At 41.9% G+C, this 55,928-nt stretch carries 61 protein-coding genes and 3 pseudogenes (1 of these 64 running past the window's edge); 48 read left to right on the top strand and 16 right to left on the bottom strand.

The genetic code is table 11. The features are described 5' to 3' along the window. A protein-coding gene (locus QZU45_RS04880; RefSeq protein WP_295352283.1) for a YicC/YloC family endoribonuclease crosses the window boundary here: on the bottom strand, window positions 1-777 show its 5' portion. 87 nt of this gene lie to the left of the window's left edge; 777 of the gene's 864 nt are visible here — the first part of the coding sequence; it begins with the start codon at window positions 775-777; its stop codon lies off the left edge, out of view. A gap of 139 nt (window positions 778-916) precedes the next feature. Here QZU45_RS04880 and pyrE point away from each other — a divergent pair, with 139 nt between their 5' ends. After that, window positions 917-1,558, top strand: a complete 642-nt coding sequence (gene pyrE / locus QZU45_RS04875) for an orotate phosphoribosyltransferase (RefSeq protein ID WP_294998428.1) — start codon at window positions 917-919, stop codon at window positions 1,556-1,558. A gap of 41 nt (window positions 1,559-1,599) precedes the next feature. Here pyrE and QZU45_RS04870 read toward each other — a convergent pair whose 3' ends face one another. After that, window positions 1,600-2,259: an epoxyqueuosine reductase QueH gene (locus QZU45_RS04870; RefSeq protein ID WP_295352280.1), complete on the bottom strand. Its 660-nt coding sequence runs from the start codon at window positions 2,257-2,259 to the stop codon at window positions 1,600-1,602. A gap of 235 nt (window positions 2,260-2,494) precedes the next feature. Here QZU45_RS04870 and QZU45_RS04865 point away from each other — a divergent pair, with 235 nt between their 5' ends. From QZU45_RS04865 to QZU45_RS04705, 33 genes and pseudogenes are all read left to right on the top strand, one after another. After that, window positions 2,495-4,288, top strand: a complete 1,794-nt coding sequence (locus QZU45_RS04865) for a phosphoethanolamine transferase (RefSeq protein ID WP_295352278.1) — start codon at window positions 2,495-2,497, stop codon at window positions 4,286-4,288. Window positions 4,289-4,587: 299 nt separating this feature from the next. Beyond that, window positions 4,588-4,899, top strand: coding sequence for a 30S ribosomal protein S10 (gene rpsJ / locus QZU45_RS04860; RefSeq protein ID WP_021890106.1), 312 nt, complete (start codon window positions 4,588-4,590; stop codon window positions 4,897-4,899). Window positions 4,900-4,914: 15 nt separating this feature from the next. Then, window positions 4,915-5,553 (top strand): 50S ribosomal protein L3, encoded by a 639-nt coding sequence (rplC, locus tag QZU45_RS04855; protein ID WP_074840871.1) that lies wholly within the window; start codon window positions 4,915-4,917, stop codon window positions 5,551-5,553. 17 nt (window positions 5,554-5,570) lie between these two features. Beyond that, window positions 5,571-6,182: a 50S ribosomal protein L4 gene (rplD, locus tag QZU45_RS04850; RefSeq protein ID WP_031490588.1), complete on the top strand. Its 612-nt coding sequence runs from the start codon at window positions 5,571-5,573 to the stop codon at window positions 6,180-6,182. Next, window positions 6,182-6,499: a 50S ribosomal protein L23 gene (gene rplW / locus QZU45_RS04845; RefSeq protein WP_031490587.1), complete on the top strand. Its 318-nt coding sequence runs from the start codon at window positions 6,182-6,184 to the stop codon at window positions 6,497-6,499. The genes rplD and rplW overlap by 1 nt, the downstream gene beginning before the upstream one ends. Beyond that, window positions 6,499-7,314, top strand: a complete 816-nt coding sequence (rplB, locus tag QZU45_RS04840; protein ID WP_074840872.1) for a 50S ribosomal protein L2 — start codon at window positions 6,499-6,501, stop codon at window positions 7,312-7,314. Before rplW ends, rplB begins: the two co-directional genes overlap by 1 nt. A gap of 19 nt (window positions 7,315-7,333) precedes the next feature. After that, window positions 7,334-7,606 (top strand): 30S ribosomal protein S19, encoded by a 273-nt coding sequence (rpsS, locus tag QZU45_RS04835; protein ID WP_031490583.1) that lies wholly within the window; start codon window positions 7,334-7,336, stop codon window positions 7,604-7,606. A 15-nt stretch (window positions 7,607-7,621) separates the two neighbouring features. Beyond that, complete coding sequence (gene rplV, locus QZU45_RS04830) at window positions 7,622-7,954, top strand: 50S ribosomal protein L22 (protein ID WP_031490581.1); 333 nt, start codon at window positions 7,622-7,624, stop codon at window positions 7,952-7,954. A gap of 8 nt (window positions 7,955-7,962) precedes the next feature. Beyond that, entirely contained in the window at window positions 7,963-8,739 is a 777-nt protein-coding gene (rpsC, locus tag QZU45_RS04825) for a 30S ribosomal protein S3 (protein ID WP_074840873.1), read from the top strand. 13 nt (window positions 8,740-8,752) lie between these two features. Beyond that, window positions 8,753-9,166 (top strand): 50S ribosomal protein L16, encoded by a 414-nt coding sequence (gene rplP, locus QZU45_RS04820; RefSeq protein ID WP_074840874.1) that lies wholly within the window; start codon window positions 8,753-8,755, stop codon window positions 9,164-9,166. After that, a complete protein-coding gene (gene rpmC / locus QZU45_RS04815) occupies window positions 9,166-9,369 on the top strand; it encodes a 50S ribosomal protein L29 (RefSeq protein ID WP_031490577.1) in 204 nt (67 codons plus the stop codon). Before rplP ends, rpmC begins: the two co-directional genes overlap by 1 nt. A 12-nt stretch (window positions 9,370-9,381) precedes the next feature. Next, window positions 9,382-9,642: a 30S ribosomal protein S17 gene (rpsQ, locus tag QZU45_RS04810; protein ID WP_031490576.1), complete on the top strand. Its 261-nt coding sequence runs from the start codon at window positions 9,382-9,384 to the stop codon at window positions 9,640-9,642. Between the two features lie 128 nt (window positions 9,643-9,770). After that, complete coding sequence (gene rplN / locus QZU45_RS04805; RefSeq protein ID WP_074840875.1) at window positions 9,771-10,139, top strand: 50S ribosomal protein L14; 369 nt, start codon at window positions 9,771-9,773, stop codon at window positions 10,137-10,139. A gap of 24 nt (window positions 10,140-10,163) precedes the next feature. Then, complete coding sequence (gene rplX, locus QZU45_RS04800) at window positions 10,164-10,490, top strand: 50S ribosomal protein L24 (RefSeq protein ID WP_031490573.1); 327 nt, start codon at window positions 10,164-10,166, stop codon at window positions 10,488-10,490. A gap of 22 nt (window positions 10,491-10,512) precedes the next feature. After that, window positions 10,513-11,064: a 50S ribosomal protein L5 gene (gene rplE / locus QZU45_RS04795; protein WP_031490570.1), complete on the top strand. Its 552-nt coding sequence runs from the start codon at window positions 10,513-10,515 to the stop codon at window positions 11,062-11,064. 15 nt (window positions 11,065-11,079) lie between these two features. Next, window positions 11,080-11,385 (top strand): 30S ribosomal protein S14, encoded by a 306-nt coding sequence (rpsN, locus tag QZU45_RS04790; RefSeq protein ID WP_031490569.1) that lies wholly within the window; start codon window positions 11,080-11,082, stop codon window positions 11,383-11,385. Window positions 11,386-11,399: 14 nt separating this feature from the next. Next, window positions 11,400-11,789: a 30S ribosomal protein S8 gene (gene rpsH / locus QZU45_RS04785; RefSeq protein WP_164954395.1), complete on the top strand. Its 390-nt coding sequence runs from the start codon at window positions 11,400-11,402 to the stop codon at window positions 11,787-11,789. A 14-nt stretch (window positions 11,790-11,803) separates the two neighbouring features. Continuing rightward, the gene (rplF, locus tag QZU45_RS04780) at window positions 11,804-12,337 is read left to right on the top strand and encodes a 50S ribosomal protein L6 (RefSeq protein WP_031490567.1); all 534 of its coding nucleotides are present in this window, start codon (window positions 11,804-11,806) and stop codon (window positions 12,335-12,337) included. 14 nt (window positions 12,338-12,351) lie between these two features. Continuing rightward, entirely contained in the window at window positions 12,352-12,705 is a 354-nt protein-coding gene (rplR, locus tag QZU45_RS04775) for a 50S ribosomal protein L18 (protein WP_074840877.1), read from the top strand. Between the two features lie 9 nt (window positions 12,706-12,714). After that, window positions 12,715-13,148 (top strand): annotated as a pseudogene (locus tag QZU45_RS04770) (30S ribosomal protein S5). Window positions 13,149-13,151: 3 nt separating this feature from the next. Next, complete coding sequence (gene rpmD / locus QZU45_RS04765; protein ID WP_031490563.1) at window positions 13,152-13,337, top strand: 50S ribosomal protein L30; 186 nt, start codon at window positions 13,152-13,154, stop codon at window positions 13,335-13,337. A gap of 3 nt (window positions 13,338-13,340) precedes the next feature. After that, window positions 13,341-13,775, top strand: a pseudogene (gene rplO / locus QZU45_RS04760) (50S ribosomal protein L15); the annotation flags it as partial. Window positions 13,776-14,016: 241 nt separating this feature from the next. Then, window positions 14,017-15,327: a preprotein translocase subunit SecY gene (gene secY / locus QZU45_RS04755; protein ID WP_074943276.1), complete on the top strand. Its 1,311-nt coding sequence runs from the start codon at window positions 14,017-14,019 to the stop codon at window positions 15,325-15,327. A gap of 23 nt (window positions 15,328-15,350) precedes the next feature. Further along, on the top strand, window positions 15,351-15,464 hold the full coding sequence (gene rpmJ, locus QZU45_RS04750) for a 50S ribosomal protein L36 (RefSeq protein ID WP_031490558.1): 114 nt from the start codon (window positions 15,351-15,353) through the stop codon (window positions 15,462-15,464). A 189-nt stretch (window positions 15,465-15,653) separates the two neighbouring features. Next, window positions 15,654-16,010, top strand: coding sequence for a 30S ribosomal protein S13 (rpsM, locus tag QZU45_RS04745; protein ID WP_031490557.1), 357 nt, complete (start codon window positions 15,654-15,656; stop codon window positions 16,008-16,010). Window positions 16,011-16,021: 11 nt separating this feature from the next. Then, a complete protein-coding gene (gene rpsK / locus QZU45_RS04740) occupies window positions 16,022-16,417 on the top strand; it encodes a 30S ribosomal protein S11 (RefSeq protein ID WP_294998402.1) in 396 nt (131 codons plus the stop codon). 31 nt (window positions 16,418-16,448) lie between these two features. Next, window positions 16,449-17,072 carry a 30S ribosomal protein S4 gene (rpsD, locus tag QZU45_RS04735; protein WP_031490553.1) on the top strand — a complete coding sequence of 208 codons (624 nt, stop codon included), beginning with the start codon at window positions 16,449-16,451 and terminating at the stop codon, window positions 17,070-17,072. A gap of 47 nt (window positions 17,073-17,119) precedes the next feature. Then, complete coding sequence (locus QZU45_RS04730; RefSeq protein ID WP_295352264.1) at window positions 17,120-18,112, top strand: DNA-directed RNA polymerase subunit alpha; 993 nt, start codon at window positions 17,120-17,122, stop codon at window positions 18,110-18,112. 21 nt (window positions 18,113-18,133) lie between these two features. Beyond that, window positions 18,134-18,532 carry a 50S ribosomal protein L17 gene (rplQ, locus tag QZU45_RS04725; protein ID WP_031490551.1) on the top strand — a complete coding sequence of 133 codons (399 nt, stop codon included), beginning with the start codon at window positions 18,134-18,136 and terminating at the stop codon, window positions 18,530-18,532. Window positions 18,533-18,656: 124 nt separating this feature from the next. Then, window positions 18,657-19,535 (top strand): annotated as a pseudogene (gene rpoA, locus QZU45_RS04720) (DNA-directed RNA polymerase subunit alpha); the annotation flags it as partial. Window positions 19,536-19,709: 174 nt separating this feature from the next. Continuing rightward, entirely contained in the window at window positions 19,710-20,264 is a 555-nt protein-coding gene (locus QZU45_RS04715; protein ID WP_295352261.1) for a flavin reductase, read from the top strand. Next, the gene (locus tag QZU45_RS04710; protein WP_295352259.1) at window positions 20,257-20,616 is read left to right on the top strand and encodes a hypothetical protein; all 360 of its coding nucleotides are present in this window, start codon (window positions 20,257-20,259) and stop codon (window positions 20,614-20,616) included. The genes QZU45_RS04715 and QZU45_RS04710 overlap by 8 nt, the downstream gene beginning before the upstream one ends. Before the next feature lie 46 nt (window positions 20,617-20,662). Beyond that, window positions 20,663-21,445, top strand: a complete 783-nt coding sequence (locus QZU45_RS04705) for a hypothetical protein (RefSeq protein ID WP_295352256.1) — start codon at window positions 20,663-20,665, stop codon at window positions 21,443-21,445. Window positions 21,446-21,520: 75 nt separating this feature from the next. On the opposite strand, the gene QZU45_RS04700 is transcribed toward QZU45_RS04705, so the two are convergent. Next, on the bottom strand, window positions 21,521-22,243 hold the full coding sequence (locus QZU45_RS04700) for a L,D-transpeptidase family protein (protein WP_295352254.1): 723 nt from the start codon (window positions 22,241-22,243) through the stop codon (window positions 21,521-21,523). Window positions 22,244-22,366: 123 nt separating this feature from the next. On the opposite strand from QZU45_RS04700, the gene parC reads away from it, so the two are divergent. Further along, complete coding sequence (parC, locus tag QZU45_RS04695) at window positions 22,367-24,682, top strand: DNA topoisomerase IV subunit A (RefSeq protein WP_295352251.1); 2,316 nt, start codon at window positions 22,367-22,369, stop codon at window positions 24,680-24,682. A 56-nt stretch (window positions 24,683-24,738) separates the two neighbouring features. Here parC and QZU45_RS04690 read toward each other — a convergent pair whose 3' ends face one another. Next, entirely contained in the window at window positions 24,739-25,281 is a 543-nt protein-coding gene (locus QZU45_RS04690; RefSeq protein ID WP_074841244.1) for a YggT family protein, read from the bottom strand. Between the two features lie 12 nt (window positions 25,282-25,293). Continuing rightward, on the bottom strand, window positions 25,294-26,772 hold the full coding sequence (proC, locus tag QZU45_RS04685; protein ID WP_295352248.1) for a pyrroline-5-carboxylate reductase: 1,479 nt from the start codon (window positions 26,770-26,772) through the stop codon (window positions 25,294-25,296). A 79-nt stretch (window positions 26,773-26,851) separates the two neighbouring features. On the opposite strand from proC, the gene QZU45_RS04680 reads away from it, so the two are divergent. Next, window positions 26,852-27,037, top strand: a complete 186-nt coding sequence (locus QZU45_RS04680; protein WP_074943257.1) for a 4Fe-4S binding protein — start codon at window positions 26,852-26,854, stop codon at window positions 27,035-27,037. Between the two features lie 61 nt (window positions 27,038-27,098). Here the strand turns inward: QZU45_RS04680 and QZU45_RS04675 are convergent, their stop codons facing one another. The 4 genes from QZU45_RS04675 to purM form a co-directional block, all read right to left on the bottom strand. Further along, complete coding sequence (locus QZU45_RS04675) at window positions 27,099-29,303, bottom strand: autotransporter outer membrane beta-barrel domain-containing protein (RefSeq protein ID WP_295352243.1); 2,205 nt, start codon at window positions 29,301-29,303, stop codon at window positions 27,099-27,101. A 364-nt stretch (window positions 29,304-29,667) separates the two neighbouring features. Then, window positions 29,668-30,585 (bottom strand): agmatinase, encoded by a 918-nt coding sequence (speB, locus tag QZU45_RS04670; RefSeq protein ID WP_295352240.1) that lies wholly within the window; start codon window positions 30,583-30,585, stop codon window positions 29,668-29,670. Further along, window positions 30,586-32,472 carry a biosynthetic arginine decarboxylase gene (gene speA, locus QZU45_RS04665; protein WP_295352237.1) on the bottom strand — a complete coding sequence of 629 codons (1,887 nt, stop codon included), beginning with the start codon at window positions 32,470-32,472 and terminating at the stop codon, window positions 30,586-30,588. Window positions 32,473-32,746: 274 nt separating this feature from the next. Continuing rightward, window positions 32,747-33,799, bottom strand: coding sequence for a phosphoribosylformylglycinamidine cyclo-ligase (gene purM, locus QZU45_RS04660; RefSeq protein ID WP_295352234.1), 1,053 nt, complete (start codon window positions 33,797-33,799; stop codon window positions 32,747-32,749). Window positions 33,800-34,226: 427 nt separating this feature from the next. Between purM and QZU45_RS04655 the strand changes: the two genes are divergently transcribed. Both QZU45_RS04655 and QZU45_RS04650 read left to right on the top strand, forming a co-directional pair. Then, complete coding sequence (locus tag QZU45_RS04655; protein WP_295352231.1) at window positions 34,227-35,507, top strand: DUF2066 domain-containing protein; 1,281 nt, start codon at window positions 34,227-34,229, stop codon at window positions 35,505-35,507. Between the two features lie 27 nt (window positions 35,508-35,534). Further along, window positions 35,535-36,245: a DnaA/Hda family protein gene (locus QZU45_RS04650; protein WP_295352228.1), complete on the top strand. Its 711-nt coding sequence runs from the start codon at window positions 35,535-35,537 to the stop codon at window positions 36,243-36,245. A gap of 53 nt (window positions 36,246-36,298) precedes the next feature. Here the strand turns inward: QZU45_RS04650 and panD are convergent, their stop codons facing one another. The 3 genes from panD to QZU45_RS04635 all read right to left on the bottom strand — a co-directional run bounded on the left by panD (window position 36,299) and on the right by QZU45_RS04635 (window position 39,347). Beyond that, window positions 36,299-36,679 carry an aspartate 1-decarboxylase gene (gene panD, locus QZU45_RS04645; RefSeq protein WP_295352225.1) on the bottom strand — a complete coding sequence of 127 codons (381 nt, stop codon included), beginning with the start codon at window positions 36,677-36,679 and terminating at the stop codon, window positions 36,299-36,301. 3 nt (window positions 36,680-36,682) lie between these two features. Continuing rightward, window positions 36,683-37,534: a pantoate--beta-alanine ligase gene (panC, locus tag QZU45_RS04640; protein WP_295352222.1), complete on the bottom strand. Its 852-nt coding sequence runs from the start codon at window positions 37,532-37,534 to the stop codon at window positions 36,683-36,685. A 370-nt stretch (window positions 37,535-37,904) separates the two neighbouring features. Then, window positions 37,905-39,347 carry a M48 family metalloprotease gene (locus QZU45_RS04635; protein WP_295352219.1) on the bottom strand — a complete coding sequence of 481 codons (1,443 nt, stop codon included), beginning with the start codon at window positions 39,345-39,347 and terminating at the stop codon, window positions 37,905-37,907. Window positions 39,348-39,542: 195 nt separating this feature from the next. Here QZU45_RS04635 and QZU45_RS04630 point away from each other — a divergent pair, with 195 nt between their 5' ends. The 3 genes from QZU45_RS04630 (at window position 39,543) to QZU45_RS04620 (ending at window position 42,764) form a co-directional block, all read left to right on the top strand. Further along, on the top strand, window positions 39,543-40,733 hold the full coding sequence (locus QZU45_RS04630) for an AI-2E family transporter (protein WP_295352216.1): 1,191 nt from the start codon (window positions 39,543-39,545) through the stop codon (window positions 40,731-40,733). 141 nt (window positions 40,734-40,874) lie between these two features. Beyond that, window positions 40,875-41,855, top strand: a complete 981-nt coding sequence (bioB, locus tag QZU45_RS04625) for a biotin synthase BioB (protein ID WP_295352213.1) — start codon at window positions 40,875-40,877, stop codon at window positions 41,853-41,855. Between the two features lie 189 nt (window positions 41,856-42,044). Continuing rightward, window positions 42,045-42,764: a phosphatase PAP2 family protein gene (locus QZU45_RS04620; protein WP_295352210.1), complete on the top strand. Its 720-nt coding sequence runs from the start codon at window positions 42,045-42,047 to the stop codon at window positions 42,762-42,764. Between the two features lie 90 nt (window positions 42,765-42,854). Here the strand turns inward: QZU45_RS04620 and QZU45_RS04615 are convergent, their stop codons facing one another. Together QZU45_RS04615 and QZU45_RS04610 are read right to left on the bottom strand one after the other, a co-directional pair. After that, window positions 42,855-43,691, bottom strand: coding sequence for a tetratricopeptide repeat protein (locus QZU45_RS04615; RefSeq protein ID WP_295352207.1), 837 nt, complete (start codon window positions 43,689-43,691; stop codon window positions 42,855-42,857). An 11-nt stretch (window positions 43,692-43,702) separates the two neighbouring features. Then, window positions 43,703-45,430, bottom strand: a complete 1,728-nt coding sequence (locus tag QZU45_RS04610; RefSeq protein ID WP_295352204.1) for a DUF3413 domain-containing protein — start codon at window positions 45,428-45,430, stop codon at window positions 43,703-43,705. 167 nt (window positions 45,431-45,597) lie between these two features. Here QZU45_RS04610 and QZU45_RS04605 point away from each other — a divergent pair, with 167 nt between their 5' ends. Continuing rightward, window positions 45,598-47,256, top strand: a complete 1,659-nt coding sequence (locus QZU45_RS04605; protein ID WP_295352201.1) for a hypothetical protein — start codon at window positions 45,598-45,600, stop codon at window positions 47,254-47,256. A gap of 146 nt (window positions 47,257-47,402) precedes the next feature. Here the strand turns inward: QZU45_RS04605 and QZU45_RS04600 are convergent, their stop codons facing one another. Beyond that, window positions 47,403-47,558 (bottom strand): hypothetical protein, encoded by a 156-nt coding sequence (locus QZU45_RS04600; RefSeq protein WP_295352198.1) that lies wholly within the window; start codon window positions 47,556-47,558, stop codon window positions 47,403-47,405. Window positions 47,559-48,125: 567 nt separating this feature from the next. On the opposite strand from QZU45_RS04600, the gene QZU45_RS04595 reads away from it, so the two are divergent. From QZU45_RS04595 to mmuM, 6 genes are all read left to right on the top strand, one after another. Next, window positions 48,126-49,514, top strand: coding sequence for a hypothetical protein (locus tag QZU45_RS04595; protein ID WP_295352196.1), 1,389 nt, complete (start codon window positions 48,126-48,128; stop codon window positions 49,512-49,514). Window positions 49,515-49,540: 26 nt separating this feature from the next. Continuing rightward, window positions 49,541-49,999, top strand: coding sequence for a type III secretion system chaperone (locus QZU45_RS04590; RefSeq protein WP_295352193.1), 459 nt, complete (start codon window positions 49,541-49,543; stop codon window positions 49,997-49,999). Window positions 50,000-50,101: 102 nt separating this feature from the next. Next, window positions 50,102-51,187 carry a tRNA preQ1(34) S-adenosylmethionine ribosyltransferase-isomerase QueA gene (queA, locus tag QZU45_RS04585; RefSeq protein ID WP_295352190.1) on the top strand — a complete coding sequence of 362 codons (1,086 nt, stop codon included), beginning with the start codon at window positions 50,102-50,104 and terminating at the stop codon, window positions 51,185-51,187. A gap of 9 nt (window positions 51,188-51,196) precedes the next feature. After that, window positions 51,197-52,312 carry a tRNA guanosine(34) transglycosylase Tgt gene (gene tgt / locus QZU45_RS04580; RefSeq protein ID WP_295352187.1) on the top strand — a complete coding sequence of 372 codons (1,116 nt, stop codon included), beginning with the start codon at window positions 51,197-51,199 and terminating at the stop codon, window positions 52,310-52,312. A gap of 191 nt (window positions 52,313-52,503) precedes the next feature. Then, window positions 52,504-53,937: a sodium:alanine symporter family protein gene (locus QZU45_RS04575; RefSeq protein ID WP_295352184.1), complete on the top strand. Its 1,434-nt coding sequence runs from the start codon at window positions 52,504-52,506 to the stop codon at window positions 53,935-53,937. Further along, on the top strand, window positions 53,937-54,872 hold the full coding sequence (gene mmuM, locus QZU45_RS04570) for a homocysteine S-methyltransferase (protein WP_295352181.1): 936 nt from the start codon (window positions 53,937-53,939) through the stop codon (window positions 54,870-54,872). The genes QZU45_RS04575 and mmuM overlap by 1 nt, the downstream gene beginning before the upstream one ends. An 85-nt stretch (window positions 54,873-54,957) precedes the next feature. On the opposite strand, the gene QZU45_RS04565 is transcribed toward mmuM, so the two are convergent. Next, a complete protein-coding gene (locus QZU45_RS04565; RefSeq protein ID WP_295352178.1) occupies window positions 54,958-55,602 on the bottom strand; it encodes a hypothetical protein in 645 nt (214 codons plus the stop codon). Window positions 55,603-55,928 lie beyond the last annotated feature (326 nt).

Below are 55,928 nucleotides of genomic sequence, written 5' to 3'. Positions count from 1 at the left end.
CTTTGAGGCCAAAGTGTTGGATTCACGGTTGAACTCCTGCATCATGAAATCAAGGCGCTTTCCGCAGATGCCTCCCTTTTCAAGAATGCTTTTTACTTCCTTAACATGAGCCAGAAGTCGGTCATACTCCTCACGAACGTCAGCTCGCTGAGCTGCCAGAGCAACCTCCTGCTCCAGTCTTTCAGGATTGACGTTTACATCCAGTGTACTGATTTTACTTACAATTCTCTGTCTTTCCAGCTCAACCAGCTTCTCCAGCTGTGCTCCAACGATCTTAGATAACTCGACTATCTTATCCAGTCTGGAGATTAGAGCCTCTTTTAGTTTGATTCCTTCCTTTCTGCGGTTTTCTTTCAGGGTATCAATAGCCTCTGAGAAGTTTCTTAAAATCTCCTCATCTATAAGTTCCTGAAGATTAGCTTCCTGACTGATTACTCCGGGGTAGTTCAGTATCTCCAGTGCATTAACGTTTGACTGAGGCAGTTCCTGGTTTATTTTTGATACTGCATTAGCCAGGGCATGCAGCACATCCTGATTGATATTAAGAGAATCTGTAGCATTTAAGGCATAACTAAGATAGCAGTCAATCTTTCCTCGGGTCAGTTTTTCCTGAATAATGCTTCTGAGTTTTGAATCAAGATGTCTTAGCTGATCCGGCATTTTGAGGTAAATTTCAAGAAAGCGGTTGTTGACAGAGGTGATATCAATACTGATGTTAACTCTGTCGGTGTTTATGATTCTGTTTGATGAACCGGTCATGCTGGAAATATCAGCCATAATTACCTCGTTTTCTCAGAAATGATTTCAAATTACCTGAACATTTTAAGCATTTGCACTGCTCTTTTGCAAACAACATTTTTGTTTTGGAATCCTGGTAATAATAATGTAAGATGTGCGAAAACTTTCGAGGTTAAAAATGCAGGAATATCAGAGAAAATTCATTGAACTTGCTTTAAGCAAGGGTGTTTTAAAATTCGGCAGCTTTGTTCTCAAATCAGGAAGAACCAGCCCATATTTCTTCAATGCAGGCGGTTTCAATACCGGTGAAGATCTGGCCACTCTTGGTTCATGCTATGCTCATGCCCTGGTGGATGCCGGCATATCATTTGACGTCCTGTTCGGACCTGCTTACAAAGGAATCCCTCTAGCCTGCGCTACCGCCATGGCTTTATCTTCTGAGCACAACCGAAATGTTCCATGGTGCTTCAACCGTAAAGAGAAGAAAGACCACGGTGAAGGAGGAAATCTGGTAGGCGCTCCTTTAAAGGGGGATATTCTGCTGGTTGACGATGTAATCACCGCAGGTACCGCAATTCGCGAGTCTGAAGCTCTGATTAAGGAGAATGGCGCACATTTTAAGGCAGCAATTATTGCTTTAAACCGTATGGAAAAGGGTAAAGGCGAAAAGAGTGCTATTGCCGAGGCAGAGGAGCAGATTGGTATTAAGATTATTTCCATCGTTACCTTTGATGATCTGCTCAAATATATTGAGAACGATGACAAGCTAAAAGAGCATATCCCAGCAATGCTCGAGTACAGAAAACAGTACGGAGCCTAACTTACATTTCTACACTGTTTCCTCTGTGAAGCAGTGTAGTTCTACTTTTTTTCTTCCTTTTCAACTATACCTTTCTTACAGTAGTTTGCACTTACCTGCGAGAACTCACAGCCGCAGTAAAGCTGATTATAGAAGTTGATTTCCTTTACCAGCTCATAGCGTCTGCCTACAAGACCTTCCTTTCTCCAGTCCTGATCCCAGTAGAAGGTTCCTTCTACTTTATCCTGAGCTCTGAATCCAGCTTCATCTACCTGTTTTTTACTTTTCCATCTTGAGGTACACAGAGTGGTTGTGAAGGTGTTGATACCACGGGATTTAGCAAAAAGAGCAGTTACTGTAAGTCTGTGAGTGAAGCATTTAAGACAGCGGCGACCTCTTTCAGGTTCATCCTCAAGTCCCTTTACCGCATCAAGCCACATGCTGTAGTCATAGTCGCCGATTACATACTCAATCTGCAGCAGTTCACACAGGTGAATCCATTCATCGCGTCTTTTTTCGTATTCTTCTGTTGGATAGATATTTGGATTGTAGAAAAACATCAGAGGCCTGATCTTGTTGAAGATTAGACATTCAACAAGACTTGTTGAGCATGGGGCACAGCAACAGTGAACAACCAGACCATTGGCATTGTCAGGAAGTTTAAGATCTTTTTTAGGCGAGTCTTTTGCAAAGTTGTCCGGCAGTCTGAAATTAAAATCCATGCTGGTTTTATATCCTTTATATATACGAAAACAGGCGGTGATTATATCACTTTTCTTTGACTATACTTAAGGTATTGCAAAACCGACATTTGTATCTAAGCTGTCGGTGCTAATCAGAAATTAGTGTGTTTTTCTGTCTTTGGAGTATGATATACGGCTAACAAATATGACGCCTGGTGAAACAAGGCGTTAATACTCTGATTTATAAAGATTTTGTATTCTTAAAGGCTACTTTATGATATTCAGTTCGGACAAGAGAAATCTTCTGAGTCTTGCGGTGCCGGTTATCCTGACTCTGATTTTATATGGGGTATATGATTTTTCTTTACGCAGTTATATAACCTTTTTTATATACCTGACTCTGGGCATAGTCTCTATTTTTATGGCTTTCCGACTCTCTGTATTTAAGAAGCCACTTATAAGATTTGCCATTGTTTTTCTGTTTACCTATCTGAGTGTCTATGTATTTTCTCTGCTGCTGGGACTAAATACATCGCTGTTTGATTTCTGTAAAGGTGTTGCTTTTTCCCTGGTGGCCTTTTCCGCCTGTACCATGGTAAAAGCTCTTGCTCTGGCCATAGAGACTGTTTTTTTAAGGAAAATCTGTCTGGTTATTTCCTATGTGGTGCTTTTTGCCTTTGTTCTTCTTCCCTCAGTTCTCATCTGTTATTTTGTGGCCACAGGTTCGCTGATTTCCTCTGATATCATCATCGCTCTGGCACAGACAAATGCTACAGAAGGTACAGAATTCATTCAGAGTAATTTCAATATCATGTGGTTCCTGGCCTTTGTTGCTCTGGTCGTTATATATGCAATCAATGCCTTTTTCTTCAGAAAGGTTGAGGGGGTTGATTCAAAGAATCTTTCTGTGTTTCTGTCTTTCTTCCTCTGTCTTGCCTCATCTGTTTGGCTGGCTCTGCCAAGAATGGACTATCTGCCATTCTCTATAATAAAGGTTACGTCAAAACAGCTGGATAACTTTGAAATCTACAAACAGCAGAAATCACAGCGTCTTGCAAAGCTCAATAAGCTTAACACGCTGAAGCTATCTGACTCAACTGATCCTTCAGGCAATCTTTTTGTGCTCGTGGTTGGGGAGTCTGAAACTCGAGACAGAATGCAGGCTTATGGTTTTGATAGGGAAAACACTCCATATCTGTGTGAACAGCTAAAGAATCCAAATCATATTCTGTTTACCAATGCCTACTCTTCCTGGCCTCAGACAGTTCAGGCGTTATCCTATTCTCTGACCGAGGCAAATCAGTACCAGAAAAAGCAGACTGTTGATGCTTATTCAATCATTGAGCTTGCCAGAGCCTCTGGATTTGATACCTACTGGATCAGTAATCAGCGTAAATACGGAGTCTATGAAACCCCAGTAACTGTTATCTCTTCTACTGCAAATCATGAAATCTGGGTAAACGGCTCCTCAAAGATGGAAGGCGTTTTCTTTGACGAGGAGATAGTAAAGAGATTCCCAAACATTGATGACAACAAGAACGTATTTGTGGTTATTCATCTGATGGGAAGTCATCAGAAGTACGATAAGCGACTGCCTTCAGAGTTTATTAAATTTGAAGGACAGGATGAGACTCTGGACTATTATGATGATACCGTACTCTATACAGACTATATTCTTGAGAAGATATACTCAAAGGCCAGTGAGAAATCCAATTTCAAGGCCATGATTTACTTCTCTGATCATGGAGAGGATCCTCATGTGGTAGGCGGTCATGATCCTGTAAATCTCAATGGTCAGATGCTGAGAATTCCTTTGGCGGTCTATCTATCTGATAGATACGTTCAGGATAATCCTAAAATCCATGACGCACTTGTCCAGAACAAGGATAAGTATTTTTCAAATGATCTTATTTTTGATCTTACAGTACGTATTATGGGGATAAGCGGTCTGCCTGGAATGGATGACAGTCTGAATCTTGCAGATAAAGCCTATGCTCTTGATAAAAATAGCGTCCTGACCATGTATGGCAAGATGCATCTTGATGAAATTCCTGAGACAAAACATTAGTGAATTTTTTTCCTACTGAGCTTCTGAATTAGACAGAGTAATAACTTTTTGTTTGGAAAGTAATTTTTAAATAATTAAAAAAAAGCTTGCGCAGAAGCTAAAATTCAGTATAATAATGGCACTTTGTATCCATACCCTTAGTGTATGGAATTACAAACCAGCCCTACTTCTATATGATGCGGCTGTGGATACTCTCCCTAATTTTGGGAGTAATTGGTAATTACGACACTTCCTCTCTATCGATCCGAAATGAGAAGGCGGGTGTTGTATGTTCTTTTATTTTTAAAATGGAGTCTGCAATGCAGAATCAAAGAATTAGGATCCGTCTAAAGGCATACGACCACAGATTGATCGATCATTCAACCGCTGAAATTGTTGAGACCGCAAAGCGCACTGGTGCTCAGGTTCGCGGTCCAATTCCGCTTCCTACTCGTAAGGAGCGCTACACAATCCTTATCTCTCCACATGTTAACAAAGATGCTCGTGATCAGTACGAAATCCGTACTCACAAGCGCTTAGTTGATATCGTTGAGCCAACTGAGAAGACTGTAGACGCATTAATGCGTTTAGATCTTGCAGCTGGTGTGGATGTTCAGATCAGCCTTCGCTAATAGGGGAATAATACAATGTCAATCGGTTTAATCGGCCGCAAGCTTGGTATGACCCGTGTTTTCAATGAGAACGGCAAATCTGTTCCAGTAACAGTCATCCAGGTTGAGGCAAACCGCGTAACCCAGATCAAGAACCTAGAGAATGACGGCTATACCGCTATTCAGGTTACAACTGGTGATCGCAAAGCAAGTCGTATGACCAAAGCTGAAATTGGTCACTTCGCAAAGTCAGGCGTACAGGCAGGCCGTGGCTTATGGGAGTTCCGTTTAACTGATACCGAGCTAGCTTCATACAAAGTTGGCGACGAGATCAAAGTAGACGCTTTCCAAGATGTTAAGAAAGTAGACGTTACCGGCCAGTCAAAAGGTAAAGGTACTGCAGGTACTATCAAGCGTTACAACTTCTTACACCAGGATTATACACACGGTAACTCACGTTCACATCGTGTACCTGGTTCTACCGGTCAGAACCAAACTCCAGGTAGAGTTTTCAAGGGCAAGAAGATGGTTGGTCACATGGGTTCTGAGAAGGTTACTGTACAGTGCCTTGACTTAGTTCGCATCGACGCAGAACGCAATCTACTTCTCGTAAAAGGCGCTGTTCCAGGTGCTAATAACGGTGACGTGATTGTAAGACCAAGTCTTAAAGCTTAACCCGAGGTAATAGGATCATGGAATTAAAGTTAGTTGGCGCAGACAAGCAGCTAGAAGTGCTAGACAGCACCTTTGGTCGCGAGTTCAACGAGCCATTAGTGCACCAGGTAGTTGTTTCATACCTAAGCACTGCACGCGCCGGTACTAAAGCTCAGAAGACCCGTTCTGAGGTTTCAGGCGGCGGTAAGAAGCCTTTCCGTCAGAAGGGCACAGGTCGCGCACGCGCAGGTTCTACCCGTTCTCCATTATGGCGTGCAGGTGGTACTGTATTTGCTGCTAAGCCACAGGATTGGACTCAGAAGGTAAATCGTAAGATGTACCGTGTTGCAATGTGCAGCATCCTATCTGAGTTAGTTCGTCAGGACCGTTTAGTTGTTGTTGACGATTTCAAGGTAGAAGACCACAAGACCAAGTCTTTAGTTAATAAGCTAAAGGATCTAGGTCTAAAGCAGGTTCTAATTGTTACTGATGCTTTCGAACAGAATTTATTCTTAGCATCTCGTAACCTATACAGAGTAGAAGTTTGCCAGCCAGGTACTGCTGAGTTCAACCCAGTAAATCTAGTTGGTTTCGACAAGGTTCTAATGACTTCTGCAGCTGTTAAGAAGGTAGAGGAGTTGCTTAAATAATGTCTGAAGCTCGTTTATTAAATGTTCTTCGTGCACCAGTTATCTCTGAGAAGAGCACCGCTGCACAGGAAAAGAATACTCTAGTATTCAAGGTATTAAAGGACGCAACCAAGGAAGAAATCAAAGCTGCTGTTGAGATGATCTTCAATGTGAAGGTTGAAGGTGTTCGCACCCTAAACTTCCAGGGTAAAGTACGTCGCACTGCACGTGGTATTGGCAAGCGTTCAGACTGGAAAAAGGCTTATGTTACTCTTCCAGAGGGCACTCAGTTAGATCTTGAGGCTACCTCACAGCAGATTAACAAGGAGAGCAAATAATGGCAATCGTTAAGGCAAAGCCAACCACTCCAGCTCGTCGTCACGTTGTTCAGGTTAAGACCCCTGGCTTATGGAAAGGTGGTCCATTACGTTCTCTAACCGTTGAGAAGCGTAAGACTGGTGGTCGTGATAATTACGGTCACATTTCAACTCGTCACATTGGTGGTGGTCACAAGCAGCGCTATCGTTTAATCGATTTCAAGCGTCAGAAGGATGGTATTGAGGCACGCGTAGAGCGTATTGAGTATGATCCAAACCGTTCAGCTCACATCGCATTAGTTTGCTATACCGATGGTACCCGCAGCTATATCCTAGCTCCTAAGGGCTTAAAGCAGGGTGATGTTGTTGTTTCAGGTGTTGATGCTCCTATCAAGGTAGGTAATGCATTACCAATGCGCAACATTCCTCTAGGTACTACCATTCACGCAGTTGAGTTAAACCCAGGTGCAGGTGCTGTATTCGCACGTTCAGCTGGCTGCTACTGTGAACTAGTTGCTAAAGAAGGTGCTTATGTAACCTTACGTATGCGTTCAGGCGAAATGCGTAAAGTTTTAGCAGAAGGCCGTGCAACTGTTGGTGAAATCGGTAATGGCGAGCACATGCTTGCTCAGTTAGGTAAAGCTGGTGCTAACCGTTGGCGCGGTGTACGTCCAACCGTTCGTGGTATGTCAATGAACCCTATCGATCACCCACATGGTGGTGGTGAGGGCCGTAACAAGGGCATTCAGCCACGTTCTCCTTGGGGTACTCCATGTAAGGGTTACAAGACCCGTAAGAACAAGCGTACTGACAAGTACATTGTTCATCACCGTTAATCGATAGCGAGGATTTAAAATGCCACGTTCTTTGAAAAAAGGTCCATTTATTGATGCGTCCTTATTAAAGAAGGTACTAAAGGTTCTTGAGACTGGTGACAAGAAGCCAGTTAAGACCTGGTCACGCCGTTCAGTTATCATTCCTCAGATGATTGGAATGACCATCGCTGTTCACAACGGTCGTCAACATGTACCTGTATTCGTTTCAGACGAAATGGTTGGTCACAAGCTAGGTGAGTTTGCACCTACTCGTACCTTTAAGGGTCACACCGTAGCTGATGCTAAGGCCTAATTGGAGTTTAATGTAATGGAAGTTAAAGCAATCCACAAATATGCTCGCTCTTCTGCTCAGAAAACCCGCCTGGTCGCAGATCAAGTTCGCGGTTTACCTGTTCAGAAAGCTCTGGATTTGTTAGAGTTCAGCCCAAAGAAGGCTGCTGCACTAATCCGTAAAGTTCTGCTTTCAGCAATTGCTAACGCAGAGCACAATCAGTCTTTAGACATCGACGATTTAGTTGTTGCTAAGATTATGGTTGATGAGGGTCCATCTTTAAAGCGTATCATGCCACGTGCTAAAGGCCGTGCTGACCGCATCGTAAAGCGTACCTCTCACATTACCGTTGTTGTTGCAGAGCGTTAGGAGTAAATATGGGTCAGAAAATTAATCCAAACGGAATTCGTCTAGGTATCACCAGACCATATTCATCAGTTTGGTATGCATCTACTGCACAGTTCCCAGCTAACATCAAGAGCGATGCCGAAGTTCGTAAGTATTTAACTGCTGAACTGAAGAATGCATCTGTTTCTAAGATTGTTATCGATCGTCCTGCAAAGAGCATTCGTGTAACTATCTGCACTGCTCGTCCTGGTATCGTAATTGGTAAGAAGGGCGAAGACGTTGAGAAGTTACGTCAGAAGATCTCTGCAATTGCTGGTGTTCCAGCTCAGGTTAATATCAGCGAGATTCGCAAGCCTGATCTAGACGCTAAGTTAGTTGCTGATTCTATTGCTTCTCAGTTAGAGCGTCGTGTAATGTTCCGTCGCGCTATGAAGAAGGCAATCCAGAATGCAATGCGTGCTGGTGCTAAGGGTATCAAGGTTGAAGTATCAGGCCGTCTAGGTGGTGCTGAAATCGCTCGTTCAGAGTGGCTACGTGAAGGTCGCGTACCTCTACACACTCTACGTGCTGATATCGACTACGCTTTATCAGAGGCTGTTACAACCTATGGTGTAATCGGTGTTAAGGTTTGGATCTTCAAGGGTGAAGTTTTAGGTGGTCTACCTCTAACTCAGGAAGAGACTGAGAACCGTAACAATGCAGCTGCTCCAGCAGGTCGTCGTGGTCGTCGCGATGAGAACCAGGCTCGTCCAGGCCGTGGTCGTCGTGGTGCTAAGAAGGCTGAAGAAGCAAAGGCTTCTGAGTAACGGAGAAGGATAAATGTTACAACCAAAACGTACTAAATATCGTAAGACTCAGAAAGGCCGTAACGAGGGTCTAGCATACGCTGGCTCAACCGTTTCATTCGGCGAGTTTGGTCTTAAGGCAACTTCTCGCGGTCAGATTACTGCTCGTGAGATCGAAGCTGCACGTCGTGCATTCACCCGTGAGATGAAGCGTGAAGGTAAAGTTTGGATTCGTGTATTCCCAGACAAGCCAATCACTCAGAAAGCTCTAGGTGTTCGTATGGGTAAAGGTAAAGGTACTGTTGAGTACTGGGTTGCTCCAATTCAGCCTGGTCGTGTACTTTTCGAGATTGGTGGTATTACTGAAGAAGTTGCTCGCGAGGCATTCCGTCTTGCAGCTGCTAAACTTTCTGTAACAACTACCTTCGTTCGTAAGCAGGTGATCTAATGCAAGCAAACGATTTACGTAATAAGTCCGTTGAAGACTTAAAGACTGAACTTTCAAATCTTCAGCGCGAGCAGTTTAATCTACGTTTTCAGTTAAAGACTGGTTCATTACAGCAGACTGACAACGTTCGTAAGGTACGTCGCGACATCGCACGTATTAACACTATCCTTTCTGAGAAGTTAAACTCAGAGAGCGCAAAGTAGAGGAAGACATAAATGTCAGAGAAAATCGCTCGTTCCCTACGTGGTCGTGTTGTTAGCGACAAGATGCAGAAGGCTTGTGTAGTTGCTGTTGAGCGCCGTGTTGCTCACCCAGTATACGGTAAGATTATTACCCGTACTACCAAGTTCCACGTATCTGATGCTGAGAACGCTGCTCACGTTGGTGATATTGTTGAGATTTGCGAATGCAGACCAGTTTCTAAGACTATCGCTTGGAAGCTAGTTAGCGTAATCGAGAAGGCTGTTAACGCCTAATAAAATATAAAAAAGAGACCGCTGCATTTTTGTGCTTGCGGTCTCTTTTTTTTTGTGGTATATTTTAGCGCCTTTCTAATTTTGTTTTAGAAAGTTGTTTTAATTGGTATTAACCGGAGCATTTACAAATGATCCAGATGCAAAGCATGCTTGACGTTGCCGACAATTCTGGCGCACGTGCTGTTATGTGTATTAAGGTTCTAGGTGGTTCACACCGCCGTTACGCAGGCATTGGCGACATTATTAAGGTGTCTGTAAAAGACGCTATTCCTCGCGGCAAAGTTAAGAAGGGCGACGTACTAGACGCTGTTGTTGTTCGCACCAAGAAAGGTGTTCGCAGACCAGACGGTTCAGTAATTCGCTTTGACAGTAACGCAGCAGTTCTTTTAACTGCACAGCATGAGCCTATTGGTACTCGTATTTTCGGACCTGTTACTCGTGAACTACGTTCAGAGCAGTTTATGAAGATCGTATCATTAGCTCCAGAAGTACTCTAATTTAAAATCGGGAGTATTAAAACTATGGCAGCGAAAATTCGCACCAATGACGAAGTAATCGTTATCACTGGTAAAGATAAGGGCAAGACTGGTAAAGTTACCCGTGTATTACCAAGTGAGCACAAGGTGTTTGTAGAAGGCATTAATGTCAAGAAAAAACACCAGAAACCTAACCCAAATCTTGGCATTCAGGGCGGTATTGTTGACTTAGTAGCACCTATCGATGTTTCTAACGTTGCAATCTATAACCCAGATACTAAGAAAGCAGATCGTGTTGGTTTTAGAGTAGAAGACGGCAAGAAAGTTCGTTTCTTCAAGTCTAACGATAAGACTATCCCTTCAGCTAAGTAGTGTTTATTAAAGGAGAATAACGATGGCGAAACTGCATGATCTATACAAGCAGGAAGTAATCAAAGCCTTAACAGAAAAATTTGGTTACAAGACAATCATGCAAGTCCCTCGGATTGAGAAGATCACCCTGAATATGGGTGTTGGTGAAGCAGTTGCAGACAAGAAAGTTCTAGAGAACGCTGCAAAGGACATGACCGCTATTGCTGGTCAGAAGCCTCTAATCACCAAAGTTCGCAAATCCGTAGCGGGCTTCCATATTCGTGAGGGCTATCCAATCGGTTGTAAAGTTACCCTACGCGGTGAGCGTATGTGGGAGTTCCTCGAGCGTTTAATCGTGATTGCAATTCCACGTATCCGTGATTTCCGTGGCTTATCAGCTAAGTCATTTGATGGTAGAGGAAATTACTCTATGGGCGTACGTGAGCAAATCATTTTCCCTGAGATCGATTTTGATAAAGTTGATACAGTTCGTGGCTTAGATATTACTATCACCACCACTGCTAAGTCAGATGAAGAAGGCAGAGCACTTCTTGAGGCTTTCAACTTCCCATTCCGTACTCAGGCCAACAAGTAATTCGAGGACGAACTAATGGCTAAGACTTCAATGATTTACAGAGATCTTAAGAGAAAGCGTCTTGCAGAGCAGTATCGTGCAAAGCGTGAAGATCTCAAAAAGATTATTTCAAGTGTTTCTTCTTCTGATGAAGAGCGCTTCGCTGCAGTGCAAGCATTAGCTTCACTACCTCGCGATTCAAGCCCTTCACGTCAGCGTAACCGCTGCAGTGAGACTGGTCGTCCACATGGTTACTTACGTAAGTTCGGTTTATGCCGTATCAAGCTACGTGAGCACATGATGCGTGGCGAGATCCCTGGTCTACACAAGGCTAGCTGGTAAGAGGAGAGATACAAATGATGCAAGATCCTATTGCGGATTTACTAACCCGCATTCGCAACGGCCAGGCATCTGGCAAAGTTTCCGTTTCAATGCCTTCATCAAAGTTAAAGGTTGCTATTGCTAACCTACTACTGAAGGAAGGTTACATTTCTTCAGTTTCTGAGAACGGAGACGTTAAGAAGGTTTTAGAAATTGGCCTTAAGTACTACGAAGGAGCTCCAGTTATCGAGTTAATCCAGCGTGTTTCACGTCCTGGTCTTCGTATTTACAAGAGAAGCAACGAGCTACCACGTATCATGAACGGTTTAGGTATCGCTGTTATCTCTACTTCTAAAGGCTTAATGACCGATCGTGCTGCCCGTAAGGACGGCCTGGGCGGCGAAGTTATCTGCTACGTCGCATAATTTAGGGAGGCAACATGTCACGTATTGCTAAGGAACCTATCGTTGTTCCTCAGGGCGTCGAAGTTTCTCTCGACGGTCAGAAAGTTACCATCAAGTCTAAGAAAGGCGAGATGAGCTTAAATGTACATCCTTTAGTTACTGTTACCGTTGATAACGGCCAGATTAAGGTTGCACAGAAAGATGAGTCTCAGGACTCAAACATGCAGTCTGGTACCACTCGTGCTCTTCTACACAACATGGTTGTTGGTTTAGATAAGGGCTTCGAGAAGGCATTAAAGCTAGTTGGTGTTGGTTACCGTGCTGCTGTTAAGGGTAAGGTTCTAAACTTAGTTTTAGGCTACTCACATCCAATCGATTTCGAGCTACCAGAGGGTATCACCGCTGAGTGCCCAGCTCAGACTGACATTATTCTAAAGAGCTATGATAAGGCTCTGCTAGGTCAGGTTGCAGCTAAGGTTCGCGCATTCCGTGCTCCTGAGCCATACAAGGGCAAGGGTGTTCGTTATGCTGACGAAATCATTCACATTAAAGAAGCTAAGAAGAAATAATAGGGTGGCATAACATGTTCGATAAGAAAGAAGCACGCATTCGCCGCGCTACTAAGTCTCGTGCAAAGATGCATGAGTTAGGTGTAACCCGTTTAGTTGTTACCCGTACTCCACGTCACATTTATGCACAGATTATCAGCAATGATAACCGTGTTTTAGCTTCAGCTAGCACTTTAGATAAGGACCTTGCAAAGGACCTTAAGTACACTGGCAACATCGAGGCTGCTAAGGCAGTTGGTAAGGCTGTTGCTGAGCGTGCAATTGCAGCTAAGGTTGAAACCGTAGCTTTTGACAGATCAGGCTATCAGTATCACGGTCGTGTAGCAGCATTAGCTGACGCAGCTCGTGAAGCCGGCCTTAAGTTCTAGGAGTGTGAAATGCAACACAAAGACGAAACTCAAGCTGGCGAGCTGCAGGAAAAATTAGTTGCAGTTAATCGTGTAGCTAAAGTTGTAAAAGGTGGTCGTATTTTCTCTTTCACCGCTCTCAGAAGGCAATTGAGCAGGCTCGCCGTAACGTAAACAGCAATATTCAGTTAAACAATGGAACCTTATTCCACGCTGTTAAGGGTGAGCATTCAGGTTCTATGGTTTACATGCAGCCTGCATCAGAAGGTACCGGTATTATTGCTGGTGGTGCTATGCGTGCTGTTCTTGAAGTAGCTGGTGTTCGTAATGTTCTAGCTAAGGCTTACGGTTCAACAAACCCAATCAACGTAGTTCGTGCTACTGTTGCTGCTTTAGCTTCAATGCGTACTCCTGAGGCAATTGCTGCAAAGCGTGGCCTTTCAGTTAAGGAAATTCTGGAGTAAAAAATGGCAGATAAGAAAACCGTTAAAGTTACTCTAATTAAGAGCGTTATTGGTCGCAAGCCAAAGCACGTTGAGACTGTTAAAGGTCTAGGCTTACGCCGTATTCGTCACACTGTTGAGCTAGAGGATACTCCATCAGTTCGCGGTATGATTAATAAGGTTAGCTACTTACTAAAGGTAGAGGAGTAAACCATGCAACTAAACACTTTAAAGCCTGCAGAGGGATCACGCAAGGTTTCTAACCGCGTTGGTCGTGGTATTGGTTCAGGCTTAGGTAAGACCTGTGGTCGTGGTGTTAAGGGTGCTGGCGCACGTAAGAGCGCTCACAAGCGTCCAGGCTTCGAAGGCGGTCAGATGCCATTAAAGATCCGTTTACCAAAATTTGGTTTCTGGTCTCCAAAGGCTGACGTTACTGCTGAAGTAACACTAAACGATTTAAATCGTATCGAAGGTGATGTTGTTGATATGAATGCTTTATTAGCAGCTCGTTTAATCAACAAGAAAGTTAAGTACGTAAAGGTTGTATTATCACGCGTTCCTAACTTCACCAAGAAGATCACTCTAAAGGGCTTAGGCTGCACCAAGGGTGCTAAGGCTGCTATTGAGGCAGTTGGCGGTACCGTTGAGATTGCTCAGTACACTACTGATGCAGCTGCTCGTCGCGAGTTATCAAACAAGAAGTCAGCTGCTAAGCAGAAGACTCGTTTAGATAACCTAGCAGCAGTTGGCAAGGTAAAGCCTGCCAAGAAGACTGCAGAGCAGAAGGCAGCAAAAAAGGCTGCTAGAGGCTAGTTATTAACGGGGGCTTTATAGCCCCCTAATGAGGTTTTGCATGGCTAGAAAGTCGCTTTTTGAAAGAAGTCGCGAAATGGCAAATCAGCAGACTAAGGGCTCTGGCGAATTACGTCAGCGTCTTTTATTTGTTGTTATTGCTTTAATTATGTTCAGACTTGGTTCATATATTCCTGTTCCAGGTGTGAATGCTGACGTACTTCAACGCGTTTTCGATTCGCAAAGCGGAACCATTATTGGCATGTTCAACATGTTCTCTGGAGGCGCTTTAGAGCGTGCTTCAGTTTTAGCATTAGGTATCATGCCATATATCTCTGCATCAATTATCATCCAATTGCTTGCTGTTATTAACAAGGATTTAGCTGCTCTTCGTAAAGAAGGTGAGTCTGGTCGTCGTAAGATTACTCAGTACACACGTATTTCAACAGTGCTCCTTGCAGCAATTCAGGCTTTTGGTATGGCAACCGGTATTCCAAACATGATGCCTGGATTAGTTGATAATCCTGGTTTCGGTTTCTACTTTGTTACAACTGTTAGCTTAGTAACCGGTACTATGTTGCTAATGTGGCTTGGTGAACAGATTACCGAGCGTGGCGTTGGAAATGGTATTTCACTTATCATTTTCGCTGGTATCGTAGCAGGTCTGCCTTCAGCACTTGCAAGAACCTTTGAGCAGTCACGTCAGGGTGATTTATCAACCATCGCATTGCTACTGATTGGTGTAGTTGTGGTCCTAGTGACCTTCTTCGTGGTTTTCGTTGAGCGCGGTCAGCGTAAGATCGTAATCGAATACGCTAAACGCCAGATGGGTAATAGAATTTACTCTCAGCCACGCTCTAATTTACCATTAAAGATCAACTTATCAGGTGTTATTCCAGCAATTTTTGCTTCATCAATTATTCTGTTCCCTGGTACTGTTGTATCTTGGTTCGGCCAAGGCGATAATGCTGTAGCTAATGTTTTAAGCAGCATTTCAGTGTTCTTACAACCTGGTCAGCCTCTATATGAATTACTATATGCAGCTGCTATCGTATTCTTTACCTTCTTCTATACTGCACTTGTGTTTAATCCTCGTGAAGTAGCAGAGAACTTAAAGAAGGGTGGTGCCTTTATTCCTGGTATCCGTCCTGGTGAGCAGACAGCAAGATTCATTGATAAGGTAATGACTCGTCTAACCTTAAGTGGTTCTTTATACATGGTAGCAGTATGCCTTGTTCCACAGTTACTTATGAATTGGTTTAATGTCCAGTTCTATTTCGGTGGTACATCATTATTGATTATTGTTGTTGTATGCATGGACTTCGTATCTCAGTTACAGAGTCACATGATGAATCAGCAGTATGGCGACATCATGCGTAAAGCAAATTTAAGAAATTACGGTCGTTAATATTTGTTAATTGGAGAATAAAAATGAAAGTTGGTGCTTCAGTTAAAAAGATTTGCCGCAACTGCAAAATTGTTCGTCGCAATGGTGTAGTACGTGTTATCTGCGATAATCCAAAGCATAAGCAGCGTCAGGGCTAATGCTTTAAATATGCAATTTATGTTGCATATTTAGATTAAAATCTGTATAATCATACAGCTTAAAAAGCACTAAGAGAAATCTTGGTGCTTTTCTGACATGCCAAAGTGCACTATAGCGGTTGTCGCGTATCCTAACGGGCTTTGCGACAGCCTTTGTTTTAAACCGACCTATGTTATAGGAGATCAATAGTGGCCCGTATAGCTGGCATTAATGTGCCTGATCAGAAGATCGCCGTGATTGCTTTACAGTCAATCTATGGTATCGGCCCAACCCGCGCTAGCGAAATCTTAGCTAACGCTGGTGTTGATGAGTATGCTAAGTTAAAAGACTTAGATGAGACTGTCATCGACAAGATTCGTGCCGAAGTTGGCAAGTTCACCGTTGAAGGTGACTTACGCCGTGAAATTTCTATGAACATCAAGCGCCTAATGGACTTAGGTACTTATCGTGGTTTACGTCACCGCAGAGGTTTACCAGTACGTGGTCAGCGTACTAAGACTAATGCACGTACTCGTAAGGGTCCACGTAAGAGCATTAAGAAGTAGGAGAGCTTTAGATGGCAGAAATTAATAACAAGGCTCGCACAAGCAAGCGCTCAAAGAAGCAGGTTGCTGATGGCGTAGCTCATATCCATGCATCTTTCAATAACACTATCGTAACCATTTCAGATCGACAGGGTAACGTTCTTTCATGGGCAACCGCAGGTGGTTCAGGTTTCCGTGGTTCACGTAAATCAACTCCATATGCTGCACAGGTTGCTGCTGAGCGTGCAGGCGAGTCTGCAAAAGAGTTCGGTGTTAAGAACCTTGAAGTTATGGTAAAGGGACCAGGTCCTGGTCGTGAGTCTTCAATCCGTGCTTTAAATGCACAGGGTTACAAGATCACTAACATTACTGATGTTACCCCTATCCCTCATAACGGTTGTCGCCCACCTAAAAAGCGTCGCGTATAACCTGTCGAGTTCAATTTCTGGAGAAAGATAAATGGCAAAATATACAGGTCCAGCCCTGAAATTAAGCCGCCGTGAGGGTGTAGACTTATTCTTAAAGTCAGGCGTTCGCGCAATTGACACCAAGTGCAAGTTAGATACTGCACCTGGTCAGCATGGCGCAAACAAAGCACGTCTATCAGATTACGGCATGCAGTTACGTGAGAAGCAGAAGGTTCGTCGTATTTACGGCGTTCTAGAGCGTCAGTTCCGTAACTACTACAAGAAAGCTTCAAGAATGAATGGTAACACCGGTGAGAACCTGTTACAGCTTCTAGAGGCTCGTTTAGATAACGTTGTTTATCGTATGGGTTTTGGTTCAACTCGTATGGAAGCACGTCAGTTAGTAAGCCACAAGGCTATTACTGTAAACGATCAGATCGTAAACATTCCTTCTTACCAGGTTCAGCCTTCTGATGTTGTAGCTGTTCGCGAAAAGGCTAAGAAGCAGTTACGTATCAAGGCAGCTATCGATTTAAGCGGTCAGCGTGCTACAAAACCTACTTGGATCGATGTTGATCACGATCATATGAAGGGTACTTATAAGAGCAATCCTGAGCGTGCAGAGCTACCTTCTGATATCAAGGAAGCACTGATCGTCGAATTGTATTCTAAGTAATTTAGGCAACATTGCCAGCACCGCTTTAACAATGTGGGGTATCTCTAGTGTCTGTTGTTGAACTACTAAAGCCAAAGCCAGTTGATTATAATGAAATCAGTCCAAATCATGCACGTTTAGTGCTTGAGCCTTTGGAGCGTGGTTTCGGTTATACTCTTGGTGTAGCTTTAAGTGGAATTTTACTAAAGACCCTGTCTGGAACAGCAATTGATGCATTCCAGATGGCGGGCGTAAAGAATGTAAACAGCAAAAAGGATGATCTTGTTGAAAGTATTTTCGAAGTGGTTATGAATTTAAAATCACTTGCAATTACTTCAAAAGAGCCTCTTACTGAGCCTGTTTGGTTAACAATTGAGAGACGTGGCGAGGGAGAAGTTCATGCTTCTGACATCGTATGTCCTGAAAATTTATCATTTGTTGACCCTGAAGCCCGTATTTGCACTTTAAAAGGTGCCAAGGCTTCGTTGTCGATGAAACTTCGCATTACCTCAGGTTGTGGCTATGTTAAAACCACCTCTGAGGACCATGTACCTGCCGAGTCAGAGGACGTTATTCTGATTGATGCTAACTACTGCCCAGTACGTCGTTACGTATATGAGGTTGAGTCAGCTCGTGTTGAACAGCGTACAGACTTAGACAGATTAGTCATTGATATGGAAACCGATGGAACTATTGCTCCAGAGGTTGCCTTAATGAAAGCTTCTAGCCTGATCTGTGACAGCATGGTAAATCTGGTTGATAAGGAAGAAATCAGTGAGAGAGTTGTTACTCCAGCTGCTCCTCCTATGCCAGATCCTGTTTTAATGCAGCTTGTTGATGATTTAGAGCTTACTGTTCGTTCAGCAAACTGCTTAAAGGCGGAGCAAATCATTTACATCGGCGATTTGGTACAAAGAACTGAAGTTGAACTTCTAAAGACTCCAAATCTAGGTAAGAAGTCATTAAATGAAATTAAGGATGTTCTTGCTCAGAGAAATCTGTCTTTAGGTATGCGTGTGGCTAACTGGCCTCCTGCAGGACTTCGTGTGCCAAACAAATAACTGTTTTAGAAGGAATTAAAAATGCGTCATCGTTTAAGTGGCCGTCATTTAGGTCGTACTTCAGCACATCGTGCTGCTCTGTACCGTAACCTAGCTAAGGCATTAATCACTTACGAAGTAATCAAGACCACTGTTCCTAAGGCTAAGGAACTACGTCGCTTCGTTGAGCCATTAATCACTCTAGCTAAGGTTGATACTGTTGCTAACCGTCGTTTAGCTTTTGCTCGTCTTCGTGACGATGCAGTTGTAGCTAAGCTTTTCACTGTTATCGGTAAGCTATCTGCTAACCGTAACGGCGGCTACACCCGTATCTTAAAGGCTGGTTTACGTGCATGTGATAGAGCACCAGTTGCTTACATCATGCTAACTGACCGCCCAGAAGTTGCTGAAGAGTCAAAAGATTCATCTGCAGCTGAATAAAAATCCTGATGGGCGCTGTCTAACTGCGCCCATTTAGATTTTCTAGCTTACTAACTGTACTTAAAAACGAGGGTGAGACCTTGGATCAGATCATTGATTCTATTAAGCCAAACATAAAAGATGTGTAGGCACAGCACTCCGTCGTATTATGCTGTCCTCTATTCCTGGATATGCCATCACCGCAGTTGAAATTGATGGTGTAGTGCATGAATACAGTGCAGTAGAAGGCATACAAGAAGATATTCTTCTTATTCTTTTAAATCTAAAAGAAGTTGCTGTAGCTGCTGAAGGAATGCTAAGAGATGAACCAGTTCTTCATATTAGAAAGAAAGGCATTGGCCCTGTAACTGCAGGTGATATTCAGTGTCCTGCTGGCATCGAAATTAGAAATCCTGAGCAGATCATCTGTCATCTGACAGAAGAAAACAAAGAACTTAATATGCACCTTCACGTAACCCGTGGTCGTGGATATGTTCCTTCAGTAAATCATCCACACGTAGATGGCACTGAAGAAAGATTTATTGGTCGTCTACTGATTGACGCTTCTTACTGCCCAGTATTAAATGTTGCAGTTCACACTGCACCACTAGCTGACAAGAAAGAGCAGTTAATACTAGACATCGAAACCAACGGAACAATTGATCCAAAGAATGCAGTTGGCATTGCTGCAACTATTTTTGCTGATCAGTTAAATTCATTCGTTGACATCAGAAATTCTGTAGCACCTGCTGAAGATGCTTCATTCCGTCCTCTAATCGATCCTAAGCTGATCTGTCCTGTTGAGGATTTAGAGTTAACTGTTCGTTCAGCTAACTGCTTAAAGACTGAAGGCATTAAATACATTGGTGATCTTGTACAGAAGACTGAAGTTGAGCTTCTTAAGACTCCAAATCTTGGTAAAAAATCTCTTACCGAGATCAAGGATGTTCTTGCTGAGAGAGGTTTATCTCTTGGTATGCGCCTAGAGAACTGGCCTCCAGCAGAGCTTGATTCAATAATGTAATTTACAAATGGCCGCATCTTTTATGCGGCTGTTTTATATCTGTCCTCTCATTTTTCTTAATATTTCTTCTTTGTTTCGTAATCTTTGTAATTGTCACTAGTCTCTTAATTTCAATTCGTGCTATTCTTTTCTCAGTTGTTATATATACATAAATAACTAACTAAGGATTATTACATGTATAAGAAGATTGAATCCAACCTGGCTTACAGAGCTTTTACCGGTGGTCCTATGATTTGTATTTTTACCAAGTCAAAGGATGGAACTCCAAATGGTATGAGTGCTGCCTGGAATTGTCCTTTTGATACTGACGAGTTAATTCTTGTTTTGGACAAAGGGCATACTACTTCAGAGAACATTCGTAACGGAAGTAAGATTGTTGTAGCTGTTCCTGCTTCTAATCAGATTTCAGAAATTCTTAAACTAGGTTCTATTCATGGTAGAGACTGTTCTGTTAATAAATTTGTTGAGCAGAACGTTGATACAGAGGAATCAGAGCTGTTTAAGTTCCCGGTTATCAAGGGGGCTTTAGCATACTTTGAGTGTGAGCTTAATGATAAGGCTCTGTTCGAGGATAAAGGAATCTGTCTTGTAAAGGTTAGGAACTGCTATGTTCAGGAGAATATGTGGGATGAGGCTTCTAAGAGCTTCAAAAAAGGCTGTCTGAACAGCCTCCACCATGTATCAGAGGCAGTATTCTGTACCGGCGGAGAACTAGTTTCAAATGATTGATATTAATGCTTTAACAGAAGACGAGTTCAACGATTACGTTGATTATGCACTTGATCTTTTTCATATCCTAGCTTCAGATGCTCTTCCTATCAATGACGAAGATGCCTATGACAGGCTGTACAGACTGGATACAGATGAAGACTACTCCATGGAAATTTCGCTGAGAAATGCTGATGAAAGGGATGAGTTTGCTCCTGATATCGGAGAGCCTGATCAGGTCTTATGTGCTACGGTTCAGTTTGTAGCTGCTGAGGGTTCCTTAAAGAATGATATTAAAGCTGTTGAAATCTTCTTTAACGAGCACCGAGATGATGATGCTAATCTTTCTGCAATCTGGTTTCCAGATGACTAAAGGTGCTCATCTATTGATATAGCAAGTTGTAAAAAGTGTCGCGTATATGACTGAAACAGTTGCTACTAAACCAAGAACACGAGATCTGTTTCTCTTAAAGGCTTTAAATGCAACCTTCAAACTTCCATTTGTTAAGGTCGATCGCGAACGCTTTTTACGAAAAGCTTTATTATCTGCAGGATGCACTTCAGATCAGATAGAGCAGGCCATTAAAACATCACCTTTGGAAGTCCTGTCATCCGAAGAGCTGAAGACTCTTGCCATGAAGATTAGACGCCACCACAGGACTGGATTATCGGCATTATCTGCTGCCTGTGGTGTCCCAGGCGGTATCTTTATTTTTGTTGCTGTTCCTGTGGATACTGTTCAATTCTTTTATCATACTTTTGTTCTTTCTCAGAAAATAGCCTATATTTACGGCTTTCCTCCTTGTATGACTGAAGAGGAATTTCGGGATATGATGATTATTGCTCTGGGAGTTGGAGCTGGAGTCAGCAAGGCGAACAAGGCCTTTAAGTTTGTTGCCAAACAGGCAAAGAAGCAGCTTATATCTCAGCTGCAGAAACATCAGGAACTGCTCCTGCCTCAGCTAATAAGAGAAGTATGCAAAGCACTTGGTGTAAAACTTACCAACAATACTTTAACTCAGATAATAAGAAAGGGAATACCTCTTATTTCTGCAATAATATCAGCCATATTTGCCTATACTATTTTTACTATAGAAAGTAACAGAATTATCTCTGCCTTTGAGAATGCGGTTACAGGAAAGAATGACGAGGATTTTATGGTGATTAAGTCTTCAGATGAAAATTCTCACATGGAATCATAAAAAAAGTGGAATGGGTCTCTTCCATAAAACAAAACCTGCATAGAAGCAGGCTTTGTCAGAGAGATAGCTTCCTTCTTAAGGATTGATGGTAATTGGAGTTCCCTCATCTACCATTGACAGGAAGATATCCATGTCAGGATTCAGAAGAGCGATACAGCCGTTGGTCCAGTTGGTTCTCTGGATTGAGTCATGATACTCTCTCTTTGAATTTGGCTGACCGTGAACCATGATCATGCCGCCAGGTCTTCTGCCGTATTTACGAGCATTCTCAATATCCTGTGCATTTGGATAAGAGATATGAATTGCTTTGTAGAAACTTGAACGTCTTTTTACATAATCCAGAATATAGGTTCCCTCAGGTGTTCTGCGGTCACCTTCAAACATCTTTTTACCTTCCGGTCTGTCTGACAGGGCAATCCAGAATTTTCTGACTTCCTGTCCATCTTTCATCAGGATCATCTGATGGGCTCTCTTGTTAACTATCACTCTATCAACTATTTTATTGGTGAAAGTGGATGAATGCGTAACTGCCTCAGTATTGGTAGAGTTTGATCCAAGATTAGTTGTTCCTGTAGGCTTACCGGTTAATGAAGCTGATGACTGATAATCAGGATAGATTGAATTTATAAAATCTGCTGATTTTCCCTGTTTGCCGTAATCGAACTGAGCATCATAAGGAATAGAAGAGCTTACGGCTCTAGCTAAAAGAGAATCTGGAATATCGTGAACATTCTTTGCAGATGCAGAAAAAATACAGCCAACAAGTGCTAAAGCTGATAAAAAACGTACATATCTCATAACGTATACCATGAATCGAAGTACACAAAAAAATTTAAATTATTTGCTGTATTGTTTTAAAATATAATTGTTATATATATAAATTATAAACGCAACGCCCGTTGTTGTGTGAGAAAAATTTAGATGTCAGAAGAAAAAAATCGAAATTTAAGCCTTGAGGGCATCGAACTGATGCCTTTACAGCAGTTTGCTGAAAATGCCTATCTGAATTACTCCATGAGTGTGATCAGAGATCGTGCACTGCCATCTGTTGCTGACGGTATGAAACCTGTACAGCGACGAATTGTGTATGCCATGGCAAAGCTCGGCATCAACTTTAAAGCAAAGCATGTAAAGTCAGCAAGAACTGTTGGTGAAGTTCTGGGTAAGTATCATCCTCACGGCGACAGTGCCTGTTATGAGGCCATGGTGCTGATGGCTCAGCCATTCTCCTACAGATATCCTCTGGTCGACGGCCAGGGAAACTGGGGTGATGTGGAAGATCCTAAGTCATTTGCTGCTATGCGTTATACCGAATCCAGACTTGCTCCTTATTCAGAGGTGCTGCTGCAGGATCTTAATACCGGCTGTGTCGAGTGGATTCCAAATTTTGACGGTACTGTGGATGAGCCTAAATATCTTCCGGCTCGTCTGCCAAATATTCTTCTAAACGGTACAACCGGTATTGCGGTAGGCATGGCTACCGACATCCCACCTCATAATCTGAATGAGATAGCCAACGCCGTGGTTCATCTGATTGATAAGCCGGATGCTTCAGTAGATGATCTGATGCAGTTTGTTCCTGCTCCAGATTATCCTTGTGCTGCTGAGATTACCAATTCCCCTGAGGAATTAAGAAAGATTTATGAGACCGGCAGAGGTACAATCAGACAGCGTGCTGTCTATACTGTCGAGAAGAATGAGATTATCATTACCTCTCTTCCTTATCAGATTTCTGTAGGAACTATCGAAAAGCAGATTGCTGATCTGATGAGCAAGAAGAAACTGCCTCTGGTTTCTGATATTACCAATGCCTCAGACAGAAACAATCCAATACGTATTGTAATCACACCTCGCTCTAACCGTGTGAACATAGATGAGCTGATGGAGCATCTGTATGCTGTAACCTCTCTTGAGAACACCTACAGAGTTAATATCAATATTCTGGGACTTGATGGTAAACCTGCAGTTAAGGATTTGAAGACTATCCTTAAAGAGTGGCTGGTATTCAGAATCGAGACTGTTAAGAAGAGATTGTCTCACCGCCTTGAAGCTGTAAACAAGAGACTGCATCTCTTAGAAGGTTTCATGATGGTTATTCTCAATATCGATGAGGTAATTGAGATTATCCGCCATGAAGATGATCCTAAGAGTAAGCTGATTGAGAGATTCGGCCTGTCAGAAGCTCAGGTTGAATATATTCTTGAGACCAAACTGCGTCAGCTGGCCCGACTTGAAGAACTCAAGATTAAAGCTGAGATGGATAAGCTTAACGACGAAAAGAAACATCTTGAGACACTGTTAGGCTCAGAGGCTCGTTTTAAGACTTTCCTTAAAAAAGAAATTCTTGCAGATGCAAAACTATACGGTGATGAGAGACGCTGTCCTGTAGTTCAGAGAGAGGCTGCTGTAGCTATTAAGGAAGAGGAGCTTATTCCAAGTACTCCTGTTACAGTTGTTCTCTCAAAGATGGGCTGGGTTCGTGCCGCATCCGGTCATGACGTTGATGCCTCATCTCTCAATTACCGTTCTGGAGACAAGTTCCTGTCAAAGGCATCCGGTAAGACTAATGATCAGGCCTGCTTCATCTCCACACTTGGTCGTGCCTACAGCGTTGATATTAAAGACCTCCCATCTGCCAGAGGTCAGGGAGAGCCTCTGTCTGCCAAGGTAAACTTCCAGCCAGGTGAAAAAGCCTGTCACGTGGTGATCCCTCACAAGGACAAGTATCTGGTGGTAGCCTCGGACAAGGGTAGAGGATTCATAACTCTGTCTACTGATATGCAGACAAGAGCAAAGGCTGGTAAGGCTTTAATCAATCTTGATGAGGATGCAGTAATTCTGCCTCCGGTTGAGGTTATCAACAGGAAGACAGACCTGCTTGCTGTTGCAAGTAAGGCAGGTCGTCTGCTTATTTACAAGCTGGATGAACTTCCTGAGCTTTCATCTGGAAAGGGTAACAAGCTTATGGGACTTAATACCGCTAAGGTAACCATTGGCGCTGATGGCCTTGCTACTATGGCGATTATCCCTGAAGGTGCCTCCTTAACTGTTCATTCAGGCAAGAAGATTATCAAGCTGAATAATAAGGAAATTCTTGAAAGACTTGGAAGCAGAACCAAGGTAGGTGATATGCTTCCTCGCGGATATCAGAAGATTACTTCATTAGAAGTTGAACTTCCTAAGATTGATGCTGATGAGAATATTGAGGAAGAGATTCCTGAGTTTACGCTTGAGTAACGGTTAAAGAAGTTTGAAGAAGGTCTCCAGCCACTAAATATGACTGGAGATTTTTTTTATAGGATTGCCCAGTTCATGCCAAATATTGAATAGGCCAGTCTGTTTAGAGCAAAGATAGCGATCATCACAATCATCAGAGAGATATCAATCATTCCGATAGGTGGAATAATCTTCTGCACAGGTGCTACGATAGGGTAGGTCAGCTGTCCGAACATGAAGCTGTATTCTCTGGTGGCAGGAAGCCATGAGCATAGAGCCTGAGCTAAAAGCAGAAACAGCAGCAGATATCCGAAACTCTTAATAGTCATTAGCGCACCATACATAATAATTGCGGTAATATTTACTGAACCGCCGAATATTGTAATCAGTCCGAACCAGAACATAAGGGCCAGTACAAAGGCAACAATAAATCCTGCATAGTAAAAGCCTTTAATGTTTCTGTTTCTGAAAGGTAACAATTTCATTACCGGTTCGGTCAGCTTTACAACCAGCTGAGTTGCCGGATGGTAGTAGTCAATACCTGAACTCTGCATTAAAGAACGCAGCTCGAACAGTATGATTACTGCTTCAGCAAGCATAATGTAGAAATTTAATTGCATGTTATTTTCCGTTTAAAACATCTTTTCAAATTCATATGTTCTATCAAGACTGGCCTGAACAGTATTCTTTATAATCTGTTCAAAATTGCCCTCAGTCATCTTGCACAGACCTGCGTAGGTAGTACCGCCCTTTGAGGTTACAGCTTCACGCAGTGAGGCTAAGGTACAGTCCTGATTCTTAAGTGACATATTAGCTGATCCGAGAACAGTTTGCTCGACAATTTTTCTTGCATTGTCCTCAGAAAGACCGTGAGCTACAGCTTCAGCGATTAAAGCTTCCATGAATCTGTACACAAAAGCAGGACCACAGCCGGCAACTGCTCCGATAACATTAAGATTATCCTCATCACCTACAATGCAGGTACCCATTTTTTCAAGCATCTTTTCACTCAGCTGCTTTTCATTGTCGCTGACTTCTGAGTCATAAACTACAGCAATCACACCTAAGCCGAGTTTTGCCGGAGTATTAGGCATGATGCGGATGATCTTTCTGGTATTAAGCTTTTTCTCAATTGATCTCAGTTTGTAGCCTGCCGCCATAGACACAAACAGCTTGTGGTTTAAGGCAATACCTGAAGCTGCCAGTTCATCCAGAACAGAGGTCAGAATCTGAGGCTTTACTCCGAGGAACACTGTGTCAGCATTCTTCAGAGCTTCAATATTGTCGGTGGTGATAACAGAGCCTTTTGCCTTGAATTTTTCTAGTTTCTCAAGATGCGGTCCTGATATGGTGATATTCTGTGGATTAAAGCCTGAGGCTATAATGCTTTCATAAATGCAGGTGGACATATTGCCTCCACCGATGAAAGCGATTTTCTGATTGTCTGTGTTCATTGTCTTGTATTCTCTTGCGCCAAAAATAGCTGTACCGATTCTAACCTCGGTGGTTTGATTCTTTACTGCAATATCCAGATCATGAGTCATTCCGATGGAGAGGATATTAAAGTCCTCAAGTTTCTTTGAGTACTCATCAAATAAGGACTTTAATTTAGAAAATTCTTTATCGATTACCTCAAAATCAGGAGTATCCATGCCCACGCCCATAAAGCCTCTAAGCTTCAGTTTCGGACATTTCTGTATGGTTTCAATCAGGGTGTCGATTTCACTGATTGCACAGCCTGATTTCTGATCCTCATCAGAGATGTTCACCTGAATGAGAACCTCAAGAGGAGGAAGTCCTTCCGGTCTCTGATCATTTAAGCGGGTAGCCACAATTGCTCGGTCCAGACTCTCCACCATATCAAAATGCTCTGCGATAAGACGGGTTTTGTTTTTCTGGATTGGTCCGATGAAATGCCAGATTATATCCCTGTAGCCCTGTTCCTTAAGATGGGCGATTTTTTCGCTGGCTTCTACTGCATAGGATTCACCGAAATGACGTTCACCGCAGTTATATGCGGCAATGATTTTTTCTTCAGATCTGCCGTATTTACTGCATGAAGTTATTATTTCCTGGTGGACTTTTGATAAATTCTCTCTAATCTCGTCCATATATAAGCCTTTTTTAAATCAAAAATATAGAGTATTATATGCCTCCACAAGAATTATTCATACCAATATGGTGGAACCGATGTTTGTAATTAACAAAGAAGTTTGTTCAGAATGTGGCGAATGCCAGGATATATGCCCTTGCGGAGCTATTGAACAGCAGGATGACGGCTCTTTTCAGATTGAAGCTTCAGTGTGCGCTGATTGTGCAGCCTGCCAGTCAGTTTGTCCTTTTGAGGCTATTGAAGAAGTCGAAAACGACGAATAAACACAAAAAAGCCAGATTGCTATATAAATAGTAGTCTGGCTTTTGCATAGACGTTGAACCATTAGAACAGATATTTCATTTCTGCATTGGCCCATGCACCTCTGAATCCATCACCTAACAGACCTTTAATACCCAAATCAAAAATAAGTCCCTTATTTGATGATGGCTGAATAGTAACGCCCAGTTCTCCGAATCCTCTGATACCGTCCATCTTGGAAGGTTTTGCCCAAATTCCGTCAATCTTTAGTTCAGATTTGCCGTCAAACTCGTATTCAGCACCCAGACCTGTGTATAGAACTGTTGTTGGAGTGTAGTTATGACTGTATCTGCCAGCAAGTCTTAAACGGTGACTGTTCACTGATGATAGCTCGTATTTACCGCTAGCGTTAAAGGTGTTTCCATCCTGATGCAGGAAGAAATACTTTCCGTACAAATCCAGAGCGTTAAGATCATCAAGTTTAATAACCTTACCGCCACCTAATTCGGCTCCTATGTAGTAGGAACTTAGGTCAATGTCGTAGGCCTGACCTGTATAAAGATTGTATAAAGCTCTATTCTGAGAGGTTTTTATACGACCGTATCTTAAAGCTCCGTTTACATGCCATAGATTCTCAAATGCCATATTTGATAAAACAGTGACACCGTAATAGCTGATATCACCGTTTTTCTTGATGTATGGATCTGCCTTACCTGCATTAAAGTGATTCTTGAACTTTCCAAAGCCTGCTTCAAATGCAGCGCCTACTGAAAGCAGACCGAAGTCATTTTGAATGTTGTTACCTACACCAACAGAAAAGTTCAGGGTATTCACATTAACGTGAGAGCCGGTGTTAACACGAGCCATTCCTCCTCCTACAGATGAGAATGCCTGTACTCCGGTGAGTCCTGAATTTGCAAGATTAGATGAGGCTGCTGAGCTTGTATCCGCCCCCTGGTTTAGAGCAACTGCAGCAGCAGACATTGCCATGGCAGCAGTATGTGTCTGAGGTTGAGCCTCGATACTATTAACGGTATAGGTAACTGTATTTCCTGAAAGTTTTGCTGTACCTGAACCTTCAAGGGCAGTACCGAAAGTAAAACTTGATTCACCTGTTGTCAGACCGAGACTTGCTTCTGGATCTTTATTGGAAACTGTCAGCATATCATAGCTATCTCCTGGAGATAGCATTTGAACTCCGGAAAAACTTACGTTTGATGTATCTACCTTTGTTTCACGTGAATCTGTGGAGAAATTGGATAATGAATTGATGATAATAGTTTTGCCCCAGGTTACTGTATCCAGGCGAATGGTCGAGAAATTATTTACACTGCCAACCGTATAGTTTGAAGGCTCCCATGGCATGTTGTTATAGCCAAAGATTAGAGTGTTACCTGCAATTACGGAACCTGCTTTATCTTTAACGTGGGTATCTGGATCAACATAACTTGTATCAATACCTCCATATATTTTTGCATTTTCACTACTTACATCAGCATCTCCATACAGGTATACCTCATTGTTTGACATACTTGCTGAACTGGTTGCTGAAGCTGTTGTTGTCCAACCGGCTCGTATCCGGGCAGTAAATACACCTGATCCAATAATAATTTTATTATTTGAGGCCGATGAATTATTTTCTGAAATTGCATATCCTCCAACTAGATCTTTATTTCCCGTAAAATTACTTCCTTTCTCAATAATTACTGTGTTGTAATTAGTAGTTGCAGCATAAGGGGTGCCTTTATTATCAATTTTTGCTCCGTAAACACGAACGTTTTTTACTGTACTTCCTGCTTTAAAAAACAAGGTATTATTGTTTGCTTGTACTATATTAGTATTTACATAGACTCCATAAAGAGCACTAATCCCATTATTACCTATAAGATTTCCGTATACTGTTATGCTGTTGAAGTCATTATAAGGCATTCCTAATTTGAAGTTGGCATAAATATTGGTCTCAATACTTGTGCTTTTTGTATAATCAAGAGTGCCGTAAATAATCGCAGTTGCACCTTCGTAGAAATTAGAAACGTTAATCTGGTTATCTCCGTAAAGATATATAGTCTCTGTTGGTCCTACTATCCATGGAGAGGTAAATCCTTGAGCGTCAACCTGACTTGAAAACGGAAAATATGAAAGAACGACACTTAAAGCAACGGCAAGAGGCTTTATTCGAGGAGAATTTTTCAGTTTAATTTCTTTATAAAGAGTGTCATTTGAGACTTTCTGCATCTTTTTATTTTCTAAAGCACATGATTCACTTTTGTCAATGGTATTAGTTTTCATTCACAACTCCCCGAAAAAAAAATATTTCAAGCATTAACAAAAGAATGCCCATAATTTAACTATGGTAGATAATTGTGATTTTGAGTAATTAATGACTACTTTTGATATTTAAAATGCTTTGAAAATCACATTAATATGAGAAAATCTGAGCTTTTTTCAATGAAAGAAAAATTGCAGGTAAATACTCAGCGTTATGTTTCAGTGTGGAGAAAAACAGACATTACACAACAGATAGCTTTTGTAGTAGACAATATAAGTTATGTAATCTAGGTGGATCTTGAGGAAGTTTGTAATATAAATCCCCAGCTGGTGCTGAGGATTATTGATGACTCTTAGTTACACATAACGTGGAAGAGAGTGAAGATTACATTCTCTTGTAGCCTTCCATGTACAGCATCTCAAGTGCGATTGAAGCTGCAGCTAATGATGTAATATCACCATGATCGTAAGCTGGTGAAACTTCAACAATGTCCATGCCCACAATATCAAGATCTTTAAGAGCGCGTAGAATCTTCATGATCTTGTCGGTGCTCATACCTCCTACTACAGGAGTACCTGTACCAGGAGCGTATGCAGGATCAAGACAGTCGATATCAAAACTGATATAGCACTTGCTACCGCCAACTCTCTCATGGATTGCAAGGGAAATATCCTCAACAGACATATCATTTGCAGCAGCACCGTCCAGTACCAGGAAACCGTCCTTCTCATCAAATTCAGTACGGATACCAACCTGAACTGACTTCTTGACGTCAATCAGATCTTCATTAGGAGCATGATAGAACATGGTGCCATGATCGAAATCTGAACCGTTTGAATAGGTGTCAGCGTGAGCATCAAAATGAATTAGTGACAGCTTGCCGTATTTCTTGGCATGAGCGCGTAGAAGAGGCAGGGTGATGAAATGATCACCGCCGAAGGTCAGCATCTTCTTACCTGATGCAAGTAGCTTGTCTGCATGAGCTATCAGCTTGTTTACCATATCCTGGTTGTCACCGAATGAATAAACCAGATCTCCGCAGTCAACAACGTTCAGCTTATCCAGAACGTTGAACTTCCATGGATAGCGACAGTGCTCCCATGCCAGCTGGGTTGAAATCTGTCTGATGGCATTTGGTCCAAAGCGGGTGCCTGCACGGCCGGAGGTAGCCATATCAAAAGGAACACCTGTAATTACCACATCAGCATCACTGCTGTATGGCTCAAAGTTTAAAGGTGTACGTAGAAATCCAAAGGCATTAGATACCAGTGAAATATCGTTCTCGTGATTTAATGTCTGCATTTAGTCTTCCTCTAGATAGGTATAACCATATAGACCTGATTTAAATTCCTCGATGAAAGCGCGCTGTGTCTTTTCATCAAGATTATTCTGATTTCTTAAAACCTCATTGCTGAATTCGTTGAGCAGCTTGGATGGATCCAGCAGTACATATCGTAACATATCTGCAACAGTACTTCCCTCATCTGACAGAGAAACACTGACTTTCCCATCTCCATAGGCATATACATCATAAACTTCGGTGTTGCCGAACAGGTTATGCATGTTACCAAGAATTTCCTGGTATGCGCCAACCATGAAGAAGCCGATCATAGGAGGATTGTCCACATCATACTCTGGGAATGGCATGGTGTTGGAGATATCATCACCTTCAACATACTGAGAGATGGCACCGTCAGAATCGCAGGTGATATCCAGCAGTACAGCACGTCTGGTAAGTGGCTTATCCAGATTCTCTAAAGGCAGAACCGGGAAGATCTGATCGATACCCCAGGCATCAGGCAGAGACTGGAACAGGGAGAAATTCAGGTACAGCTTGTCCGCCATACGCTCATCAAGCTCATCAATCAGTACACGGTGAGACTTGTTGGTTGGATCCAGAGCCTGCTGAATCTTCTTGCAGATGCAGATATAAATCTGCTCGGCCTTGGCTCTCTGCTGCAGGGTAACGTCACCTGACACATAGCCTTCGTGGATTTCCTGCAGATCATACTGAGAGTCATGCAGCCACTCACGCAATGAACGTCTGATTACATCCTTGTGCATCTCCTCCCAGGTTTCAAACAGGTTGAACAAGGCACGTGGAGATTCTGGAAGAGGTTTTTCTGGAACAGTGAATTCGTTGCGCTCAATACCGATTACGTTTGATACCAGAACAGCGTGATAAACGGTCAGAGCACGGCCTGATTCAGTAAGGATCTTAGGCTCTGGAAGATTATTCTCACGGCAGGCATCACCGATGGTCCAGACGATGTTGTTTGCATACTCCTTTAATGAGTAGTTTACAGAGCAGTCTGTCTGTGAACGGGTGCCTTCATAATCAACACCCAAACCGCCGCCAACATCGAAATATTTAATGTTAACGCCAAGCTTTGACAGTTCAACGAAGAACTTGGAGCTTTCTCTTACACCGCGGGTGATATCACGGATGTTTGACATCTGTGAACCTAAGTGGAAGTGCAGCAGCTGAAGCCATTCAATCTTTCCGTGCTCTTTTAAAGTAGCAACCAGCTTCAGAACCTGAGAGGCAGCCAGTCCGAACTTTGAGCTTTCGCCGCCTGAGGACTGCCATTTGCCGGAACCCTGTGAAGCCAGACGGGCACGGACACCTAATCTTGGAATAACATCAAGACGGGCGGATTCCTCAAGCACAATCTTGAGCTCAGACATTTTTTCGATAACCAGGAATACACGGTGACCCATTTTTTCACCGTCTAAGGCCAGACGAATGTATTCACGATCCTTGTAGCCGTTACATACAATCATGGACTGATTTCTGCCGGCATGTGCAAGCACGGCCATCAGCTCAGCCTTGGAACCGGCTTCAAGACCGATTGGTTCAAACTCTGTACAACAGCTGGTGATTGATTCTAGAACTCTGCGATGCTGGTTAACCTTGATAGGATAGATTAGGTTGTAACCGCCCTTATATCCGTATTCTTCCTGGGCTTCCTTGAAAGCGTTGTTTATATCAAAAAGTCTGTTCTGTAGAATCTGAGGGAAACAGAATAAGGCAGGCAGTCTCTGTCCTAGCTTTGCTCTTTCTTTTACCAGATCAGCAAGATCTACTTCTGTATCAGTTTCATTTGGGTTTGGATGTACAACAACGTGACCCTTGCTGTTTACTCCAAAATACTTATTTCCCCACCAGTCAATGTTGTATGCGTTCACAAGTAGCACCTCCAAAGGACGCTAAAATATATTCCTGAGTTTTAGTTCTTTATTCATTTGCAGCAGACATAAAAACAGTCTGCTGTTTTGTTTATTTAACCTGAAAAAGTCTTTTGAAAAGCTCATAAAAATCGCTGAGTCTCCTAGATTTTTCAAGGCTTTTATAAATGCGTTACTATAACATATTTGTTTTTGTATATGCATTTTAAATGTATAAAAAAAGCTCCACTTTTTCAGTGAAGCTTTTTCTGCGAAATATATTCTGTAAAGTAAATTAGAAGTTTTCGTAGTTCTTGATGGTAACCTGCTTGCCGTCTGCACCTGTAGGAGCAATTTCACCAAGTACCCATGCCTTCTCTCCTAAAGAGTTAAGTAGCTCAACAGCCTTGTCTGCCTCTGCAGCTGCTACTACAGCAATCATACCTACTCCGCAGTTGAAGGTTCTGAACATCTCATAGGCATCAACGTTGCCCTGAGTCTTTAGGAACTTGAATACTTCTGGACGCTGCCATGAATCACCGTCACAGGCTGCACAGGTTCCCTCAGGCAGAACTCTAGGAATGTTCTCCCAGAAACCGCCGCCGGTGATGTGAGCTAAAGCGTGAACATCAACTTCCTTAATCAGCTTGAGGATCTGCTTAACATAGATTCTGGTTGGAGCCATAAGAGCATCTGCTATTAAGGTTCCGTCTGAAAGCTTGTCCTCTAAAGGATTTACTCCGCATTTCTTAAGAATTGCACGAATCAGAGAGTATCCATTTGAGTGAGGGCCTGATGAAGCAATACCGATCAGCTTGTCGCCAACCTTTACCTTTGAACCGTCGATGATTTTATCCTCATCAACAACACCAACAGCAAAACCGGCCAGGTCATAGTCGCCTTCCTCGTACATGCCTGGCATTTCAGCGGTTTCACCGCCAACCAGAGCACAGCCGCTCAGCTCACAGCCGTGAGCAATTCCGGTAACCACTGTGGTAGCTGTATCAACGTCCAGCTTACCTGTTCCATAGTAGTCTAAAAATAAAAAAGGCTCAGCACCCTGAACCACAATATCATTAACGCTCATTGCAACCAGATCCTGACCCACGGTTGAGTGTCTCTTCAGATCAATTGCAAGACGCAGTTTGGTACCAACACCGTCTGTACCGGTTACCAATACAGGATTTGTATATCCCTTTGGAATTCTGGTTAAAGCTCCAAATCCGCCTAGTCCGCCAATAACCTCTGGTCTTGTGGTCTTTTTAACAGGGGCCTTGATGCGCTGAACCAGCTCATCTCCAGCATTAATATCAACGCCAGCTTCTTTGTAGGTCAAATTTGATGCCATTTTAGTCTCCAGGTAAAACTTTTGGTCAAACGAAAAATTCTGTGCGCAATTTTACAGAAATTGGAGGGTAATTTCATCTCAAATATGAAATTTCATGTGTCCTAGTATGTGGTAGAATTATGCAGGTGAAATTATGGCAGATCAGTAGATTTTTTCTTTTGATACTGACAAAAACTCCTTATATTATAAAGAGTTACCTGCAGTATTACTGATCGCTATCATAGATATATGCTTTTTGTGTTCAGATAATTAATCAACAGATGTTTTCTGTGTTTTTTCGGTTTTGACGAAAACAGAGGTTCTGTTAAAATCTCTCTTGAAAATCTGATAGATATCATATTTTTCAGAGAGCAGAAAATCATAAAAACACGGGGAATATCTCTTATTTTTAGTGAATAAAATGCAGAAATTAGGCTTGGGGAATTCAATGAAAATAATTACATTATTATGTGCGGCAATGCTCAGTTGTGGTGCAAGTGCAACTGAGATTTTTGAGACTCCACTGGACAATGGAATGGACAATGCGATTGTAAAGGCATTCTCCGATGCAACTTCTGCAAATGTTACTGATCCTTCACATTCTCTTTCCCTAGAGGATATCCGTACCACCATTGAAACCATCAGCATCAACGGCAATAATCTGTGTGTAAGTTTCAATGACGAGAAGGTAAAGAATCTTCTATCATCAAAGGGTATCGGTGTATGGAATGGAGAGACCGGTACTATTGTAGCCTGGATTGCTGATCTGTCCTCAGCAGACTCTTCTCTGCTTTCAGGTGAGGGAGAGGCTGAATTCGTAAAGAAACTGCAGGGTGCAGCAACCCAGAACAGATTCAATATCATGTTCCCTGTAATGGATCTTGATGATGTTCAGCAGGTAAACTCCCAGACTATCGTTTCTCATTCAGATGAACTGATTGCCAAGGCTTCAAAGCGCTATGACGCCAAGTATTTTGTAAGCGGTGTTATGGAGCGCGATTCAGCCAATAACGGCTATTCAGTAAAGTGGAACCTCTGTGATGCAGATGGCAAGTCATTAGGCAGCGGTGCCAACAGTGGCGATGCTGATACTGCAACTTCTCAGATGTCTGCTCAGATTGCACAGGTTCTGATGAACTCCTCAAATACAGGCAGTACTGCAGCACCTGCAGCTCCTGTTGCCACCTCCGCAAATGAAGCTGATACCATTACTCCTGTGACAGATGATGGCTCTATTGCACTTGGACCTGTAAAGGGCGGTGTAAGAGTTCTGATTACCGATATTGAGAATGTGGCAGACTACCCAAGAATCAAACGCATTCTGATAACCTACGGTTATGAATCAGATATTCAGGTACTTGGATACAACTCAGAGGGCGTTATCTTCCTGATCCCAACCGGCTCATCTCCAGCTATTCTGGATGGTACCTTTACCCATGCTTCAGAGTTTACAAAGGTTGCTCCATGGACATACAGATTCAATGAGTCAAAGGGTGCTGCAAAGCCAGCCGATAACGTTGGTTCTGTTACCACTACAACCACCCAGAGAGTTACCTCTTCTATCAATAACTACGGCAACGAGGCCTATACCAAGGAGACAGTAAAGGAGACCGTTGAGGTTACCACCACTGTTCCTGCTCAGAAGCCTGCCGGAGATACCTCCAATGATGTTCCTGTGATTACCATTACTGATGATTCAGATAATTCATCAGTTGCTTTAGAAAGATAATCATAGTAGTGAACATTAAGGATAGAAATGGAAGAAAAAAACAAGGTTCCATATCAGCAGGCTTTAGATTTCAAGATTTCGGATAAAAGTGACTTTTCAACTTTTGTTGAAGGTTCAAATTCCTTTGCGGTTTCTTCCCTGAAGCGTGCTGTTGAGAACGAGGTGAATGAGTTTTACTATTATTTCGGCCCAGAGGGCTGTGGTAAGACTCATCTTATGAATGCGCTGTTTCAGCTGAATTCAGCTCAGATTAACAACTGTTTCTTCTTAGATCTGAATCTGGCTAAGACTTTGGGCCCAATGGTTTTAGATGTTGATCTTCCTAAAATCATTATGCTTGATAATGTAGATGCCATCGCCGGTGATGAGCAGTTTGAGATTTCACTGTTTGGTCTGTATAACCGCTGGTATGACCGTCGTGAAGGCACTCTGATTATGAGCGGCAGAACCTCTTTTGATACCATTCCTTTCAGTAAAAAAGATCTGACCACCAGACTTTCAAGCGGAGTCAAATTCCAGCTTAACTACTTAAATGAGAATGAGTGTATTGAGGCTGTTTCCAGAAGAGCTCAGATGCGACACTTCAATCTGCCGGAGAATACTGCAACCTTCCTGGTCAGACACTGCAACCGTGACATGAGATCACTTGTTGAGATTCTGGACAGACTGGAAAAGGCTCAGATTGAACAGTCTCACTATCTGACCATTCCTTTTGTGAAATCCCTTCTTAACCTATAAAAAATGCTCCTGTAAAAAGGAGCATCTTAAAATCCCGGTGATTTGGTTTCCTGTTAGACAGTAGCGTTTGCCTTTTCTGAAAAATTTCTGACGATGTGATTTTTCTCATCAACTAAAACCACCTTTGGTTTAAGTTCACGAGCTTCCTTTTCGTCCATCTGGGCATAGGCAATGATAATGACGATATCTCCCTTCATGGCACAGCGGGCTGCGGCTCCGTTCAGACAGATAACGCCGGAACCACGCTCTCCAGGAATGGTGTAGGTCTCAAGTCTGGCACCATTGTTGTTATTCACAATCTGAACTCTTTCTCCTGGAAGAATGCCTGATGCCTCAAGCAGATCCTCGTCAATGGTAATAGAGCCGACGTATTCGAGATTTGCCTCTGTAACTGTTGCACGGTGAATTTTGCCGTGCATCATGGTATAAATCATCTTTTACTCCAGGATGATATTATCAATCAGTCTAGTTGTACCGAATCGTACTGCAACTGCCAGCAGGGCAGGGGCTGTGATTTCCTCTTTAAGCTCGTAAAGACCAGGAAGACCGTAGCATTCAACATATTCAATGTTGGCCAGAGGTTCTTTTGCAATCTCAGTCTTTGTGAAGCTGATAATGTCGTTTAAATTTGTGCAGCCGGATTTGAATTTCTCTAAGGCACTCTTAAGAGTCTTTGAAAGAACAACTGCAGCAGTCTTTTCTTCAGCTGACAGATAGGTATTTCTTGAACTTCTTGCAAGACCTGAATCTTCTCTTACGATAGGAACAATTCTAAGCTCAAGATCAAAGAACATATCCTTGACCATACGGCGCAGCACTTCAACCTGCTGTGCATCTTTCTGTCCAAAGTAGGCACGGGTTGGTCCAACGATATTAAAGAGCTTGGAGACAACAGTGGTTACACCTCTGAAGTGGATTGGTCTGGTTTTTCCACATAAAACCTTGGTGATGTTACCTGTTACCTCAACCCAGGTGTCATCAGCACTTGGATACATCTCTTTAGGAGAAGGCGCAAATACAACGTCACCGCCTGCCTTTGCTACTACCTCAAGATCAGCATCAAGAGTTCTTGGATAAGCATCAAAGTCTTCGTTTGGTCCAAACTGAGTTGGATTTACGAAAACACTAACAACAGTGATGTCATTTTCCTTTGCTGAATTTGATATCAGTGTTGCATGTCCCTGATGCAGAGCTCCCATAGTAGGAACAAGACCTACGGTCTTTCCTTGAGCTTTTAAAGGTTTTAAATAATCTCTTAGTTCTTTAACAGTATGAAAACACTGTGTCATAACGCAAACTCACTTAGTTCATTTCACTTAAAAGAAAAAATCTAAACAAGTTTACTACATTATTCGGGAATTGGTGATTTTTCTCAAAAAAAAGGCATTTTTATCAATAATCTGAAATGTCAGTGGATATTCTGATTTAGGAAGATCTTGCGCCGAATGTAGTTCACTACATTTTTTTTGGGGGGATAGTCTCTTGTTTTTTTGAGGTATATTTTTTTCTTTGTTTCAACTAACGTTGTTTCTCTCGAAAAACTAGCTGAATCCAGCCCCAAGATGTAAAGAAAATATACAGCTTGAAAAGATTTACAGGAGAGTTGTAGACAAAACTGCAACTCTCATTTTTATATATGAATGTTTTTTTGAATAGAAATCAGCGTCTTTTTTCGAGTTTTTCGTCAAAATCTTTCTGAGATGAGATTTTTGAGTACTGAGCGCGGGCGATCTGAGAATATGAGCCTTTGCAGGTATGCATTGCATCATTGAGACTGTTAAATGCTCTGGTGTAATCTGATTTCAAAGCCATAGTCTGGGCATTGGTAATTAGAGCCTGACATTTGTTTTTCTGCTGCAGGAAGCTTTCGGTCAGCATTTCTGAGGCAAAGGAATCATTCGGATATTTCTGCAGGAATTTTTCCAGCACCTGCTGTGCCTGTTTTCCTTCTCTTGCCTTAAGATAAGCATTGGCTAGATTGATGGTAATAGCACTGTCGTAAGGCTTTTTGCTGTAGAGAACTCTTAGTCTTGATATTGCTGATGAGGTATTGCCGCTTTCAAGATCAATATCGGTATACAGATCAACAATAAAGTCATTAGAAGCCATAGAGGAGAGATTTTCAAGGTATTCTTTTGCCTTTGAATAGTTTTTCTCTCCATAGTAGATAAGAGCTAAGGCATAGTTTTTGTAATACTTGTTAACTTTTTCTGTATTCTGCAGTCTTTCCTTGAATTCATTGAGCTTCAGATTCATATATCTGACATCTACACGGGCTTTGGCAAACATGAAGTTTGGATCGGTAGAATTCTTCCTTTTAGGTAGGTTCTTTGCTCGGTTATAAGCCTCTGCAACACGGATCTCTGATAAAGGGTGATCGATTAAAAGTGCATAGGCACTGTTGATGTTACCCTGCATAGAGAAGAGTTTTTTGAACAGAGTACTCATAGCCATAGGATTGTAGCCTGCTTTATCCAGAACGGAAATACCGATTCTGTCCGCTTCATATTCATTGTCTCTGGTGAAGTTGATTCCGGTCTGAGCCATAAGACCTGCTGAAGTAGAGAAAGCCGCAGCACCCACTGTAGGATTTATGATTGCCAGCGCAATAGATCCTATGATGCTGGCGATTGAAATCGCACCGCGGTCTGACTGTTCTTCAATAAATCTTGCAATATGTCTTTGAGTGATATGTGAAATTTCGTGGGCGAGAACTGATGCAAATTCATCCTCATTATCCGTGTAATGGAACAGACCTGCATTTACCTGAACCTTTCCTCCTAAAAAAGCGGCCGCATTTAAAGATGGATCGGCGGAGAGAAAGAATTCATAGGGAAAATATACATTATTTGCATTGAGTACAAGTTTCTGACCAACTGAATTTATAAATTCGGTCATTACCGGATCGTAACTTATGATCCCGGCACCACGAGCCTTTCTCATAAAATACTCTCCGTACAGTCTTTCGGTCTGGACGGTCATACCTCTGGCTCCGGCTGTGCCCATTTCCGGGATGAATATATTGTCTGCAGCCTGTGCTGCTGATGTTATAAACATTGCACATATCAGAGAATACAGGTTCTTTTTAATTGACCTTTTCATACATACTCCTTCAAAAGACTGTCTGAAATTCTACCACGCCAGACAGAACCGAGAATACCTTAAATTGTATAGTTTATGATTATGGTTTAATTCTTAATTATGCGAGCGTTATATAAATACTTTTAAAAAACAGTGTTTTTATAATCGTCATGCCCTGTTTTTGCATATAATGATCCTGAAACAAAAGGATTGATTATGATTAAGTTATTCAAGAGCTGGTATTCCAGACATTTTTCTGAACCTGGTACGATTGAATTTGCATTTGTTCTTCTGGCTGCTTTCGTGGTTGTATACTATTTCATGTGGCTGGTGGGACCTCTGGTGGTGGCACTGTGCATTGCCTACTGTCTGGACTGGTTAGTCAGACTCCTGATAAATAAGTTTAAGCTCAAAAGAATGCCTGCTTCTATAATAACTATGGTGCTGTTTGTTGGGCTGTCCATCGGTATTATTGTGTTTATTGTTCCTAAGATTGTCCAGCAGGCAAATCAGTTCTATACCAGTCTGCAGCAGATTTCTCTCTCTGCTCAGGGTGATAGAAAGGATGATTTTGACACCATAATTTCAAACAGAACCTATGAGTTTATTGAATCTCTGCCTGATCCGATCCCATCCATGTTTTCTCAGGATGAGGTTGACCAGTATGTGCTTCAGGCAAGGTCATCCATTCTTGCAAACACAACAAGTTTTATCAGAAATCAGGTGATGCCTTCTGTCGTCAATGCCATGACCTGGCTGATGTATATGATTATCGTACCGATTTTCACTTTCCTGATGCTGGCAAACAAAGAGACGTTGCAGAAGCGATTTAAAGACTATATTCTGCCAACTAATCAGGATATTATTGGACAATTCTGGAAAAGAATAAACGGTCAACTTGAAGCCTATATCAGAGGCAAGGTTCTGCATATCATTATTATCACCATAGTTAACACTCTGGCCTTTATGCTCTTAGGTGTGAACTATGCCTTCCTGCTTGGTTTCGGTGTCGGTTTATCTGTGATTATTCCATATGTAGGTGCCGCCCTGATTACTATTCCTGTGGTGCTGATTCCTGTTTTCCAGTTTGGTTTCTGTACCTATGTTATCTGGATTCTTGTGGTTTATCTGATTATTCAGCTTTTAGACGGTAATGTACTGACTCCATTTCTGTTCTCTAAGGCTATGAACCTTGACGCTTTCTCAATCCTGTCGGCTATCCTGATTTTCGGCGGACTCTGGGGCTTCTGGGGAGTATTCTTCTCAATTCCTCTGGCAACCTTTATTGGCTCGATGGTTAAATACTGGCCTATTAAAGATAAAGAGGGAGCAGAAAAGGACAATTCTAATGAGGATAAGGCTGAGGATGTAGCTAAACAGGAAGCAATTTCGACTTCGAAGGATTAGTTTTTACATCTTGATTTAGGCGCAGATCTTCGGATCTGCGTTTTGTTTTGTACTAATGTTATGATTTTTCGCGTTATAATACGCGTCATTGTTTTTTTTAGCGTAGCAGAGAGCTGCGTTTTTTGTTCTGGAGACTAGAAAGTGCAACTTAAAGATCTTGCAGATAGCGTTATTCATGGGTATGAAGTTACTAGAGAGGAGGCTTTAGAGCTATATAATGCCCCTCTTGAATTACTTAAGGAAGGTGCCTCAAAAATAACATCAGCCTTTTTTAAAGAGGCGCTTGAACTTTGCTGTATTTCCAATGGCAAATGTGGAAAGTGCTCTGAGGACTGTAAATTCTGTTCTCAAAGCCGCCATTACAACACAGGAGTAGGGGAGAGTCCTCTTAAGACTGTTGATGAGTTTTTTGCTGAGGCAAAATACAACGCAGACAGAGGTGTCCACCGTTTTTCAATTGTAACCTCAGGACCTAGGCTTACACACGATGAGGTTAAGGTTATAGCAGAGGCTTACAGAAAGATTTCAACTGAACTTAGGATTTCCTGCTGCGGCTCACTGGGACTTTTGAATCTTAATGATCTTAAGCTCCTTAAGGAAAACGGACTTTCTAGGTATCACTGCAACGTTGAAACTTCTCCAGATTTCTTCAAGGAGATCTGTACCACCCATACCCTAAAGCAGAAAGAGAGAACCATTGCCTATGCTAAGGAAGCTGGACTTGAAATCTGCTCCGGCTGCATTATCGGCATGGGAGAGAGTATTGAGGATAGAGTAGATATTGCTCTGTATCTAAGAAAACTTCAGGTTGACAGTACTCCCGTGAATATTCTTAATCCTATAAAGGGAACCCCTCTTGAAAACAGAGAGATTGTTACTCCTGATGAGGTAAGACGCTGTATAGCTGTTTTCAGATATGTGCTTCCTAAGACTGTTCTACGCCTTGCAGGTGGAAGACTTCTGATTCAGAAATATTTCTCCGACCTTTACAATTACGGTATTAATGCCGAGATTACGGGAGATATGCTGACAACAGCCGGTCTGACTATAGCTGATGATATTGATACTGCTATCAAATGTGACAAAGTTATAAGAAAAATTGATCCTGTAAAGATGGTCTAGATCTGTCTGTATATTTAAATAAGCAGACATTCCTTGGAAATTTGACTTGCGTTGAAATTTTTTCTGTATAAAATGTCACAATTCCTGATATCCGGAAATATCATTTTAGTACAGTGCTGAGAATATTTCTGGCAGCTTTGTACGTTACTGGTTGTCATGTAATCGAATTCAATTTAGCGAATATTGTTTATGATGAAAAAATTATTACTGATCATTGGGTTAAATTTACTTGGAGTTCTGCTTTTCTTCAGCTGGTTCCATGCTGACGCAAACAGCTTCTGGCCGGTTGTTGATAAGAATGTCTTTTTCTCCTTCAATCATCTGCTGGGTGAGAATGAAGCTTTTAGATATCTGGTTGCCTTCACCAATCTTCGTTTCTTTGACGTGTTTGGCTTTTTAGCCATGGCGCTGGTATTCCTGTTCCACTTTTTAAAGCATGACAAGGATTACCGTCACTTTATGATCTGCATGGGTATCACTATGCTTTTAACAGCAGTGATTGCAAAGCAGTTTGCTATGACTTTAGATTTTGACAGACCAAGTCCAACTCTTCATTTTTCAGCCTTAGGTGAGAACGTTTTATATGTTTCAAAGCTTACAGACTGGCCAGCAAAGGACTGGTCAAAATCCTGTTTTCCAGGTGATCATGGCATGTGTCTGATTATTTTCTGTGTTTACATGCTTCGTTACTTTGGATTTAAGTCATTCCTGGCAGGACTTCTGATTACTGTTCTGTTCTCCTTACCTCGTGTAATGTCAGGTGCTCACTGGGTATCGGATATTGCGGTTGGTGCGGTAACTGTAAATCTTGTAGTTCTAAGCTGGATTTTAATTACTCCTGTCTCTGATTTCATTATTTCAAATCTCATGAGGCTTATGCGCTGGAAGATGCCTTCTTCAGTGCAGTAATAAGAGAAGAGCAACAAAAAAGGAGCCCTCTGATGGTCTCCTCTTATCATAAAAGCTCTCAAAAGCAGCCTTAGTGGCTGTTTTTTTCTATTAGTACATAATGGTGTAGAGCTTTCTTCTGTACTCTTTCTGCAGAGGATCTCCCTGCATGGTATTCAGAAGATCTAGGAAGGTCTTTTTAACCTCTGCATTGGATAAATCCTTCTGCAGCAGATTAAACAGAATCTCCAGTGCTTTTCCTTTCTTTCCTGCCTCAGCTAAAGCAGCAGCATAGCTAGTGGCTATATCTGCATTCTCCGGATCTGCTGCAAACTTGGCCTCAAGCTCCTTTAGAGCAGGGCTGTCTGCAGCCTGATCTGCAAGTGCTAAAGCAGAGATCAGATCTTTGTACTCCTGCATCTCCTGCTCTTCTCGACCGGCATTGTCCAAAAGTTCATGAGCTTTCTCCAGCTGTTTGTCCTTGATACACAGCTGAGCATAGAAATGCTTGTATTCAAGATTCTTTGAATCAAGGCTGTATGCCTCCTTTGCCTTGACAAGAGCTCCTGATATATTGCCCTTCTCAACTTCAGCCAGAGCTGCCTTTAAAAGCATATCTCCCTCTGAAGGCATATATTTCTGAATTGTTTCCTGCAGCTTTTCAACAATCTCATCGCCCTGCAGAGCATCGACTGGTCGGCCGTTCTTCATAACAACAACAGTTGGTACAGACTGTAGTCCTAACTGTCCTGCGATTGCCTGTCCTACAGGCTCGGATACATCAGCCTCAACTAAAGAAAGATATGCATTGTTGTCAGATATGGCACTTCTTAATGCAGTTCCTGCCTTCTCGCATTCAGGAGCATTCATATAGAAGAAAATAAATACTGCCTTCTGCATGGAAGCATCAACAATCACTTCCTTTACATTCTGTTCAGTTAAACGCATATTTAGTCCTATTATTTCTTAAAGCGGTTGAAATCTCTCATTGCGCGGATCAGATTCTCAAGATTTGCCCTTGCAGGTCTGATTTCTTCTTCCGTGGTGGTAACAACTTTACCGTTTCTCTTGTAAATGGTAACTGCATCCTGTGAAATCAGCAGCAGATTGTTACCCTGAGTTGTTGGGATGTAATCTCTCTGCTCAAGAGCTAATACATCATCACCAATTCCATAATTTACACATGGGGTCGTTACCCCTAAAATTTCAACTGCTATGGTTGGATTTATATCAAAAGATGAAGTCAGAACATTTCTTGTTACTCCCTTGTTTTCAGCATCAGGATTGATGATGATAAAAGGAACTCTCTGTTTTTTCTTTGAATAAATAGATGTTCCGCCAATGAATTTATTTCCCATGGAGGAGGAAATAATAATCATGGTTCTGTCGGTAAGGTTCATCTCCTCAAGTTTTGAGAGGAATTTGTTTATCTGAGAATCAAGAAGCTTTAAATGGCGCTTGTGAGCCTCAATAGAGTTCATGTTCAAAAGTGAGTTCAGGGACAGGGTTACTGCCATTCTGTGTTCTGAATTCTTCTCAATGAAGTCAGCCGCCTCATTTAAAAGTACTATATCTGAGGACAGATTCTTCAGCTTGTTATTGGTATTCATACCGGTCATTCTGGCAAGCTTTTCACCCTGAGCTCCGTTGACTGCAGAGATAAAGCCTCTCATCAGATATTCTTCTTTCTGCATTACATCATTAGATACGTTTTCAACGCTGTGGCTGGTGAAGATTTCCTCATACTGGATTGGCAGACCGAACCAGCTTGCAAAAAGATTGTTATACAGGTCGTCGTATGGCAGGAAATGATTTTCAAAACTCAGATTATCCATCTTAAGCTTTATCAGATTAGGAGTGGTATCTGCATCAAGATCTGAGTAGGAAAGTCCGTTTATAAATATCGTTACGATATTCTTCTGCACATTCTTTTCCTCAAACTTAATCTCGGTTAGAGGATAGGCGATATTTGAAGTTGATGAACCGTTACCCTGTGCTGTAATGTCCTCAATCCAGCCGTGAGTGGTCAGGAATGATTTTGCGGTCATTGGATAGTGAGCTGGATATACAGATCTCAGGTTGGTAATTTTCTCGTAGTTGGATGCGTCAGCCCAGATATAGATACCGTGTGAAGTAATAAAGCAGGCTGTAACCACAGTCATGACAATGGCTGGAAAATAATTGTTTCTGACTTCCTGTCTGTAGATTTCTCTAGTAGCCAGTCTTGCGAAAACCAGCTCTAAAAAAATCACCAGCGGAATTGCAATATACATGAAGTTAAAGTTCAGACCGGTATTGAAGGTCAGATCTCTAATCATCAGCGAAACAACAGACCAGGACAGGTGAACCTTCAGAGACAAAAACAGCTTGGCATCAACTAAAAGCAGGATGTGAAGCAGAAAGGCTACGACAATACTGATGATTCTGTATACCTTGAAGTTTCCGATAAAGGTAAGCGGAAAGAAGAATATCAGAAAGCATAAAAAGACCAGAAAACTTATCTGTCCAAGCCAGGTAGCAATAAGATACACAAAGGAGATAAAGCTTTCTGTCTGCGGAGCTCCGTAGACATAGGTAAAGCCGGACAGGATCGCCAGTAGACAGTTTAGAAATATGAAATGGTGACCCCACGTAGTTGATCTTATAGTCTGTTCTTTGGTTAGGAACTGGTTTTGTAATTTTGTCATAGTAATGCGCAATTTTTCTGGCTCAAATCTATAGTTTATTTTACTTGTTTTTTGCAAAAAAAATAAAAAATTACCTCTTATTTTGGAAAATTTTGCCCCCCTTACGTGCAGCCCCAAAAATTTGAGGGTGATAATCAGGGGATATTTTTTGATTAAAAGGTAATTTTATGAATAATCTATCTAACGCCCTGCCTATTATGGTAAATAACTATGCCAAGCTTTTCGGTGTCAGCGTCCGTATTCAGGGCTCAACCGCCTACACCAACGGCAAGGTCATCACCATTCCCCGTCTGGATATTAAAAATCCAATAAAGGCACGTCTGGCGTACGGTTATCTGGCTCACGAGTCAGCCCATATCCGTTATACGGACTTTTCTATTCTGAAAAAGGACAAGATTAAGAATAATCTGTTTCTGTTCTCATTATTCAACATTCTTGAGGATTCAAGAATCGAAGCTCTGATTTCCAAGGAATACATCGGCGTATATGAGAATCTTGAGCTTTTAAGTGATTATTACAAGGAGGAATGGAAGAGTTTCTGTAATACCTTAAATTCCATCAGTGTTCTCAATGTCATCTGTGCTTTTATACAATGCTACTCCCAGAGTCTGTGTCAGAAATTCCGTAACGCCAGGGGAAAGAGCGCGATTCTATATTTTCATCTGCGAAAGCGTCTTAATATCCATGTTCTCAATAAGATTGGTCTTCTGGTAAAGGAATGCTCAGGGGCAGAGGATTCAGAGACGGTATATAAAATCTGCCTTAAGATCTTTTCCCTTCTCAAAAACGACAAATCAGGTTTTAAAGCTGAGGACCGTTCCTTAAAAAACAGCGAGGATAATGATGAGAGATTCAGAAACATTCAGGAGGAGAGCAAGAAAAACTTTAATAAATCAAAGGATAAGGTTTCAGAAGATTTTCTTAGAGAATTTACGAGGTTCAGAATCTATACCGGGGATGATGATTCTAAGGTTACTCCAAGCAGAAACGGAGCTGAAATTATTCAGGAGAACAGCAACAGCAAGAGTTCATCCTCAAGAGAGGACTTCGGAGTGATTGCCGAGAACATCTGTAATCCGGGCAGAGACGATTATATTCAGGAAGTCAGCAACACCTACGGAGTGCGCAACGCTCTTCACAACAGAGTCAGAGCCTATGTTGACAGTCTCGGAAACTGTACTGCTGCAGGAAACAGGATTAATCCTATGAAAGCTCAGTTTATACCTTTGGGAGAGACCAGAATCTTCAAGGATAAAATCTTCAAAAAGGAATTTGAAACTGCAGTTCATATTCTGGTAGATGTATCAAGTTCTATGCTGACTTCAGATGGGGGAGAGAACTCTCGCTGTGAGGATGCCTGCAAGGTCGCTCTGACTTTGTCTCTTGCACTTGAGGGCATTGACGGCATTAAGACGATGGCTACCTATTTCCCCGGACAGTGTTCTGAATATGATGTGGCACTGAAGGCGGATGAGCGTGCTTCAATGGTAGCCTCACGCTTTGATCAGAAACCTCGCGGTTCTACCCCGCTGGCTCAGGCTTTATGGTATTCCTTTGATAAATTTCAGGAAATAGGTTATAGACGTAATATTGTGCTGGTAATTACCGATGGTATGCCTGATTCTGTAAACAACGTTAAAAACTGTTTTGATTATGCTAAGGAACACAATATCGAAATATATGGAATTTCCATTCGCTCGGAGATGATATTAAAGCTGTTTGACAATGCCTCTATCATAGAAAGCGCCAATGAGCTTGAACATAAGGCTTTTTCTCTTTTTTCATCGCTGTTTGATCTCAAAAAGAATCTGCAGTTTGCCGTATAGCTTCTCAATACTATGTAGTAAGGCGATGTGAAAGGCGAGGCTGTTGTTCCGTGCTCCAGAGCTAAAGGTGAATTGCTATCAAAATGTTTAGGAGTTTAACGATGAAATTAGTGCTCGGGGCCGGAAACAACACCTCGGAATAAGGATTAAAGCTTAACTATATTACCGTTTTTGTGTACGACGACGTAAAACTGCAGCAGCTCTCTGTTCTTCTCTAAGAATGTCTTAACATCATCAATTGAGCCAAACTCGTAGCTAACTTCTGCAGGATTGGTATAGGTGGTGAATTCAACTAAGTACATATCTATGTCCTCCATAAAATCATCAGATAAATCTCTGATGTAAATTACAGTTTGAATTGTGACATAAAACACAAAAAATAAAATCCTCGATATAAATCCACAATATTCAACCAAAATGAATAATAAATTATGCGAATTGCTGTGATCATGCCGAATATGTGTTTTCCTCTCTTCAAAAAAAAAAATTTTTTCTGATTTCTGACATCTTATTTTTGCTGAGAGCATATAGAGGTAATTTTTTTATTAAGGATTCAGTGGGAGATACCCATAAGTCTGAATAGGACTTTTGCAGTGTAGCTAACTGTCTGCTTTTTCTTGTAATTCTTCATAAAATATAACTACACTGAATGATTGATTAATGGAGCTGATATCGTCCTTAACTTCTTTGAATAAAAAAATTTGTGAGCTGTGTGAAGATATTTAAAAAGTAGTTACATGTAGTTCAAAAATTAATTTATACTTAAATCAGAATTAAGTTATTACAGTTTTGTAATAGCACATGGATATCGGTGAATAAGACCTTAAGCAATTTGGCAGAAGGCCTAGAGAAAGATAAGAGGCAGTATCATGGTTGATTTAACTTCACTAAATACCTTCAAGAACGTCAACTTAGGCAACGACAACGCTATTGTTAATCTAAATCAGGATAACAAGTTAACTTCAAATACCACTTTCTCCAAGGCAAATATTTTCAGATTTTTGCGCTCATCTTCAACTCAGGCAAATAACAATCATGTTCGTACAGAACTTCTGAAATCCCTGGGAAAAGCTTTCGGTCTGGAGCAGGGCATAGGATCTGGTCCTAAAGGAGAGGTTACCTTCTCAAAAGACTTTATGGATAAGCTTGAGAAAATTTTAGGCCCATCTTTCAAGCGCGAGGACTTTGGTGTTCCTGCAGATGGCGGTGCTGTAAAGTCCGGTAAGCCTTTAACCCAGAGAAGAATCAATCAGATCATGACTCAGGCTGCAGCATATGAGACTAAGGACTTCTCAATTGCAGCTTATAAAGACAAGCTTAATGTGATTCTGAAGGAGCTTGGTATTCCTGATACCACCAAGATGTCCTATGAGGAATTTAAATCATATTTTAAAATGCATCCTAATCCTACTGGACAGGCATTTGCTGAGATTCAGAGATGTCTGGATTTTCTTGAGAATGATCTGGAAGGTATATTCAGAAATGAGCCTAGCTATGAATTTGGTATGGAGTGCATACCTAAAGAAAACAAAGCAGAGCGAGAGGAGCTTGTGGAAAATACTGATGTAAAGTTCCAGATTAAGAATCAGGCTACAGGAAACTATGAGGCATTAAACGGGGCAAAGCTTACTGAATTTACAAAAGATATTCTTTGGCCAAGACTTGGCGGTAATCTGATTCATACTGAAAGAGCAAAGTTCAGTCTGAAGACTTCTGAATCGATTACCCCTCTTAAGAACTATATTGCCTCGATTATCAAAGGGTATGCTAAAAACGGCATCGACTGCTATCTTGAGGCTAAGGCTCAGGGCAAGGAAAATTTATTTAAAGATCATTGTGAGTACCATCTTGGTGCCTGTATGGAGGATAAGGGCAAGAACTTTATTGAGTTCCGTCAGAAGCACCTTGATAAAACTACTGTAGATGTAAATCTTGAGGCCGATCTTGAAGCTGTTCTCAACAGAGCTAATGCAACAACCTTTAAAAAGATGATCGAGGCTGAAGTTTTCCGTCTTAGCAAACAGAATCCTGATGGCGAATGGAAAGATTTTGCTCCTGAGGTTAAGGACATGCTGCGTGGCAAATACGGAGTTGTAACTGTTTTAAATAAACATAATGAGAATGGCGTAACAATAAGAGAGTATACAGAGCTTAAAGAAAATGGTAAAACTGTTATAAGACCTCTTACAGATGATGAGATTGATATAATCGGTCAGGAGATCTGCAACGAGATTGACGGTGTAAACGACCCGGATTAAGAAGAATAGAGAATGATATATAGATCATGGAATGTATTGAAATAATCAAGGCTTTTGGAAAAAAACTTGGAATGGATCTGGAGCTGGATAATGCATATTCCTGTTCATTTCAGGCGGATGATGTGATTGTGACCATTACTGCACTGTCAGAGATTAACCAGATCGTTATTTCCGGCGATCTGGGTACTCCTCCGGCAGAGCAGCTTGAACACCTATATAGAATGATGCTGGAGGCCAATCACCTGTACAGTTCCACCTTTGGAGCAACTCTGAGTTTGAACGGAGACAATGAGCACTTTGCATTATGCAAGGTACTTCCATGCAAAGCTCTGGATGATGAAACCTTCTACAATGAAATGGAATCTTTTATCAGTACCTGTGATACCTGGGAGAAAGTAATCAGAAACTATCGCAGTATGGTTACCAATTTCCCAGACAAAAAAATGGAAGAGATTTTTAATCCAAATACCTTTATCCCCGTATAAGTCGAAAAAAATCGCTTTTTAAAGCAAAAGAAAGCTCTAAAAACTAGTCTTTGTGCTCAAAAATGATACAATACTCACAAGTTTTTTTGAGGACATACGAAGTTGTTAAGAAGTGATTTTAATTTTGACTTACCTTTAAATCTAATTGCAGATTATCCATCAGAGCAGAGAACTGGATGCAGAATGCTGTGTCTTGACGGTTCTGACGGTAAGCTTTCAGATCAGCATTTTTATGATTTAAAAAACTTTTTACAACCTGGCGACCTGCTGGTATTTAATGATACCAAGGTTATTCCTGCCAGAATGTACGGCAAAAAGGATACCGGTGGCGCAATCGAGTTTCTGATTGAAAGAATCATCTCAGAAACCTGTGCTCTAACCCATATCAAGGCCAGCAAGGCTCCTAAGACCGGAGCAGTACTGCATATTGACGGCGGTTATGAGGTTAATGTTATTGGCCGTGACGGTGATCTTTTTAAGATTGAAACCGTTGGCGGAAAGTCTCTTTTAGACATTCTATATGCAGTAGGTCACATTCCTCTTCCTCCTTATATTGATCGTCCGGATGAGTCTTTAGACCGCGAACGTTATCAGACTGTTTATTCAAAGAACCCAGGTGCAGTGGCTGCTCCTACTGCCGGTCTGCATTTTGACAAGGAGCAGCTGGAGGATCTGAAGGCCTACGGTGTGAATATGGCCTTTGTTACTCTGCATGTGGGTGCAGGTACCTTCCAGCCTGTAAGAGAAGACGATATTCTAAAGCATCATATGCACAAGGAATTTGTTCATCTGACTAAAGAGGTCTCCGATGCAGTAATTGCTACTCACAAGGCTGGTCACAGAGTGATTGCTGTGGGAACAACTGCGGTAAGATCACTTGAGTCAGCTGCCTCCTTTGCAAAATCACAGAACAGCGCTGATGAGATTATTCCATTCTCAAACGATACCTCTATCTTTATCTACCCAGGCTACAGATATCAGGTTGTGGATGCTCTTATCACCAACTTCCACCTGCCGGAGTCAACACTGATTATGCTGGTGAGTGCCTTTGCAGGTTATGAGCGAACCATGAATGCCTATAAGCATGCGGTTGAGGATAAATACAAGTTCTTCAGCTATGGTGACTGCATGTTTATAACCAAGAATCCGAAAGCAGATGAGGATCTTCCTCCTTCAGCTAAAAACTAGAGGCCCTTTATGAAATTTGAACTAAAGAAAAAATGCGGCAAGGCCCGTTTAGGTCAGATGGTTTTTGACCGTGGCGTGGTCAGAACTCCTGCTTTCATGCCTGTTGGTACCTGCGGTACTGTTAAAGGTCTGCGTCCTGAGAATGTTGAGGAGATCGGTGCAGATATTCTTTTAGGTAATACCTTCCATCTGTGGCTAAGACCTGGTACCGATGTCATCAGAGCTCATGGCGATCTGCATGATTTTATGAACTGGAAGAAACCTATTCTGACTGATTCAGGCGGTTTCCAGGTATTTTCTCTATCTGATATCAGAAAGGTTACCGAGGAAGGTGTTAAGTTTAGACATCCTATCAACGGTTCCAAGCTGTTCCTTTCTCCTGAGATTTCTATGCAGATTCAGTATGATCTGGGCTCTGACATTGTGATGCAGTTTGATGAATGCATAGGTCTTCCTGCTCCTCGTGAGGAGATGGCCAGAGCCATGAGACTGTCACTGCGCTGGGCTAAACGCTCAAAGGATGAGTTCAACCGTCTTGGCAACAAGAACTCTCTGTTTGGTATCATTCAGGGCGGTTCTGATGAGGCTTTACGTGAGGAATCTCTAAAGGGCCTAACTGATATCGGCTTTGATGGCTATGCTATCGGCGGTCTTGCCGTAGGTGAACCTAAGCCTGTGATGTACAAGGCTTTATCCCATATAGCTCCTATCATGCCAGAGGACAGACCAAGATATCTCATGGGCGTAGGTACTCCTATGGATATTCTTCAGGGCGTGCTCAACGGTGTGGATATGTTTGACTGTGTAATGCCATCAAGAAACGCAAGAAATGCACATCTGTTCACTTCAAACGGTATTGTAAGAATCAGAAACAGCAAGTACGCTATGGACACATCACCTTTAGATGAGAAGTGCACCTGTTACACCTGTCAGAACTATTCAAAGGCATATCTGCATCATCTGGACAAGTGTCATGAAATTCTTGGAGCTCATTTAAACACCATTCACAATCTGCATTTCTACGAGCATTTTATGGCTGATATCCGAAAGGCCATTGAAGAGGATCGTCTTGAGCAGTTTGCTGAGGAATTCTATAAGGTATACGGCTATCCTGAGAAGGTTTAAAACAGCTGTTCTGTTTATGAAAAGATCTCCTCGGAGGTCTTTTTTTATGCAAAAAATTTCATTTTTAAGCCTTTTTTTATCAAATTTTGCTTATTTGTGGAGCTTTTCTCCATATTTCCTATCTTTCTGTTCAATTTCGCTTCCGATATGTTTAAAATCTCTAAACAAAATTTCATAAGGAAAACCTTTAAATGGAAAGTATTGCAAATTTCCTGTATGCCTTAGATGACATTCTCTGGGGAACAGGTATGACCGTTATCCTGATTGGTACCGGTATTATTCTTACCCTTAGATTCCGTTTCAGATATCAGTTCAGATTCCTTTTCAACATTAAGAACACCTACGGAAGGATGTTTGAAAAGAAAGCCCCTGGACATGGAACTATCTCTGGCTTCAAAGCAGCCTGTACTGCTCTTGCCAATACCATTGGCACCGGTAATATCAGCGGTGTGGCAACTGCGATTGTAAGCGGTGGCCCTGGAGCTCTGTTCTGGATGTGGTTTTCTGCTTTTTTCGGAATGTCCACCAAAGCCTGTGAAATTATTATTGGTCAGCGTTACCGTGAGCACTATAAGAATTCTATGGATGAGTATGTCTGCGATCGTTCATTTGCTCTTAAAAATGCTTTTGGCTGGAAGAAAGGTGCGATTGTTCTGGCTCTGTTCTGCTTTATCCTCGGTCCCTGGACCTGCTGTGTGCAGACTGAGGCCGTGGTAGGTTCCGTAAAGGAGGCCTTTGGTATTTCCGGACTGATAACTGTAATTATTATCGGTGTGACCTGTCTGCTAACCATCTGGGGCGGTCTTCGCAGTATTTCTGCGGTAATGTCCAAAGCGGTTCCTATTATGTCTACGCTGTACATCCTGATGGGACTTGGCGTAATTATTCTTCACTTCAGGGAAATCCCTTCCGTGATTGAACTTATTATTGTCAGCGCCTTCTCTCCTACCGCAGCTGTTGGAGGCTTTGCCGGTGCAACTGTAAAGGATGCTATTCAGTACGGTGTTGCCCGCGGTATTTATTCAAATGATGCCGGAACCGGCTACGGTATGATTGCCCATGCCAGTGCTATCACCGATCATCCTGTACGTCAGTCAATCTGGGGCTTTGGCGAGGTATTTCTGGATACCATGATCATCTGCTCCATTACCGCCTTTACTATTATTCTTACCGGTTCCTACTATACCTCAGAGGCTACCTCAAGTACTCTGACCACTATTGCCTTCACCAGCGTCTATGGAGAAATCGGAGGCAAGCTTACAGCCATTGCGGTTGCGGTTCTGGCCTGGACTACAATTATCGGTATGTACTACACCTGTGAGAAGTCTGTGAATTATGCTTTTGGTGACAGTGCCACCAATAAAAAGATGATGTCCTTCTACAAGATCTACTATCTCATTCCTTGCGTTATTTTCTACAATGTTCAGGCAGATATTCTCTGGGCTTTGACAGATATTCTCTCAGCGGTATATGTTGCTATAACTCTGTTCATTATTGCCGCTAAGCACAAGGAAATCTTCAGAATCTTTGATGATTTCTACAAGCGTTTCCTTCCTGCTCAGGAGAGGGGAGAGAATCCTCCTGTGGTATCATTTGACTGCAGAAAAACAGAGGAGAAGGATTAATGATTGATTTTAAAAATTATTTAAATAAACAGAAGTTTGTAATTGTTGACGGTGCGTTTGCAACTGAACTTGAAAGACTCGGACTTGATATCAAAGATCCTCTGTGGTCAGCCCTGGCTCTGATCGATCATACCGATATGATTGAAAAGGTTCACTCAATGTATTTAGAGGCTGGTGCAGATATTATTATCTCCTCAAGCTATCAGGCAACTGTAGACGGATTTGAGAAAAAGGGGATTGATAAGGATAAGGCTCTCTCTCTTATCGCTTTATCGGTTGATCTGGCAGTCAGGGCAAGGGATGAGTTTGTAAAATCACCAGACTTTGACTCTGCTAAAAGACAGATCCCTCTGGTGGCGGCCTCAGTTGGACCTTACGGTGCTTATCTTGCTGACGGTTCTGAATATCGTGGGGATTACAAAATCGGATTTGATGAGCTTAAAGCCTTCCATAAGGAACGACTTGCGGTTCTGGCTTCAGCCTCACCTGATCTGTTTGCCTGTGAGACTATTCCAAATCTTACCGAAGCCCTAGCTATATTAGGCGCTATCGACGATCTGAAACTTGATGTTCCTGCTTATATTTCATTCTCCTGCAAGGATGGAGAGCATATATCTGATGGTACTCCAATTAAGGACTGTGCCTGTGCTCTTGATGAATTTTCCGGTGTTGTTGCGGTTGGCCTTAACTGTACCGCTCCTAAGTACGTGGAATCCTTAGTTAAGATTCTGAAAGAGAATACAGATAAGCCTGTGATTGTCTATCCTAATTCAGGAGAAATCTACAATCCTTTCACCAAAACCTGGAGCGGTGGTGCTGTAAGTTTTGCTGAGCGCGCAGCAACCTGGTACAAGGCAGGAGCCCGTCTGATAGGCGGCTGCTGCAGAACCACTCCGGAAGATATCAGGGCGATTTCTGATTTTGCCAGAAACTAGGTCCCTGTAGACATGGGCCGTAAAGAAACAAAGGCACTATTGAAATTAAGTGCCTTTGCTTTTTGTGTCTGCAATTTTTTTGTTTCTAGTGCAGTTTCTTTTTCAAATCCTTTAGGAGGGCATCTCTGGCAAGAGCTATGGCCTCATGATAAGCCTCCTCGGTTCCAATGTTCTTTTTGGTTTTTCCGCTGCCCTTTATCTGGATTTTATTTTCGGAAGATTCATTTTTGAGGGTAATTACAGCCTCTATTTCTGCATTGATATCAATATCCCAGACTCCTGGGCTATGCCAGGTCCAGAATTTTATAACTTTAACCTCAGCGATCAGGGTATCTGCACTTAGGTTATCCTTTTTATCAATGAGACTGTAGTCGCTGTTCTTAAGACCCTTTATCAGCGCATCCTTTGTTATTCCTGTTACACTCTGATTCTCATGAAGATGTATGGTTCCTATAGCCATTCCCAGAGTGTTTCTTTTAAGGCCAATGACTCTTTCAACATCTTTCTCATCGTCAGGAATTACCTGTAGTGAGCGATCATCAGCCTCTTTCTGGAATTTTCTGCCGTCAACGACAGATCTGATGTAGATGGTTTTGGTGTTTAAAGTTTCAGTTTCACTGACAACTGGAGAGTTGTCCTCTGGAGTATTGTTTGGATCTGATGCTGTGCAGCCTGAGAGCAGAATACAGCTGCAGAAGATCAGTATAAAGCTAGAGAATAATCTTTTCATAGGACATATACTCCCAAAAACAGACAACTGTTTTGAAAACAGTAAATTTAAAACAAGCTTAATTTGAGTATATGGGAGAGAAACTATAAAAGTTGTGAAAAAGTCTGCAATTTCAAAGCAGATGTAATGGAACTTGAGTATTTCAGCATGAGATTGAAAAAAAACATGCTGAAAGAGGATTGGAAAGGCTATTTTATTATAAATTATGTTGGCTCGAAAACCCACTATTTTAACCGTGTGGATGAGAGCCCGTTAATATATTAAAAGTAAAATTGCAAAATAAAAAGTTGCCAACTTTGTCAGTTGCAATAATAGCTATATATCAA

It is taken from the genome of uncultured Succinivibrio sp., assembly GCF_902756765.1.
GTDB lineage: Bacteria > Pseudomonadota > Gammaproteobacteria > Enterobacterales > Succinivibrionaceae > Succinivibrio.
This window is presented reverse-complemented; position numbering and strand designations above follow the sequence as displayed.

Excerpts from the sequence above, each read along its gene's own strand:
- pyrE (WP_294998428.1), top strand. The coding sequence starts at position 917 with ATGCAGGAATATCAGAGAAAATTCATTGAACTTGCTTTAAGCAAGGGT.
- QZU45_RS04870 (WP_295352280.1), bottom strand. The coding sequence starts at position 2,259 with ATGGATTTTAATTTCAGACTGCCGGACAACTTTGCAAAAGACTCGCCT.
- QZU45_RS04865 (WP_295352278.1), top strand. The coding sequence starts at position 2,495 with ATGATATTCAGTTCGGACAAGAGAAATCTTCTGAGTCTTGCGGTGCCG.
- rpsJ (WP_021890106.1), top strand. The coding sequence starts at position 4,588 with ATGCAGAATCAAAGAATTAGGATCCGTCTAAAGGCATACGACCACAGA.
- rplC (WP_074840871.1), top strand. The coding sequence starts at position 4,915 with ATGTCAATCGGTTTAATCGGCCGCAAGCTTGGTATGACCCGTGTTTTC.
- rplD (WP_031490588.1), top strand. The coding sequence starts at position 5,571 with ATGGAATTAAAGTTAGTTGGCGCAGACAAGCAGCTAGAAGTGCTAGAC.
- rplW (WP_031490587.1), top strand. The coding sequence starts at position 6,182 with ATGTCTGAAGCTCGTTTATTAAATGTTCTTCGTGCACCAGTTATCTCT.
- rplB (WP_074840872.1), top strand. The coding sequence starts at position 6,499 with ATGGCAATCGTTAAGGCAAAGCCAACCACTCCAGCTCGTCGTCACGTT.
- rpsS (WP_031490583.1), top strand. The coding sequence starts at position 7,334 with ATGCCACGTTCTTTGAAAAAAGGTCCATTTATTGATGCGTCCTTATTA.
- rplV (WP_031490581.1), top strand. The coding sequence starts at position 7,622 with ATGGAAGTTAAAGCAATCCACAAATATGCTCGCTCTTCTGCTCAGAAA.
- rpsC (WP_074840873.1), top strand. The coding sequence starts at position 7,963 with ATGGGTCAGAAAATTAATCCAAACGGAATTCGTCTAGGTATCACCAGA.
- rplP (WP_074840874.1), top strand. The coding sequence starts at position 8,753 with ATGTTACAACCAAAACGTACTAAATATCGTAAGACTCAGAAAGGCCGT.
- rpmC (WP_031490577.1), top strand. The coding sequence starts at position 9,166 with ATGCAAGCAAACGATTTACGTAATAAGTCCGTTGAAGACTTAAAGACT.
- rpsQ (WP_031490576.1), top strand. The coding sequence starts at position 9,382 with ATGTCAGAGAAAATCGCTCGTTCCCTACGTGGTCGTGTTGTTAGCGAC.
- rplN (WP_074840875.1), top strand. The coding sequence starts at position 9,771 with ATGATCCAGATGCAAAGCATGCTTGACGTTGCCGACAATTCTGGCGCA.
- rplX (WP_031490573.1), top strand. The coding sequence starts at position 10,164 with ATGGCAGCGAAAATTCGCACCAATGACGAAGTAATCGTTATCACTGGT.
- rplE (WP_031490570.1), top strand. The coding sequence starts at position 10,513 with ATGGCGAAACTGCATGATCTATACAAGCAGGAAGTAATCAAAGCCTTA.
- rpsN (WP_031490569.1), top strand. The coding sequence starts at position 11,080 with ATGGCTAAGACTTCAATGATTTACAGAGATCTTAAGAGAAAGCGTCTT.
- rpsH (WP_164954395.1), top strand. The coding sequence starts at position 11,400 with ATGATGCAAGATCCTATTGCGGATTTACTAACCCGCATTCGCAACGGC.
- rplF (WP_031490567.1), top strand. The coding sequence starts at position 11,804 with ATGTCACGTATTGCTAAGGAACCTATCGTTGTTCCTCAGGGCGTCGAA.
- rplR (WP_074840877.1), top strand. The coding sequence starts at position 12,352 with ATGTTCGATAAGAAAGAAGCACGCATTCGCCGCGCTACTAAGTCTCGT.
- rpmD (WP_031490563.1), top strand. The coding sequence starts at position 13,152 with ATGGCAGATAAGAAAACCGTTAAAGTTACTCTAATTAAGAGCGTTATT.
- secY (WP_074943276.1), top strand. The coding sequence starts at position 14,017 with ATGGCAAATCAGCAGACTAAGGGCTCTGGCGAATTACGTCAGCGTCTT.
- rpmJ (WP_031490558.1), top strand. The coding sequence starts at position 15,351 with ATGAAAGTTGGTGCTTCAGTTAAAAAGATTTGCCGCAACTGCAAAATT.
- rpsK (WP_294998402.1), top strand. The coding sequence starts at position 16,022 with ATGGCAGAAATTAATAACAAGGCTCGCACAAGCAAGCGCTCAAAGAAG.
- rpsD (WP_031490553.1), top strand. The coding sequence starts at position 16,449 with ATGGCAAAATATACAGGTCCAGCCCTGAAATTAAGCCGCCGTGAGGGT.
- rplQ (WP_031490551.1), top strand. The coding sequence starts at position 18,134 with ATGCGTCATCGTTTAAGTGGCCGTCATTTAGGTCGTACTTCAGCACAT.
- QZU45_RS04715 (WP_295352261.1), top strand. The coding sequence starts at position 19,710 with ATGTATAAGAAGATTGAATCCAACCTGGCTTACAGAGCTTTTACCGGT.
- QZU45_RS04710 (WP_295352259.1), top strand. The coding sequence starts at position 20,257 with ATGATTGATATTAATGCTTTAACAGAAGACGAGTTCAACGATTACGTT.
- QZU45_RS04705 (WP_295352256.1), top strand. The coding sequence starts at position 20,663 with ATGACTGAAACAGTTGCTACTAAACCAAGAACACGAGATCTGTTTCTC.
- QZU45_RS04700 (WP_295352254.1), bottom strand. The coding sequence starts at position 22,243 with ATGAGATATGTACGTTTTTTATCAGCTTTAGCACTTGTTGGCTGTATT.
- parC (WP_295352251.1), top strand. The coding sequence starts at position 22,367 with ATGTCAGAAGAAAAAAATCGAAATTTAAGCCTTGAGGGCATCGAACTG.
- QZU45_RS04690 (WP_074841244.1), bottom strand. The coding sequence starts at position 25,281 with ATGCAATTAAATTTCTACATTATGCTTGCTGAAGCAGTAATCATACTG.
- proC (WP_295352248.1), bottom strand. The coding sequence starts at position 26,772 with ATGGACGAGATTAGAGAGAATTTATCAAAAGTCCACCAGGAAATAATA.
- QZU45_RS04680 (WP_074943257.1), top strand. The coding sequence starts at position 26,852 with ATGTTTGTAATTAACAAAGAAGTTTGTTCAGAATGTGGCGAATGCCAG.
- QZU45_RS04675 (WP_295352243.1), bottom strand. The coding sequence starts at position 29,303 with ATGAAAACTAATACCATTGACAAAAGTGAATCATGTGCTTTAGAAAAT.
- speB (WP_295352240.1), bottom strand. The coding sequence starts at position 30,585 with ATGCAGACATTAAATCACGAGAACGATATTTCACTGGTATCTAATGCC.
- purM (WP_295352234.1), bottom strand. The coding sequence starts at position 33,799 with ATGGCATCAAATTTGACCTACAAAGAAGCTGGCGTTGATATTAATGCT.
- QZU45_RS04655 (WP_295352231.1), top strand. The coding sequence starts at position 34,227 with ATGAAAATAATTACATTATTATGTGCGGCAATGCTCAGTTGTGGTGCA.
- QZU45_RS04650 (WP_295352228.1), top strand. The coding sequence starts at position 35,535 with ATGGAAGAAAAAAACAAGGTTCCATATCAGCAGGCTTTAGATTTCAAG.
- panD (WP_295352225.1), bottom strand. The coding sequence starts at position 36,679 with ATGATTTATACCATGATGCACGGCAAAATTCACCGTGCAACAGTTACA.
- panC (WP_295352222.1), bottom strand. The coding sequence starts at position 37,534 with ATGACACAGTGTTTTCATACTGTTAAAGAACTAAGAGATTATTTAAAA.
- QZU45_RS04635 (WP_295352219.1), bottom strand. The coding sequence starts at position 39,347 with ATGAAAAGGTCAATTAAAAAGAACCTGTATTCTCTGATATGTGCAATG.
- QZU45_RS04630 (WP_295352216.1), top strand. The coding sequence starts at position 39,543 with ATGATTAAGTTATTCAAGAGCTGGTATTCCAGACATTTTTCTGAACCT.
- QZU45_RS04620 (WP_295352210.1), top strand. The coding sequence starts at position 42,045 with ATGATGAAAAAATTATTACTGATCATTGGGTTAAATTTACTTGGAGTT.
- QZU45_RS04615 (WP_295352207.1), bottom strand. The coding sequence starts at position 43,691 with ATGCGTTTAACTGAACAGAATGTAAAGGAAGTGATTGTTGATGCTTCC.
- QZU45_RS04610 (WP_295352204.1), bottom strand. The coding sequence starts at position 45,430 with ATGACAAAATTACAAAACCAGTTCCTAACCAAAGAACAGACTATAAGA.
- QZU45_RS04605 (WP_295352201.1), top strand. The coding sequence starts at position 45,598 with ATGAATAATCTATCTAACGCCCTGCCTATTATGGTAAATAACTATGCC.
- QZU45_RS04600 (WP_295352198.1), bottom strand. The coding sequence starts at position 47,558 with ATGTACTTAGTTGAATTCACCACCTATACCAATCCTGCAGAAGTTAGC.
- QZU45_RS04595 (WP_295352196.1), top strand. The coding sequence starts at position 48,126 with ATGGTTGATTTAACTTCACTAAATACCTTCAAGAACGTCAACTTAGGC.
- QZU45_RS04590 (WP_295352193.1), top strand. The coding sequence starts at position 49,541 with ATGGAATGTATTGAAATAATCAAGGCTTTTGGAAAAAAACTTGGAATG.
- tgt (WP_295352187.1), top strand. The coding sequence starts at position 51,197 with ATGAAATTTGAACTAAAGAAAAAATGCGGCAAGGCCCGTTTAGGTCAG.
- QZU45_RS04575 (WP_295352184.1), top strand. The coding sequence starts at position 52,504 with ATGGAAAGTATTGCAAATTTCCTGTATGCCTTAGATGACATTCTCTGG.
- mmuM (WP_295352181.1), top strand. The coding sequence starts at position 53,937 with ATGATTGATTTTAAAAATTATTTAAATAAACAGAAGTTTGTAATTGTT.
- QZU45_RS04565 (WP_295352178.1), bottom strand. The coding sequence starts at position 55,602 with ATGAAAAGATTATTCTCTAGCTTTATACTGATCTTCTGCAGCTGTATT.